Origin of the sequence: Bacillus cereus group sp. BfR-BA-01408 (assembly GCF_022663305.1) — a bacterium.
Taxonomy (GTDB): Bacteria; Bacillota; Bacilli; order Bacillales; family Bacillaceae_G; genus Bacillus_A; species Bacillus_A pacificus.
Genome location: NZ_JAKUFF010000014.1, coordinates 1 through 57,671, shown reverse-complemented (window position 1 = coordinate 57,671; position 57,671 = coordinate 1). Strand labels below are relative to the sequence as shown.

Sequence of the window (57,671 nt, the reverse complement as noted above, 5' to 3'; positions counted from 1 at the left end):
ACTGGAAAAGACGCCGATCTTGTGCTCTGGACCCATCATCCTTTCCATTATTTAGCCAAGCCTGTACTAACTATGATTGATGGAAAAATAATTTACAAAAAAAATAAAAAAAACTAGTTTATTTTTTTGACTAGATAAAGTATTATACGATTATAAACTGAATGAAACCATAATCAATTTGTGTCGTGATTATCATTTTCAAATTGATGAATGGGGAAGGCAAATGGTGCGCCACCAGCGTTAGAAACTGGTTCTAGTGGGTTCGATTCCCACCCCGAAATTTTTTAAAGATTGATATAAAAATTTCGAGGGTGGGGTGTTTTTTCGTCATGCTACCCTCGTGTGAGGAGGAGTTAGTATGTTGAAAAAACGCGACTTACACGACAGCCACGTTCTATACGAGTTAATGGTGGATCCAGCTGTCTTCCCTTTTGTGCGTCAAAAGGCTTATTCTTATGAAGAATATTTATTTTTAACGAAACAAACGATTGAAGCTGAAGAGCGTGGGGAGTTAATTTCACGCACAATTTTAGACGAATGGGGTAACCCTATCGGAACAATTACTTTATTTGATGTGCAAGAAAAAGCCGGCTTCCTTGGAACATGGCTTGGCAAACCTTATCACGGAAAAGGCTACAATAAATTGGCAAAAGATTCATTTTTTAGCGAACTTTTCTACGAGTTAGATATTGAAACGATCTTTATGCGTATTCGCAAAATAAATATTCGTTCTATTAAAGCTGCAGAAAAATTACAATATGTAAATCTAGCAAACGAAACAAGAAAATCCGTTTATGATGAAATTAACGCGAATGAAGAAGTATATAACTTATATGAAATTCCAAAAGATCAATATACACTTGCTACAATGCGAGATACAACGTTCCAAGATTCTCATCACTTAAAAGAAGCGTAATCTAAATTTTCAGAAATAATAATTAACCATTAACATTTTGATATATACGTATATCACCCCATGTCTCTGGAAACGATATATAGTAACTTTAGGACACGAGGTGATTTGTAATGGATAAAAGGAAACGTGACAAAGCAAAAAACGCATTATCTAGTACACAAGAAGTTCTCTACCAACGAGAATTTCGTAAAGCAGATCGCGCAGCGGGTTATCGCTCAAAAAGTATTTAAAGTGAGAATGAATAATTAGAAGTTCTCCCCCTAATTATTCATTCTCATTACATATTTTTTCTACGTGATAGAGTAGAAAAAAGGTTCCTTATAAATAAGGAACCTTTTTTCTGTGGATAACGTTATCCACAGAATTGATAGAATTGTGAATAAATTACAAAAACCCTTCACAAGTTTGTATGTTGTAACGCACATCAAATGTTAGAATTGTGGATATTTTTCTAAAAATTGTGGATAATGTGGATATAGTTGTTAATATTCCGACTTTACTGTTTAATGAAAGCGCACTCTTCATGTGGATAAGTCTTTATCTTGGAAAACAATAAAAAACCCTCTTTAAACATACAAAAGAGGGTTTCATATTAAGTAAATGATTGTGCAAGAGCAGGTGATTTAATAGGTATATGATTCGGTTCTACATGATTTTCTGCCAAAATTGTATCCACAATATGATCAGCTGGCTCTGGGCGATAAATGCTTTTCATCGCTTCTTTCATTTGAAGAAGCTTCATATCATCTTGTAATAACGCCTCTGTTTTTGCAAAAACCTCACTATCATCACGAATGACAACTGCAGCCCCTTTTCTTTCAAAGTACATCGCATTTTCATTTTCTTGTCCTGGAACAGGCTTATATAAAATGACAGGTACTTGCAATGCTGCCGCTTCACTTAACGTAATACCGCCTGGCTTTGTAATCATACAAGAAGTAACACGGAATAGTTCATCAATATTTTCTACATAACCAAATACTTTTAATGCATCAGGATTTTTTTCCTGTAACCCTAATAAATCCTGTTTTAACGCTTCATTTTTCCCACAAACGACAACTACTTGTAAATCAGGTACTGACATAAATGATTGGCATAGTTCTTTTACACTTCCTAATACCCCATGAGCACCTGCTACAATTAGTAAAATCTTTTTATTCTTACATAACTGATATTTATTATATATAATGTCTGGATTAATCTTTAACTCAAAACTACTACGAATCGGAATTCCAGTTTCAACAATTTGCTCCGCAGGTACACCAATATCAACCATAACTTTTTTTACGTGATCAGTTGCTACAAAATAACGATCTACTTCCCGATGAATCCATATTTTGTGCACACAAAAATCCGTTAATACGTTATACACAGGAATTGAAATACCTGTTTGCTTTTTTAATTCTGGTACAGCTATAATCGGAAAGGTATTAATAACAATATCCGGTTTCTCCGCTTGTAAAAGTAATTTCAAACGTTTTCTTCCAAAATTCGCATACCAAGATGCTATTTTTTTATCATAAATTTTTTCCACGCCATAATAAAACAAGCGGTACAATTCTTTTCCTATTGTATAACTTTTTAAATATAAATATTTTGTAATATCGGTTATAACCGGATGTGATTCTCCGAACAAATCGCATACAATTACATCTTTAATTCCTTTTTGGCGAAATGTTTGTTCTAATGTTTTCGCTACTTGCACATGACCGTTTCCGTAATGTGCAGTTAATATTAAAACCTTGGGGTTTTTTATCAAACAAATCCACTCCTAGCTTATTGTTTCTCCATATTGCATATACGACAATAGGAAAAACATTTTCCTTAAAAATTACATAAACAGACTCTAATATTTCTCTTTCAGCTATGTACCTGTCGTGGATATGCAAAGCATATAAGATTGACCCCTTAATCCTATCTGTGCTCATATCTTTACATTATACTTTCCTATAAGAGCTTTCGCAATAACTTACAAATGTTCTCTATTCCATGATACTCACTCTTTTACTTCTTAATTCTTTTTACTATTTTGATTTCCCTTTACAATTATGTAAATTTCTCCACTTATTCCTTACAAAAATATGGATATTCTATTTTCAGTATACTCTTTTCTCCATATATACTCTAGGTTTTATTGTAAAGAAAGCAAAAAGCCTAACCCAATATTTGGATTAGACTGCTTGTAAAATATGTCTTGCTTCTTCTACATTTTTTTCAGTAGGCGGTTCTACATTTGCGAGTGGATACTTATGCCCAAGTGCCTCCCATTTATATACACCAAGCTTATGGTATGGTAGTACTTCAACTTTCTGAACATTAGACAGACTTTGAATAAAACTAGATAGTTTTTGTAGATCCTCCTCATTATCAGTAATACCAGGAACTAATACGTGTCGTACCCAAATCGGTTTATTTTTATCCGATAAATAACGAGCAAATTGTAAAATATGTTCATTTGGTTTTCCTGTTAATTTACGATGTTTCTTTGAATCAATATGTTTCAAATCCAATAAAACTAAATCTGTGTACTCCATTAAAATATCTAGCTTATTTTGGAATTCTGGTTCTTCAGAATAACAACCACCCGAAGAGTCAATTGTTGTATGAATTCCAATTTCCTTACATTTCTTAAATAATTCAATTAAGAAATCTAGTTGTAATAATGGTTCCCCACCACTAACTGTTATACCGCCTCCGGAAGCTTCAATAAAAGGAAGGTAACATGTCACATCCTGCATTACTTCTTCGACTGTTATTTCTTTTCCTTTACCGATCTCCCACGTATCAGCATTATGACAATATTGACAACGTAATAAACACCCTTGTGTAAATATGACATAACGAATTCCTGGGCCATCAACAGTACCACAAGACTCTACAGAATGAATTCTTCCTTTTACCATGTTACTTCCTCCTTTATTGAAACAGCCTCCCTCTGCTATTTATAAAATGCAGAGGGACACTTTTTTCATTTACATGCTTTCATGCATTGTACGGTTAATTACATCGATTTGTTGTTCACGAGTTAATTTAATAAAGTTTACAGCGTAACCAGATACGCGAATTGTTAATTGTGGATATTTCTCAGGATGTTCCATTGCATCCATTAATGTTTCACGGTTAAATACGTTAATATTTAAGTGATGGCCTTCTTTTACTGCATAACCATCAAGCATTGATACTAAGTTACGTACTTGTACTTCATCCTCTTTACCAAGTGCTTTTGGAATAATAGAGAATGTATTAGAAATGCCATCTTGTGCATCTTCATATGGTAATTTAGCTACAGATAATAATGAAGCTAACGCACCTTTTGTATCACGTCCATGCATTGGGTTCGCACCTGGTGCAAATGGTTCTCCAGTACGGCGACCATCTGGAGTGTTACCAGTTTTCTTACCGTATACAACGTTAGATGTGATTGTTAAGATTGACATTGTATGAACAGAATTTCTATATGTTTTGTGTTTACGAAGTTTATTCATAAATGTTTTCACAAGATTTACAGCAATTTCATCTACACGGTCATCATTGTTACCGTATTTAGGGAAATCTCCTTCGATTTCAAAGTCAACTGCAATTCCGTTTTCATCGCGAATTGGTTTTACTTGTGCGTATTTAATTGCACTTAAAGAGTCTGCTACTACAGATAGACCCGCGATACCTGTTGCCATTGTACGAAGAACATTTGTATCGTGAAGTGCCATTTCAATACGTTCATAGCTATATTTATCGTGCATGTAGTGAATAACATTTAATGTGTTTAAATATAGACCCGCTAACCATTCCATTGTCATATCAAACTTATGCATAACTTCTTCATAATCTAATACTTCAGAAGTAATCGGTGCGTACTCAGGACCAACTTGTGCTTTAGATTTTTCATCTTTACCACCGTTAATCGCATATAGTAATGCTTTTGCTAAGTTTGCACGTGCGCCGAAGAACTGCATTTGTTTACCAATTCTCATTGCAGATACACAACAAGCAATTCCGTAATCATCGCCGTAGTCAGCACGCATAATGTCATCATTTTCATATTGAATTGCTGATGTTTTAATAGACATTTTCGCACAGTAGTTTTTAAAGTTCTGTGGTAATTGTTTAGACCAAAGAACTGTTAAGTTTGGTTCTGGAGCTGGTCCTAAATTATCTAGTGTATGCAAGAAACGGAATGAGTTCTTTGTTACTAATGGACGGCCATCTAATGCCATACCGCCGATAGACTCAGTTACCCAAGTTGGGTCACCAGAGAATAATTCATTATAATCAGGTGTTCTTGCAAATTTCACAAGACGTAATTTCATAATGAAGTGATCCACAATTTCTTGTACGTCTTCTTCTGTTAAAGTACCATTTGCTAAATCTCTTTCAATATAAATATCTAAGAATGTGGAAGTACGTCCAAGACTCATTGCAGCTCCGTTTTGCTCTTTAATTGCTGCAAGATATGCGAAGTATAGCCATTGGAATGCTTCTTGAGCAGTTGTTGCTGGCTTAGAAATATCAAAGCCATGAGAAGCAGCCATTTGTTTTAACTCTTGAAGTGCACGTATTTGCTCAGATAACTCTTCGCGTAAACGCATTATATCTTCACTCATTACACCGCCAGTTAAATTTAAATCTACTTTCTTCGCTTCAATTAAATGATCTACTCCATATAATGCTACGCGGCGGTAGTCACCGATAATACGTCCACGTCCGTATGCATCCGGAAGACCAGTAATAACACCTGATTTACGAGCAGCTCTCATTTCTGGTGTATAAGCATCAAATACGCCTTGGTTATGAGTTTTTCTCCAATCTCTGAAAATACGACTAAGCTCTTTATCCATTTCGTATCCATAAGATTCACAAGCTTGTTCCGCCATACGAATACCACCATATGGTTGTAAAGAACGTTTAAATGGTTTATCAGTTTGGAAACCGACTACTTTTTCAGTCTCTTTATTTAAATATCCTGGTTCATGTGATGTAATAGAAGAAACAATTTTTGTATCCATATCAAGAACGCCACCGTTTTCACGTTCTTTCGTTGTTAAATCCATTACTTGATCCCAAAGTTGTTTCGTTGCTTCAGTTGCTCCCGCTAAGAAAGATTCATCTCCCTCGTAAACGTTTACATTATTTAAAATGAAATCGCGAACATCAATCTCTGCTTTCCATTTTTCACCTTTAAAGTTTTCCCATGCGTTTTTAACATTTTCTAATACTTGAGTCATCCTAATCTCCTCCATTTTTGATTAGTACAGGACTAAGATTTTTTATATAACAGCTTACACACTTAGAATACTACTTTTTTACGAAAGTGAACGAAATAGTTGTGACATGTTTGTGAAATATTGAGCAAACTACTATATACATAGTGTTAACTTCATTTGAAAGTCTTTAAAATTAACCCTTTCCTTAATTGTATTTTTTTGGTATTCTTATATACGAGTCCTATTTTGTAATATAAGAACAATACCCATTGTAGAGCTGTAATACTCTTATCTCCTAATCTGTTATAGTTTTTATAGCAGAACAAAAAAGTGTACATATGTTGTACACTTTTTTGTTACCTATAAAATGAAACTTTAATCAGTGGGGGTCTTACTGCCCATTAAAGTCGGATAAAATATCTCTTTTTCTATTTCCATCATGGAATCCACCACGACTGCCTGTTAATACAATTAATTGCTCTAACCCTTCTATATGATCACCTATAATTCGAAGTACAGCTGGTGGATGACCTATTTTAGCAAAATGTTCACTGGGTCGAATACGGTTCATCTTATCGACTTCAACACGACTTACACATGCAACTTCAAATCCTGAAAGAATAGCTTTCACTTGAGCTACACACGGTGCCAGTAAAGATCTATATCCAATTTCTTCCAAACACTTACGACTAAACGCATTCGGTATAGCGATAAGAGAGCCTACGCCTAGATCTTTTCTATCACAAGCTAAATTTAATGCATATTTAAATGCAGTTACAAGATGAAGCGGTACTCTTAAATCTAAATAATGATTTAGATCATTTAATGCAACGTCTGTTCCATCTGCAATAGCTTTCGCAAAAGGATATAACTCACTCGCTGGAATAACAAAATCGCCGTCTATAAATAACACAATTTCTCCTTTTGCGAAATACGTTCCAAGTGAGCGCCCCACATCATTTCCGAGTGCTTCTTTATATACAATTGTCGTTGCTCCCTTTTCTTTTGCAATCGTTGCTGTTTGATCAGACGAACCATTTACAACAACGATAATTTCAAAAGGTTCAATTTTGCGAAGCTCTTCTATAACGTTTCCAATTGTTTTCTCTTCATCTTGTACAGGAATAATGACCGATAATTGCTTTCCCTTATACAAATTCGATGTAACGCCCCATCCTTGATAAAAATCTTTAAAATCTAAAGTATGATAGACACTATCTCTTTTCCTATTTCCATCATAATACCCTCCGCGTTCATCGCTACCTACTATTCGCTCCGCTACAGCTTCTATATGGTCACCTATCATCCTTTTTTCAGAATGAGAAAGACCCGTGCCATACGCAGCATGCTCGGTCGGCCGAAATTTATTTGGTGTAATAACGTCAATTGCACAATGTCGACTAATTCTCCATTTGCTTTGAATAAGGCGTAAATGAGCGACAATAGGATTAACAAAACATTCATACCCAATGCTTTGAACAACTTCTTTCGTCAACGCGTGAGGTACAGATAATAAAGAATCAATCTTTAACTCTTCACGCTCTAGCATTGCATTTAATATTTGGCGCCATACTGTCACTGAGTGCGGTTTTTGTTTCTTTAAAAATAACGCATCCAAATTATTTAAAACGATGTCGGCCTGATCATGTAAAATTGGATTTAGGAATAATTGTAACTTTGAAGTTTGAATAGCAAAATCTCCATCTATAAATAGTAATACGTCACCTATCGCGTGTTTTGCGCCAACTGCACGGCCAACATCATTCCCCAGTAGCTCTGTATACTTGATTACTTTACACCCTAAACGATCAGCAACCTCTTCTGTTCCATCATTACAACCGTTTGCTACTACAATAATCTCTACTGGATTTAATCCTTTTGCCGATTGAATAACGTCTGAAATCGTATCCGCTTCATTACATACAGGTATAATAATCGATAGTGACTTAGCCATTGTTTTCTTCACGAAACCATTTAATAGTTTCTTTCAACCCTTGTTCCCACGTTACTTTCGCTTGAAATTGAACAAGTTCTCTTAATTTCGTTACATCTGGTCTTCTATTTGGAATTTCTTCAAAGCCATGTGGATATACCTCTTCGAAAGGAACTTGAACAATCTTTGAAGAAGATTTCGTTAGCTTTTTAATTACTTCTGCTACTTCTTTTATACTCTTTTCATTCTCAGAACCTATATTAATAATCTCACCATTTACCTTCTCATCCATTGCTCGAATCGTTGCCTCTACCGCATCACTTACATACGTAAAACAACGTGTCTGTTTTCCATCTCCATATACGAGAATGTCTTCTCCTTGCAGTGCTGCGCGGATAAATCGCGGGATTACCCCTGCATACGGACCATCTTTCGCTCTTGGACCATAAATATTAAAATAACGAACAATCGTTACAGGTAAGCCTTCTAAACCGTATCCTAAACATAATGTTTCTTCTAACGTTTTACAAACTGCATAACTCCAACGTATTTTAGAAGTTGCACCGTATAATCGATCTCCTTCTTCAGAAAAGGGTGGCTTTGCCTTACCATATACTTCTGAAGTAGACGCAAAAACAACTTTCTTCTTTCCTTTTAGCGCTGCTTGTAAAATGTTTCTCGTTCCATCAAAATTCGTTTCAATAAGCTCTATGCTCTTTTCCATTGTCGTTTTCACACCTAAAATTGCTGCTAAATGAAACACTACATCATGTTGGTTCACTAATTCATAAATAGAATTTCGATCTAAAACACTTATTGGAATAACCCGAATTTCTTTCATTAACTCATCATGATATTTATTTTTCCCTTTATAGAAATTATCAATGATAGTGACATCATAACCTCTTTTCACCAGCTCTTCAGCTAAATGTGATCCAATAAATCCTGCTCCACCTGTAATTAAACATTTCTTACTCATACACTCACCTTCTTTATAATTCCACGTGTATCTACGACTTGCTTTATCCCTTTAAAAATCTTCCAATCGATATTAGAATGATCTGTTAAAATTAAAATACAATCCGCTTGTTTAACGACTTGTTCATCCAAAGAAACAGATTGATACACCTTATCTCCAAATTTTGCAGAAGAAATATATGGATCGTGATACTCTATCTCATATCCTTCTTTTATTAACAATTCAATAATTGGTAACGCTGGTGATTCTCTTAAGTCATTTACATCTTTTTTATATGCAATCCCTACAATTAAAACCGTTGCAGGTGATTGCACCACACCTTTTACTTTCCGGACCATTTTTTCTGGCATTTCCTCATTAATTACATGTGCCGCCTCAATTAATTGACTCATTGCTCCATTCTTTTTTATTCTCCACTGGAAATATAAAGGATCTACCGGAATACAGTGTCCCCCTATCCCTGGTCCTGGCCAATACGGCGTAAATCCAAACGGTTTTGTAGATGCCGCTTCAAGTGCCTCATAAAAATCAATTCCTAAACTTTCACATAGTATATTTAACTCATTTACTAATGAAATATTGACTAAGCGCTGAATATTTTCAAATAGCTTACACATTTCTGCTACTTTTGGGGAGCTAACTGGAACAACTACATCAAATATAGTGCTATACAAAGCCTGTACTTTTTGTTTACACATTTCTGTTTGTCCACTAATGACTTTTGGAATCGTTTGAACGGAATATTGACTATTAGCTGGATCAATTCTCTCAGGAGAATATCCAATATAGAAATCTTCTCCTACCTTTTTTCCTGTTTGAGAAATAATCGGAATAATAACTTCCTCGAGCGTACCTGGATATGTGGAACTTTCGAAAATGAAGGTTTGTCCTTTTTGAAGGTTTTGTTGTATATAATGCGAAGCTGAAATGAGGGCACTTAAGTCTGGTTCTCTTTGTTCATTAATTGGGGTTGGGACAGTGACAATAACGTAATCACTATTTTGAAAATCAGCAATACCTTGATCCGGTGTATTTACTATTAATTTTTTTCTAGTCAATAAACTTTGTAACAATTTAGAAGAAACATCTGGAATATAACTTTCTCCCTGTATAATTGATTCTATTTTTCTAGTATCTTTATCTAATCCAAGTACTGTATGTCCTCTCTCTGCAAAATGAACTGCCAAAGGAAGACCAACATATCCTAATCCGATAATGGCAACTGTACTACTAACATTCATCTGTATTCTCTTCTTCCTTTCTCAATTGTTGAATGATATTTCTATCCCGCTCTCCATCTGTAAAACTCCCGCGCTCGTCTGTGGATTGCAATAAATATGCAATCGCCTCGAGTTGATCACCGAAAATACGATCAAATGCTGGAATACGCCCATTTACAAATCCATGTTGCTCTGGGCGTACTCGATTTGTTTTTATAACATCTACAAATTCTACCGCTGTAATAGAGAATCCCTCCAAAATAGCTTTCATTTGAGCGAGTGGCGGAATGATAAGAGAATCATATCCGATTTTCTCTATTACTTTTTTATGCATAGCATGTGGTACTGCCGTTAATGAGTTATTCCATAAATCTGGTCGTTTCGCTACTAAATTCACAAAATATTTTCCCATGCTAATTGGGTCTGCCGGATAAAACATATCTAATAAACACTGTAAATCATTTAATGCCACATCATTTCCATCTTCAATAGCATGTAAAAATGGAATTAGTTTTTTTCCTGGAATAACAAAATCACCATCGACAAATAAACAAATATCGGCCGTAGCATGCATAGCTCCTATCGCTCGGGCTACATTATGTCCAAGCGCTTCCTCAAATTCAATAACAATGACATTCTCTAGCTTCGCTTGTTTAATTGTCTCAACGTCCGCTCCATTCGCAACAACTATAATTTCATCTACACCTGATTTTTTCACTTCTTGTATAACAGATCTTATAGTCGTCTTTTCTTCTGATACTGGGATAATCGCACTATATTTCGCTTTTTTCTTTTGTAATAAAACTGGTTTATACTTTCCTATAAATGCTCTATCCCTATTTCCTTCCGAAAAGCCACCACGCTTACCATATATTTCGATTACGTATTGCAAAGCACGTAAATGATCCCCCATAATACGACTAGTCGCTTTCGGATAAGGAGAGCCAGGTGATGTACCAGTATGAACGGGACGCACTTTATTTGTATGAATGACATCGACAGAAGCCATATCAACAATATCTACTCCTCTAGACATCGCTATCGCTTGAAATAATGCTGGATCCGCTAAATTCCACCAACCAAACTTTTGAATAACTTCCCTACTCATTGCATGCGGAATTGCGATTAAAGATCCAACAACAAGCTCTTTTTTATTCAAATAACGATTCAACATAAATTTGCCAACTGTCGTATAATGCGGTCTCATCTTTAAATAAACAGACCATGTTAAATTATTCACAACAATTTGGTGACCTTGCTGAATGCCTTTTATAAAACGTTGTAGCTCTTTATTATCAATGACGATATCACCGTCTAAAAACAAAACAATGTCGCCTTTCGCTTCTCTTGCACCAATTGCCCGTCCAACATCATTACCAAGAGAATATTTATAATAAATGACATGGCAATGATGTTGTAAGGCTATTTCTTTTGTTCCGTCTGTCGATCCATTATCTACTACGATAATTTCATATGGTTTCAATTTCTCCACTTCTACTAAAACTTGTGATAAAGTACTCGCTTCATTATGCGCTGGAATAATAACTGATACCCTCATACTTGTACCACGCTTACCCTTCCAAGCGAACATAAGAAATGATAGGAATACGTACAACTACATCTTCCGGTGGTCCATAAGAAGGAGAAGTACGAACACTTACTGCCCCGTCTGTCACAGATAACAGAATACCTGCAACAATTTCGGCCGCTGTCACAACTTGCACTAGCTCACCAACATGATTACGTAATTCTTCAGTAAATAACATATATAAGTCTCCTTTCTTACGCTTCTTTAATTGATATAATACTTGTAAATGGCAATAAAACTTCTGTTCCTATTCCTTCTTGCAGTGTTAAGAAATCATCACCAACTGCTACAATCACACCTGTTAACTGTCCAACTGTCACCGTAATTTCTACGTTTTTACCCAAATACTGCTCTGCAATTTCTTTAAAAGGTGATGTATTACATTCTTTTAAAATGTTACAAATAATAGATTGAAATCTACTTGATTCAATAAATTCTTCCGTAGCTTGCTTAGAGTTTCTTTGAATAAATCTCGCGAAGTTTTGTGAAAATAAAAGTCGTTCCACAGCAGGTAATAACTTATTATCTAAAAAATAATCTAATTGTCTATTAAACAATCTCGATAACTTTTTCCAATACTTACCGAATAAACACATACACTTCTCCTCCTATTATTTTTAAATTATAAAAATATATCCATACATCTTAATGTATACAAAGCAGACTCTTTTTGTGATAGGTAAGACATACATTTTTCAACGAAACAATATGTTCTAATTACAAAAAAGATAGATGGTATCCCATCTATCTTTTTTTATATCTTAATTTTTAATTGTAACTATCGCAGAGACACTATAATAAACCGCTCTCGGTAATGCTGCCTGTTCACTTATATAAGCTGTAACAAGAGAACCACCGCTTGCCGAAAAATACTTAACAGCTTCTAATGGAATACCATCTTCTTTCACATCAATATGCGTTCCATCTCGCCAGTCTATTTTCTGCATTGTTGCTGAAAGATCCCCAGTCACTTTACCACATTCTTTACCATCCACCCCTAAAAAAATCCATTCCCACTTTGTTAAACTTAGTACTTGTTTCAACTCTCCAATTTTCTTTCCATCTACATTAGAAAAAATATAAAAGTTGCGTACTCCCATCTTCTTTTGAACACGCAATAATCTTTCTCCCGAGTGATTATATAAATAAAATTGTTGCTTATGTAGTCCCTTAAAAAGAAAAGAGAGTACAGCTTGCCATATACTTTGAATCACAAAATCATACTCTTCTTTTAAAAATCCTACTGCACTGCCATCTAATCCAAAGTATGTAATCACTTGAAATACTCCTACCTCTTTGCGAACAACAAATTTTTGTTGCTCCAATAATTCAGAAGTCTCTATATTATAATTTTCCTGTTTGAGCATTTTTGATCTTCGTTTTTCTATAAAGCTATATATTAATAATCCAAATGCCGGTATTACAACACTTATTAATTTCAAATTTTCTTTCTCCGAAGTGAATAGCGTCCCTTTTTTATATTCCATCACTAATCCAATTGCGACGATAATCCATACAATGACAGATACAAAAAAAATGCGTTTCGCATTACGTGCGTGATGCCTATGTATGCTCATATCCCTCCCCCTTTTCCATTTATCCCGCTATTCGCCGGGCAGTAAGACCCCCACTTCAAAATTCAGCAAAAGCAAGGAAGTTAGGTGGGGATCGACTGCCCGTAAAATCCCGATTGGTTCAACTAATAATCAGTAGGGGATGAAGAAACCCCCGACTGATCAAAGTTTCACTTTATTTCATTATCCCATTGCACATACACTTCCTCAATAAAAAAAGACTATCCAATAGGATAATCTCTTACACTTCAATATTTCGTAACATCGTATAAATGTCATTATTCACTTTACCAAAGGATTTAATATTGTTTTGAATGTTAGATAATAAAACGACATATACACTTCCATTTTTACTAAATCCATTTAAACAGTTCCAGCCTGGCATTACACCGTGGTTCGAGTAACTTCCCGGGTCTACATACCATCCAAACCCGTAATCTTTTTTTCCACCTGTAAACATTTGATCGTAGCTTTCTTTTGAAATCAACTTTCCAGAGAAGAGCGCTTCATTAAATAAATATAAATCATGGGCACTTGTATATATATCACCACAACCATAAAGTTGTGACATACTTGGAATATTAGGTGTTGTCATATTGTTATTTACTATTTTATAACCTGTCGATGGAAATCTTGTTTGTTCTAGCTCTCTACCAAAACCAGAATGTTTCATACCAGCAGTAGCAAAAATATGTTGTTTAATATACTCTTCTAACGGTTGTCCGCTTACCTTCTCAGCAATATAGGCGAGTATTGAATAGTTAGAATCGGAATACTTCCATTTCTCTCCTGGACTTCCAATACGCTTTTGCTTTCCTATTCGTTTTATCAATTCTTCATGAGAGATATCCTCTGTTCCCTGCTCGTACTCTGGAATTCCTGATGTATGTGTTAGTAAATGTTTTAACTGAATACCATTACCTTGAGGGAAATCTGGAATATACTTCGCAATCGTATCCTCTACATGTAACTTATTTTGATCTTTTAATTGCATAATAGTAGTCGCTACAAAAGCCTTTGAAATAGAACCAATATAAAAAGTTGTCTCTGAATTATTCGGTACTTGTTTTTCTTTGTTCGCCATACCGTATCCTTTATTCAAAAGAACCTTTCCGTTCTTCACAATAACCGCTGTCCCGCTAAATCCTGTTTTTTGCAAATATTGATCTAATTGAGCGTTTTCATTAATTTCTTGAGGTGGTCCCTCAGCAGGCTTTTCCACAGCTTTTGCTTGCTTCACTTGTTCTTCCTGCTCTTTTTGTTTTTTTGCTTCTTGCTTCTTTTTTTCTTCTTTCTTTTTTAGCTCTTCTTGTTTCTTCATTTCTGCTGCTGCTTTTAAAGTTTCTTCTTTCTTATTATGCGCAACAATTTTTGTATACATGAAATATACAAGTGAAAATAGTAAGACGAGAATGATTGTTCTTTTTATGTATACAATTGGCCGACGTGATTTCCCATTCGCATTATTTTTTTCGTGATCCATGATTGCTTTTTTCCCCTTATTTACCGATAATTTAATTCCACTACACAAGATTCATTCCGGATCTTTTTCATAGATTTTCGACATTCCATTCGATGTCATCCCTACTTTATCACGCACTGCACATATTACCAACCTATATGCACAAAAAAGAAAAAGAAAATTTACAAAAGTAAGATTCCCGTTAAATTTTTAATATAAAAAAAGAGGATACCCTCTAAAAAACTGATGTTATCAATTTTTTTGGATATCCTCTTATCTAATTATTTATACGTGTTTTTTCATATCATCGGCAACAGATTCAACATTTGTACCTACGATAACTTGGACACTCGTGTTACTTAATTTCATAACACCTTTTGCACCAGCACGTTTTAATGCTGCTTCGTTTACTTGACCAGCATCTTTCACTTGTAAGCGTAGACGTGTTGCACAGTTATCAATAACTGTTAAGTTTTCTTTTCCACCTAAAGCTGCTACGTAAGTTTCACCAATTGAACCTGCAACTGGAGCTTCTTCACCTTCAGCTACTTCCTCTTCATCTTCACGACCAGGAGTTTTTAGGTCGAACTTCTTAATTAAGAAGTAGAATACTACAAAGTAAATTGCTGCGTAAATTAAACCAATTCCTGCTAATAATACTGGTTTTGTTGCAATACCGAAGTTTAAGAAGTAATCGATTGCCCCAGCACTAAATGAGAAACCATCGTGTATGCCAAGTGTTGTTGTAATGAATAGAGACAGACCTGTTAATACAGCATGAATACCATATAATACTGGTGATAAGAACATGAATGAGAATTCAATTGGCTCTGTAATACCAGTTAAGAATGAAGTTAATGCTAGACCACCTAACATACCTGTAACCATTTTACGTTTTTCTGGTTTAGCAGCTGCAATCATTGCGAAACATGCTGCTGGTAAACCGAACATCATGATCGGGAAGAAACCAGTCATAAACATACCTGCTGATGGATCTTTTGCAAAGAAGCGTGCAATATCACCATGAACGATATCGCCAGCCGCATTTGTAAAGTCACCAAGTACGAACCAGAAGTATGTGTTCATTACGTGGTGTAAACCGATTGGAATTAATAAACGGTTTAATAATCCGAATAAACCAGCACCAATTGAACCTAAGTTTACGATACCATGTGCTACTGCATCAATACCACTTTGAATTGTTGGCCAAATTTGACCGAATACTAATCCTAAAAGTAACATTACGATTGAAGTAATGATTGGTACGAAGCGTTTTCCTGCAAAGAACCCTAACCATTCTGGCAGTTTAATCTTATGGAATTTGTTATATAGTAATCCCGCAACAACCCCTGCAATAATACCACCGAGTATGGCCATATTGATTTTCGGCGTTAACGCCGCTGCTTTTGAAACCTTTGTCATTGTATCTGCTAATTTAGTTGGATCTACTGAACCGACTAAATCTTGAACACTTTTTAATTTATCATTTAACTCTGCTGCTGAATACGTCTTACTTAGAGCATTCGTTGTATTTTGTAAAACAAGATATCCGATTGCTCCGGCAAGTCCAGCTGCTCCACTACCGTCAACAGACAAACCGATTGCAACACCAATTGCAAAAATAAGTGCTAAATTATCAAAAATTGCTGCACCGGCCTGTGCCATAACAGGAATGTTAAATACGTCTTCTTGTCCTAAACGAAGCAATAATCCTGCTGCTGGTAGTACGGCAATTGGAAGCATTAACGCTTTACCAATACGTTGTAGAAACTGCAACATTTTAATTCCCCCTATCAAATTTATGAAATCGTTATCATTATAAGTACGCCTTAGAAAACGCTTTCTATTTACATAACCATAATAACATATAGTTGTATAGATGTGTAGTTTTTATTTTTGAATTTTTTATGGATAAATCTCCTATTTCCAAACTGTTATATAAAAGGAAATTTCTCCTTTTTTACTACAGAATATTCAAAACGAAAGACCCTCTATAGAACATGCAACTTTCGTTTTATCATTCCACTTTTTCATGTTATTATTTATTTCCGAGCATATCGGGAAAAGTAAACTTAGTTAATTCGAAATAGGAGCGTTGGTACTATGCAGTGCATTGAAACAAACAACTTACAACAGTTGTTAGAACAAGTAAAACCATATACGAAAAAAGGAAAGCTTGCTACTTATATCCCCGAACTAGGAAATGCCAATCCAGATGATTTAGGGATTGCCATTTTCCATAAAGAAACAGAATACATCCATGCTGGCAACTCACAAACACTATTCACTCTTCAAAGTATTTCAAAAGTAATTACACTTGCACTTGCCCTTTTAGATCGTGGTGAAGAATATGTATTTTCTAAAGTTGGAATGGAACCAACTGGTGATCCATTTAATTCTATTATTAAGTTAGAAACGACAAGTCCTTCTAAACCACTTAATCCAATGATTAATGCGGGGGCACTAGCCATTACAAGCATGTTAGCAGGTAAAGATAATGAAGAAAAAATGGAGCGCATTCTTCATTTCGTACGTGAAATAACAGATAATCCTACTATTAATTATTCTTCTAAAGTTGCTAATTCAGAATTAGAGACAGCTTACTTAAATCGCTCACTTTGTTACTATATGAAACAAAACGGAATTATCGATTGTGACATTGAAGAGCTGATGGATTTATACACTCGTCAATGTGCAGTTGAGGTAAACTGTATCGATTTAGCACGTATCGGCTTAATTTTTGCGATGGATGGATATGATCCATATAAGAAAAAACAAATTATCCCTAAGCATATTACAAAGATTTGTAAAACATTTATGGTTACATGCGGTATGTATAACGAGTCTGGTGAATTTGCGATTCGTGTTGGTATCCCCGCAAAAAGTGGTGTAGCTGGTGGCATTTTCGGATGCGTAAAAGGAGAAATGGGAATTGGTATTTTCGGACCAGCTTTAGATGCAAACGGAAATAGCATCGCTGGTTTTAAAATCCTTGAACTTCTTTCTGCTCAAGAAGGTTGGAGCATTTTTTAATTCAGAACCATCCTGCTATACTAGCAGGATTTTTTTTGCATAAAACCCTCAATTTTATTAGCTACCGATCCCCTTACAAAAACCGTGCTGAAAGTTTCTCTATATTATGCATATTTGCTCCCCCAACCTGAATAGTATAGTACAACCTAGCGCTATATGTGGAGGTGTGAAAGATGAAACTAATATTTCAAATGGGAAAACAGCCTGTTCTTGAAAAAACAATTCTTCTTTTTATATTGAGTATTGTAGAAAGCTTAAAGCTAAAAGTTGTTTCACTCGATGAAGCTCACCGATACATATTCAATTTAGAAGTACTTGAACTATTAATGGATCGGAACATCGATGATCAAGTACTTGAACTTATTCATTTCGGAATGGGACTTGAAGACGTTCATCATGTGCTTCCTGAAGAATTTGAGCATACGATTGAAGAATTAAAGTGGCTTTGTATCCAAGTATTAAGTGAGTACAGTATGCATGAAGAATCGGAACAATTAATTGAAGATATACGTTAAAAAAGCACCTATGTAGGTGCTTTTAATGTTTTTTCAAACTATTTTTATACGTTTCAATATTTACTGGTAGCTCTTCCTCTTCTAAAGTATGTTCATTTACATCTTTATGAATGAATGCTCCTTTAGGTGGTTGATGGTCATGCCCTTTTTTCTTATGATCAAATGCTTTTCCGCGTCCCATACGGATCCCCCTTTCTTTAAAAGAAATCCGTATTAGTATGGAGAAAAGTACGTCGATATATGCAATCCTTTGCCATATTTCCAAGGAAATACTCGAACGTTGTTTTTTGTTCTCCTTACAACAACTGATCGATCCCAATAAGAATTAATAACACTCCCGCAATAACCGTAGCCCATTTCCCTAAGTATTCTGCTAAGTATCGTTTTCCTACATACGCAAAACCACTTATACAAATAAAACTAAACACACCAGAAATAATCGCTGTAAGCCAAAGGTTTAAATTTGTTACCCCAGCATCAAATCCACCTGCAATATTATTAATTGATAATGCAACGCCCAAAACAATTGCTTCTGAAAAACTAATTGTTTTAGAACCATCAAAATCTGCTTTTTCCGGATCACGTAAAATCCCCATAAGTACACTATCATCTTTAGAGTCTACGGTCTCTTTTTTACTCAAGAAAGGCTGACATAAAATAAACACTCCAATTATTCCTAAAACAATTGCCCCTATCAAATTTGCCGTAAACTCTGAAATAAATAATGCGATCCAACTCCCAAAAAAGCCAGCTAATAAAGTAAATAAAAACCCAAAAAATGCGATGATAAAATTGTTGAACCACGAAATTCTAATTTTACGAATGCCATATGCAATTCCAACACCTGCATTATCTAAATTAGAAGCAATCCCAATTAAAAAAATTGAAAATAGACCTGCCGTACTCATAAACAGCCACCCCTTTTTTCTCACTTTTCCATGCATCTTATGAAAATGTTGAGCAACTGTGCCTGTCTGTTTCATATACATGTAATAAATGCTCAACATTTTTTCAACAACAAAAAGGAGTGCCTTCGCTATGCCTAAAGAAAATCCAAATGAGCGGCTTAGTACATTAATAAAAAAACTTTTAAAAGAACGTGCCTTATCTATGCGCCAACTCGGAATGCTTACAAATATTGATCCCGCAACAATCTCAAGAATTATGAATGGTAAACAACCGCCAAAACAAAAACATCTACAAAAATTTGCAGAATGTTTGCAAGTTCCACCCCAATTGTTATTTGATGAAATGTATCCTGATTCTCCTCACATTAATAAAGAAAAGACGGATATGTACACATCTCTTGATACCATTCAGCAAACGCTGCAATCCTCTAACTTATTCGATTTCGACTACACAACAACCCGTGTGAAACAAGAACTTGAAAATTATGAACGATATGCTCAAACAACAGAAGGAGAAAAACGTATTCATGACAGTTTTGCAAGTAAGCTAGAACAAATTGATAGTGCTGGTCCTTTCATTGAACAATTAACGGATATGTATCAACAATTTTGCAATGAAACGATTCCAAAAGAAGAGCGTGCAGTTCTTGGAGGGGCATTACTGTATTTCATTTTATCGACAGATATTATTCCTGACTATCTCTTTCCAATTGGCTATTTAGATGATGCAATTGCTGTTGAATTAGCAAAAGAGAAATTAATCGAACTAAAACGAAAGACATAGAAAATAAAGAACTATTTCAGTTGTTTCTATTCAACTCTGAAATAGTTCACTAAAAAATCGTACAAGTATACATACCTGTACGATTTCAACATACTAATCTATTTTTTCGTATGACACCATTCATATATAAATGCTGTTATTACTTTTGTAAATTCGATTAATTGTTCCACTTCAACTTTCTCATTTATTGAATGAGCCTCTTCTAATGTACCTGGTCCGTAAATAACAGCTGGAATATGAAATTCACTAAACCAACCACCATCCGTTACCGTTGCAGACATATCTAAAATTGCATTTTTAGATAAAATTGATTCATGTACTGAGCTAAGCGTTTTTACAGCTGCATGTTCACTATCTATTTCTAAAGAAGGGAAAATTTCACCACGATCCACAATCATTGATTCTCCGCCCCACTTAAATTGTGGTGGATTTTCACTTAACCATGGATCGGCAGCTGCTACTTTCCCAATATACTCTTCAATTTCTTTTATTATTTGTTCATGTGTTTCATTCGGATAAAAGTGTACTGTTATCCATAACCGGCACTCATCCGCAATAAACGCTGCATGCCTTCCGCCCTCAATGACAGCTGGATTAATTGTTGTTGTTCCAGATGGATAGCCTTCATATGTTTTCATGACTGCCCAATGACGCTCTAATTCTTGTAAACTTTGTACAATTTTCATCATTTTTTCAATCGCACTCGCTCCGAATAAACGTCCTCCAGCATGAATCATTTGTCTGCGTGTTGCATCATGAAACGTTTGGGGGCTTTTCACAGTAATCCATCCAGTAATTACGCCCCCCTGTCCTTGCATATGTAAATCACTCGTATCCACTACGACTGCAAAATCAGCATCATAACCCCTTTTGCAACATTGAAGCGTACCTGCCTCTCCAACTTCTTCTCCGATTACGGATTGAAAGATTAAATCTCCGGGCAATTCAATGCCTGCTTCTTGTAAAAGCTGAATAGCAAATAATGCTCCAGCTAATCCCCCTTTCATATCTGCCGCACCACGTCCAACTAACCAACCATCTTTTATAAATGGCTCAAACGGACTCGTTTCCCACGCCTCATCTGCTGATATTTCCGCTACATCCATATGCCCATTAATAATAAGACTTTTATGTGTGTCACTTTCTATCCCTTTTTTCACCCCAACAACGTTCGGGTCATTCGGATATACATCCCATTTATCAACACTAAAATTTCGTTTTCTTAGAAACTGTGCAACAAATTGTTGCGCCTCATTTGTATTTCTCGCCGGCGGTGCTGGTGTTTCAAAACGAATTAATGTTTTTGTAAGCTCTAGTAACTCATTTTTTCGTAGATCAATCTGTTCTAATAGCTGTGCAACTTCTTCATTCATCGCTACTTCCCCTTTGCATACGTAGTATGTTCCCAGCTTTATTTTCACAAAAAAAGAGACTGTTTACAATTTTACAGTCTCCAAATTAATCACTATTATAAACTCTCTATTTCTGTTGTCTTTGTCTTTTCAATATGCTCTAAGTTACTCCCCTTATTTCTTGTCGCACGGTAAAACAGTAAACAAACAATCATAAAGGGAATACCACAATACAATGCCATTCTTTGTTCTGGAATAAAGGCCATAGCAACAATTACTGTTATATTTAATACTAACGCAAGCAGTGGAACGAATGGATACAGTGGTGTTTTAAATTTCAAGTCCTTCACATCCCCGCCCTGCTTAACATATGACCTTCTAGCTAATAAGTTAGATAGAGCAATAGATGCCCAAACTAATATCGCTCCGAACCCGGCAATAGAAAGTAGCCATAAATAAACTGTATCTTCCGCATAAATACCTGATAGTAATGAAAGACAACCTACAATCGTACTTACAATCAACGCATAAATAGGAACACCATTTTTAGATAACTTACCAAAAATTGGACTAATCATTCCTTGATTAGACATAGACCATAGCATACGAGAAGTTGCATATAGCCCTGAATTCGCAACGGATAGAACCGCTGTAATAATAACGAAATTGATAATATCAGCTGCATAAGGAATACCAATTTTATCAAATACAACTACGAATGGACTTTCTATCACTCCTGCTTGTTGCCATGGGAATAATCCTGCAAGAATGAAAATAGATAATACAAAGAACACAAGTATACGCCAAACTGTATTATTAATTGCCTTCGGGATTGTTTTTTCTGGATTTTCACTCTCTCCAGCTGCAATACCAACTAGCTCTGTTCCTTGGAAGGAAAAATTAACAGCAATCATCGTAATTAAAATAGCGGATAATCCATTTGGAAACAACCCACCATAATCAGTAAAGCTAGAAAACATTGGTGCTGGCTCATTTCCTTTCATATCTAGAAAACCAAACATTGCTGCCCCGCCCAAAATAATAAATGCAATGATTGTAATGACTTTAATACTTGCAAACCAAAATTCAACTTCTGCAAAACTTCTTGAAGATAACGCGTTAATAGCAAAAAGTAGTACCGCAAACACTACGCACCAAATCCAAGACGGTACATCAGGAAACCATCGTTTCATTAAAATACTAACTGCAATGAGTTCAATACCTATTGTAGCCGACCAGTTTAGCCACGACATCCATCCGACTACATAACCCGCTGCAGGGGAAATATGCTTCGTAGCATACGTTTGATAAGATCCTGCGTCAGGCATCGCAACAGCTAATTCTCCGAGACAGAGCATCGTTAAATACATAACAAATCCTCCAACAAGATAAGCTACAATCGCTCCTCCAGGCCCAGCTTCATGAATTGTATACCCCGATCCTAAAAAAAGTCCGGTACCAATAACTCCTCCAAGTGCAATCATAAATATGTGTCTGCTTTTCAATTCCCTTTTTAATCCTTGGTTTTGATCCATCATACAAATCCCCCCCCTTTTCCCTTTGGAAACCCATTTCATGTAAGCGTTTTTAAAATTGTTTATACGAAAAATAATTATTGAAAAGAGCAAAATACATAGTATTAATCACTACCTGTTATTAAAAGATCATCCCTCACTGTTATTAATAACTTTTTATTAGCGATAGCTTGTCCTTCTACTACTTCTAATGACTCGATATACCCACTGATTCCTACCTTAATTTCTACTTTCTGTTTATCTATTGTTTCAATTAACGCTAATTTCTCCCATTCGTATACGTAAGAATTTTCCGTAACAAATAACTTCTCAACTTTCCCGTAACAAGGACTATACACGCCTTCTATAACCGTCTTCACTTTATACACTCCTCCTTCTTATTAATTGGTACTGAAACGTTGCATATCCCTCCTTTAGAGATTTCAACTATTCTTTATGCAAAATGCGTACCAATCTTAAATTCCTATTTAAAATGAGGGTTCCTCACAAAAAAATCTTCATAACCGCAAATTTTTTCTACCGTGTAAGAAGTTTTAAAAGGAAAATCGCAAAAAAATTTTGCGATTTTATAAGAATTTTAATAAAATTATAAAAAGTCAGTCTTCATAGGGTGAAATGAGGAGAAGATAATCTATGCGTACAGAAGAAATTAATTTGAAACAGATCATTGAAATGAATATGCTATATGAAACTTTGCTCAATGAACTCGATATCGGGATTCATATTATTAATGAGGAAGGTAAAACGATTATCTATAACCGTAAAATGATGGAAATTGAATCAATGGAGCGCTCAGATGTGCTATATAAAAGTCCTTTAGAAGTATTCGCATTTGAAGAAAATAAAAATAGTACTCTTATAGAAGCATTAAAATTAGGAAAAACAAACAAAAATATAAAACAAACTTATTTTAACAATAAAGGGCAAGAAATTACGACGATTAACGATACTTTCCCAATAATAGAAAACGGGAAAATTAAAGGCGCTATTGAAATTTCAAAAGAGATGAATCACTTAAAGCAAACAATAAAAATGGACTCTTCCCGAAAACAAAACACTAAATTTACCTTTGATCACATAATTGGTGATTCTGAAGCCATTCAATCCACCATTGCGGAAGGAAAAAGGGTAATTCGCACATCATCCTCCATACTTCTCGTAGGAGAAACAGGAACTGGAAAAGAACTATTTGCACAAAGTATCCATAATGAAAGTCAACGTTCGGGCAAACCATTTATTTCGCAAAACTGTGCCGCTATACCTGATACACTCATGGAAAGCTTATTATTTGGTACGAACCGCGGTGCATTTACAGGAGCTATCGATAAAGCCGGTTTATTTGAAGAAGCAAACGGAGGAACTTTGTTATTAGATGAGATCAATTCGTTAAGTCCAGCACTTCAAGCGAAGTTGCTGCGAGCTATACAAGAAAAAACAATACGAAGAATCGGAGGCACACAAGAAAAAGAAATTGATGTTCGTATTATAGCAACTATTAATGAAGACCCTCTTGAAGCTATTACACACAATCGATTGCGGGAAGACTTATATTACAGATTAAGCGTCGTTACTTTATGTCTCCCGCCTTTACGTGAACGAAAAGAAGATATTCCAGCTCTTGTTCAGCACTTTATCGAAAAGTACAACATTCAATTTGGACTCGGCGTAACAGATGTAGATATACATGTAAGAGAATTCTTATATGCATATGATTGGCCTGGAAACGTACGAGAATTGGAACATGTCATTGAAGGTTCAATGAATTTAGTTGAAGATGAAAATATCATTACAGCGTTTCACCTTCCCACTCGCTTTCGCGAACGAATAAAAAAAGAATTCAATATGCAACCTCTCCTAACTAATAACGATACTGATGCGCCAAAAACGTTAAAGCACACAATAGAAGCAATGGAAAAGAACTACATCACTCAAATTTTGAAAGAGTATCACGGTAATATTTCACAAGCTGCAAAGTTTTTAGGATTAAGTAGGCAAAACTTACAATATCGAATTAAAAAATTGCATTTACACATATAAAATAAGACGTTAATCAGTGGAGATTTTGTCCATCTTCCACTGATTACTAGCCTAACTTTTATTTCCTACTAAGACCGCATTAAATTTTTTCCAAGTACAAATAAACATTTGGTAAAATATGCTACAATAAACATATAACATACTAGAAAGGAACGATATATATGAGTAATGATAACAAATTAAAGTTATTACAATACTTAGCCTTCTTCCCTACCATTGTATGTATGATGTTACTAGTTGATATAAACGCCTATCCTTATGCAAAACTATTAGCAACAATTAGCGGCTCTTTTGCAGCTATTATGCTTGCTGCTTTTTGGAATTTGAAGATACGTATGAAGAAAGAAAAATCTTCTTAACGCCAAAACATAAAAAATCGAGCCTACACAGCTCGATTTTTTTATTACTATTAAAACTCAACATTCTCCAAATACAAACCACTCGCCTCAGCAAGGCAATTAATCTGATTACGTTGTTTCGCCTCTAAAATCTGTGGAATCGCCTCTGCATCTAATTGTCCTAACCCAACTTCAATTAATGCTCCAACAATTTTTCGGACCATGTTATGAAGGAATCCGTTACCACTTACTCTAATTTGTACAAATCCTGCTTCTTCCATCACTTCAAGTGTATATACTTCTCGCACCATAGACTTTTTCTTTGATTTTGCATTTGAAAAAGCAGTAAAGTCATGTGAACCAACTAAATGTTTCGCGGCTTCTTTCATGCTTTTCACATTTAATTTTTTATTCACATGCATGCTGTATTTACGCATAAATGGGTTCGTGTGCTCTTCATTCCAAATTTTATAAAGGTATGTTTTTGCTTTAGAATTGTAACGGGCATGGAATCGATCATGTACTTCTTCTACATTCGTAATACTAATATCATTAGGTAAATATTGATTTAAATATTTTTTTACTTTATGTTCCACTAACTTCTCATCACTTTGAAAGTTAGCAACTTGATTCAAAGCATGCACACCAGCGTCTGTTCTACTACAACCGATAATTTCAGTTTCTTTTCCGACCATTTCAGAAATGACACTTTCGATTTTTCCTTGAATCGTATTATCGTTATTACCGAGACGCTGCCATCCTTTAAAACGTGCACCGTCGTACTGAATCGTTAATTTATAATTGTGCATAATATTCTCCTTCATAGAAAATATTCCCTCATACCATGAGGGAATATTAATAAACTTTACTTTCTAACAAGCTTCACTACATTTTCTACATGAGCTGTATGCGGGAACATATCAACTGGTTGTACATATTCCACTTCATAGCTCTTCATTAACGCTTGTACATCACGTGCTAATGAAGAAGGGTTACAAGATACGTAAACAACTTGTTTCGGCTTCACTTTTAAAATTGTTTCCAGTAATTTATCATCGCAACCTGTACGAGGTGGATCGACAACAATTACATCTGGACGCCATCCTTCTTTTACCCATTTCGGTAACCATTGTTCAGCTTTACCTGCTTCATATTTCGTATTTGTAAATCCGTGACGCTTCGCATTTTTTCTTGCATCTGCAATTGCTTCTGGAATTACATCCATACCACGTACTTCCGCCGCATCATTTGCAAGCCAAAGTCCAATTGTACCAACGCCACAATACGCATCTACAATTTTCTCATTTCCAGTTAAGGCAGCGGCTTTTTTCGCTTCATTATATAAAACAACCGTTTGTTCTGGATTCAACTGGAAGAATGCACGTGCTGATAATTCAAATGATAAATCACCAAGTGTTTCTTGAATTACTTCTTTTCCAGCTAATTTAAATGTTTTATCACCAAAAATAACAGATGTTTTACGCCAGTTTACATTTTGCATAATTGATTTAACAGCTGGCATCTGTTTTTGTACTTCTGCAATAAATTGTTCTTTATTTGGCAACTCTTCTTTTGTTGTAATAAGTGTAACTTGTACTTCCCCTGTTTGAACTGCAGTACGTGTCACAATTGTACGTACTAAACCTTTTTGTTTTTTCTCATTGTAAATAGAAACATTTAATTTTTCTAAAATACGTCTTACAACTTTTGTCGCTTCATTCGTTGCTTTCTGTTGAATCATACAATGAGCAATATCAATTAACTGATGTGAATTTTGTTTATACAGTCCTGTAATAACCTTTTCGTCTTTACGCCCCACTTGTAGTTGACTCTTATTACGATAATGCCATGGATTTTCCATGCCTAGCGTCGGACGAATTTTCTCTTCCAAACCGTTGTTCATATACTTCTGGAATGCTTGTACAACGATATCACGCTTTTGATTTAATTGTTCTTTATAGTCTAAATGTTGCAATTGGCAACCGCCGCACTCTTCATATACCGGACATGGCGCTTTCACGCGATGTGGTGAAGCTTTACGAACCTTTTTCACTTTCGCTTCAGCGAAGCCACGCTGAATTTTCGTCGTTTCAGCAACAACTTCTTCTCCTGGTAATGCCCCTGGAATGAAGACAACTTGTCTCTTAAAATAACCAACGCCTTCTCCGTTAATCCCAAGACGTTTAATTGTCACAGGAAACGTTTGACCAACTTCCAACTTACTCTCATGTTGCTTTTGTATCATTATTACACCTCTACTCTATACTTTTCCATAAATATAACGCTGCATAACTGCAGTATGGTTCACACTCTTGTTTTACGTTTTCTAAAAATGCATCATCAGGTTTATCATCTAATTGAAATACACCTTGTACTGCACGCTGAATCCCAATGTCTGCTTTCGGAAACATATTTTTCCGTCCAAGCCCAAACATTAAAAAGTTTTGCACTGTCCATGCACCAATCCCCCTAATTGGTAACAATTGTGCTGCAACTCCTTCTTCTGTTTCGTTTTCTATTCTAGTTAAATCTAACTTACCACCTATAATACACTTTGCTAATCCTACCATATATTCAGCTTTTCGCTGACTAAACTTCTGCTCTCTCAATTCCTCTATTGAAATATTTGCTACTATTTCTGGAGTGGGGAAAAAGAATACACCGTTCTTCTCTGTTCCATATCGTTTCACAAACTGTTCTGTTAACACAGTAGCAAATTTCAAATTTATTTGTTGATGAATGATACAGCGAAGAAGACAAGCAAAATAATCAAATTCTAAAATAATTGGAGTATAAGCATATGTTTCAAATAGTGGACGTAATGATGTGTTTAAAAAATGATTTTGTATATCTTGAAACGGTTCATTCCAATGAAAAATGGCCCTCATTCGTTTCATGACTTTCTCTGAATCTCCTGTCTGACTAGAAATCCAAAACTGTGGATTTTGAACAGTACCAATCCCTTGCAGACGAACAACAATCTGTTCCTCGTCTATACAAAGCGGGACATAAATAACTTTCTCATCTAATTGAATGACGTTAAGAGGATCAAAAGATAAACGTTTTAATACTTCTTCAAAATGATACGGATACTCTAACGTAACATGTTCGCTCCACATACGTTTCCCCATCCTTTTTACACATCATTATAGCATGAGAAAACCGCAAGCATACATGCTTACGGTTGATTGCTTTTTACTAAGTCATCTAGACTTTTAAAATGATACCCTTTCTCGCGCAAATCATCAATGATTTTTGCAAGTGCTTCTGCATTATCTTTTGATATGGCATGAAGTAATAAAATAGATCCTGGATGAATCATCGTCATAACATTATTATGCGCATATTGCCATCCTCTTTGTTGATCTACTTTCCAATCCAAAAATGCAAGTGACCAAAATACATTATAGTAGCCCATTTCTTTCGTAAGGGCTAACGTTCTTTCACTAAATACGCCGCGCGGGGGACGTACATATTTCACTTCTTTTTGCCCAGTTACTTTTTTAATTTCTTCCGTTACACTCGTTAATTCTTCACGAAGTTTCTCATCGTTTACCGCTGTGAAATCAGGATGGCTCCAAGAATGGTTTCCAATAATGTGTCCTTCATTCTTCATTCTTAACAATAAATCTTTTTGTGTTTTAATGTAATGCCCCGTTACAAAGAAAGTTGCTGGTACTTTTTTCTCTTTTAATACGTCTAAGATTTTCCCTGTGTATCCATTCTCATAACCATTATCAAATGTTAAATAAATATCTTTTTTCTTCGTATCCCCTAAATAAAAACCGCCATTTTTTTGTAGTAAATCTGTATATAACTTTCCTGCATCTGGTACTGTTTCATTTTTAGGGCGCGGGATTCCCCAGTTATGTGGAGTATTTGTATAAGCTAATGCCGAAACTGGAACAAGTGCCATCATAATTGAAAAAATGAGACCGATATATAACCATTTATGTTTCATAAATAGTCTCCTTTCCATATATAATCGTACTTGTAGTTTCTGTTGCTACGCATTCTTTCATGCTGAACATGTTTTTCTATATATACCAAAAAAATGCATCTCGAATGATTCGAGATGCATTTTTGTTTACTTAAATACTGGCTCTTTAAAGCTAGCTAATTTTTCAAGTGATGTTTTATCAACATCTGCATGTAAGCTATTACCGTGGGAATCCATTGTTACAACTGCTTTAAATCCATCGATACGTAAATGCCACATTGCCTCTGGAATACCAAATTGTAAGAAATCAACATCTTTCACTTCTTTAATACATTCAGCATAATATTGCGCTGCACCACCAATTGCGTTTAAATATACACCGCCGTGTTCTTCTAAAGCTGCTAATGTTTTCGCACCCATACCGCCTTTTCCAATGACAGCTCTAATACCGAATTTCTTCATAATGTCACCTTGGTACGGTTCTTCACGAATACTTGTCGTTGGACCTGCCGCTTTAATTTGCCAATTGTCATTTTCATCTTTCACAACAACTGGACCACAGTGGTAAATAATTTGCCCATTTAAATCTACTGGACAATCGTTATCCATTAAATGCTTATGAATTGCGTCACGACCTGTATACATCATGCCATTAATTGTTACAACATCACCAACGCGAAGTTCACGAATTTGCTCTTCTGTAATTGGTGCTTGTAATACAATTTCACGTTGCTCTGTTTTTTCTTGTACTTCTTGCTCCAGTGTATCTTCACCTTCTTGATATAACCAATCCATAATTTCACCTGTTTCAGGATGGATTGTTACGCCAAGGCGGCGATATGCCCAGCAATTATACGCCACAGATACGTAGAAACTAGCTGGCAGACGGTTATATACGCCAATTTTACAACCAAGTAAAGTTGTTTCTCCACCAAATCCCATCGTACCAATGCCAAGCTTATTCGCATTTTCTAATACGTACTCTTCAAGTTGTTGTAATTCTGGGATTGGATTAACATCATCTAATGTACGGAATAATTGATTTTTTGCTAATTCGTAACCTGATGTGCGGTCTCCCCCGATACCAACACCAATTACACCTGCACTACATCCTTGACCTTGCGCTTGATATACTGCATGAAGAAGGCATTTACGAATCCCTTCTAAATCACGGCCAGCTCGTCCAAGTCCTTCTAGTTCGCATGGTAAGCTATACTGAATATTTTTATTCTCACAGCCACCACCCTTTAGGATTAAACGTGCATCAATATAATCTTTTTCCCATTGTTCAAACTTAATTACCGGTGTACCTGGTCCTAAATTATTTCCACTATTGTCTCCAAAAAGAGAATCAACAGAATTTGGACGAAGTTTACCATCTTTTGTCGCCCGCTCAAGCGCATTATAGATGGCTTCCTTCAACTTTAATTGGTTCACACCAACTGGTGTATAAATTTTAAACGTTGGCATCCCTGTATCTTGGCAAATTGGCGAGATGTTATCATCAGCCATTTTAATATTATTTGTAATTGTGCCAAGTGCCATCGCAGAACGAGTCCCTGCATTTTCTCGCTCTTTCGCTTGTTGAATCGCACGACGAACATCTTTCGGTAAGTTCGTTGACGTTTCAACAATTAGTTGATACATGCTTTCTTGAAGCTTTTCCATTGTTACTTCCCCCTCAATTGTGAACGCTACCAAAACGTTATGAGCTGAAAATTTCATTGTTATGCTCTTTCACTTTTTATTTGTTTCACGCTATTCAAGCATAAATGAAATTTTTCACAACTTGATTATACCTCTTTTTCTATCGTCCTTCTATTATCCACACAGAAAAAGGCTACCAAATTGGAATTGGCAGCCTTTTTAATATATTATTCGTCTTTTTTAAATTGCTCACATTTTAATTCTAATTCATCTAACATTGCAAGAAGACGATCTACATCTTCTAATTCTACTTCTTCAGGTTCAATTGTATCAATTACTTCAATGAACATATTTAAACGTTCCTTTAAATATACTAATTGTGTATCTTTATCTTGAATTGCTTTTCCCATGAAGGCACTCTCCTTTTAATTCGAGTTGCTTTTATTATACCGCAAAAATGATTACAATGGGTATGTAATTTCATCAATTTTGTCACGGTTATTCACTATAATGTAAGCCCTCTCTCTTTTTCCTCTAAAAAGTTTCACTTTATAAAAAGTACATATTCTTCTATTATAGAGAATGGACAAATTGTTATTTCAATAGTCAAAGGAGTATTTCATATGACGATATCACAAAAAATGAAGCCGATTACTCCTTCTTACGATCCATGGGAAGCGTATATGGACCTTGAAGAGTACGGCAAACTACTATTAACAAATGTTGAGTTTACAACGACGACGTTATGCAATATGCGCTGTGAGCATTGCGCTGTTGGTTACACGTTACAGCCGAAAGACCCGAATCCGCTTCCGATGGATCTTTTATTAAAACGATTAGATGAGATTCCTCATTTACGTTCTTTAAGTATTACTGGCGGAGAACCTATGCTTTCAAAAAAATCCGTCGACAACTATGTAACACCACTCTTAAAATATGCCCATGAACGAGGCGTTCGCACTCAAATCAACTCAAACTTAACTATAGATTTAGCACGTTACGAGCAAATTATTCCTTATTTAGACGTACTGCACATTTCTCATAACTGGGGAACAATTGATGATTTCGTTGAAGGTGGATTTGCAATGATGGAGCGTAAACCTACGTATGAACAACGTGCAAAGTTATTTGAACGAATGATTACAAATAGTAAAGCTCTATCAGATGCAGGTGTACTTGTATCTGCTGAAACGATGCTGAATAAACGAACTCTACCACACATTGAACATATTCATCGTCAAATCGTTGACGAAATGGGATGTAAACGTCATGAGGTTCACCCAATGTATCCAAGTGACTTTGCGAGTAATCTAGAGATTTTAACAAAAGCTGAAATTCGTGATGCAATTGAGCATTTACTAGAAATTCGCGATGAAAATGTATGGATGTTATTTGGAACTTTACCTTTCTATGCTTGTAGCGATGACGAGCGCGACATTGCCACATTTAAAAAATTACAAAAGAGCAAAAATGTCACAGTTCGTAATGATCCGGATGGCCGTTCTCGTTTAAATGTAAATATTTTCGATGGAAATATTATTGTAACGGACTTTGGTGATGTTCCACTTCTAGGAAACATACAAACAAATACGTTACAAGAAGCGTATGAAAAATGGAGCGCTTCAAAAACAGCAAAATCATTAAGCTGTCACTGTCCTGCAGTAAAGTGTCTTGGACCGAATGTTCTTGTAAAAAACAGCTACTATCCGACAGAAGATTTCTTATCAAAAACAGCAAATATTACATTATAAAAAAACGTCAGCTTATAAGCTGACGTTTTTTTATGTTATTGCGAGTGAGAAGAAGAAATGAATTTAAAATACAAATGATCATGAATTGGAATAGCCGCTCCAATTCCTTGAGAAGTAATATTTTTTACAACGAGCCTTTTTTGATTTCCCTTTAATACAAGGTATACTTCTCCAAATGTTACTTTCCCTTTTTCATTTACTGCTGGTGTATAAGCATATAAATATCCAAGTTGACTCGGACTAATGTTATACACACGTTCATGTCCTGTGCCATAACCAATAGTCGTTTTAAATGAAAGCGGCAATTGTACCTTTTCAAGTGCTTTGAGAAGCATCATTTTCTTCACATCTGCAGCATCTTTCATATCTGCTGTTAAATCGCCTTCAACCGTCTTTTGCGTTTCTTGCTTATAGCGTAGCGGATATAGGCGATCTCCTCCTCGATTATCATACACATTGCGATTTACTTGTTTATATTCCCAATTGATTGATGTATCAACCGATTCATAATGCAAAGCCCATTGACCTAAATAAATCTTCGCTCGGTACCCTACCGCAAGCGGCGCATTCGAAATTGTCGTTTCATTAAACATTCGAATTAAGTCTGGGTTTTCGATTTTAATATTCGCTGTTTTCAATAGTTCTTGAGCAAACTTACTCGGCTGCAAACGCGGTAAATCTTGCGCATCATTCGGAAACGTATTGTCTTTAGAAATATTTAAAACAGATGAAGGCATTTTTGTTTCTACCGTTGTCTTTGCAAAACTCATGTTAGGAAATAATAGAATAAACGAGACCATAGTTGAAAGACATATGCTGTATACTCGTTTCACCTGTCTGGCTCCTTCCTATGTAAAGGTATATATACTACTTTGTTTATTGTTTTCTCTGGGCACAATTGTTATGCCTATTTTTCATAATAAATAAAAACCAATTCCCATAATGACATACGCTGCTAATAAAGTACCACCTTCAAACCAATTTGTATCTCCATCATTTGAAATCGCAATCGTTAAGAAAACAGCTGTAATCATAGAAACAAGTTCTGGTATCGTAAATACTAAAGGCATCCTTTGCGTGAAGAACATAGAAAGCAGTACTAATACAGGAGCAACAAACATGGCAATTTGTAATGTAGAACCTATTGCAATCTCAACTGCAATGTTTACCTTATTTTTATACGCCATAATAATTGCAGATGCATGTTCCGCTGCATTCCCGACAATTGCGACGATAATAACCCCTATAAATAGTTCTGACCAACCAAATGATTTTGCAACTGTCTCAAATGTATGCACGAGCGCCTCTGACACATACGCTACCGCAATTGTTGCTATCGCTAAAATGAGTAATGCTTTCCCTTTCGACCACTCTGGTTCTTCCTCATGAGCGACTTCATCACTTTTATGCTGATATACACCACGGTGCGTAACTAACTTAAATAGCAATGCAGCAAGGTACATAATAATCATAATAATCGAGACACCTATACTTAACTGATACGTCTTTCCAGCGTCCATCTTCATTGAAAAAATCTCTGGAATAACAAATGCTACTACTACAGCAAAGATTAATAAAGCCGAATTATGCCTTGCATCATACACATTAAAACTTTGTCTTTTATATTTAAGCCCTCCCACAAAGAAGGATAGCCCTCCTACTAATAATAAATTTCCAAGTACAGAACCCGTTAAAGAAGCTAACACTACCTCAATTAATCCTGCCTGAAGTGCAAAAATTGAAATGATTAGTTCAACAGCGTTACCGAAAGTAGCATTTAATAATCCACCTATTCTAGGACCAGATACAATTGCCAAACTTTCTGTCGCTCTCCCCATAAAACCCGCTAATGCGATAATCGTAATACAATACACAGCGAACATAATTGTTTGAGGCCAATGAAGTGTTTTCCCAAGTACAGACAGTGGTACACCTATAAGCGCTACTATAAGAAATATTTTATTAAACATGCTTTTCATCCTTCCATCGTATGTATTTCTCCTCGATATTATTATTATTCTTCTCCTAACTTGTCCGATTTCATCACAATTGCGTTTAAAAAATCGGATTGAAGAAAACAGTATGAAAGATATTTAAATTATCTTGTTGAAACAGACAGAATTATAAATTATGAAAAGGGGTTAAAATTATGCACTTAAAAGAAAAAATCGCAACTATTATTCAAGGTCAACGTACCGGTGTATTATCTACAGTACGAAATGAGAAACCTCATAGCGCCTTTATGATGTTTTTCCACGAAGATTTTGTACTATATGTTGCAACAGATCGACAATCAAAAAAGATAACAGATATTGAAAACAATCCAAATGTACATGTACTACTTGGTCGTGAAGGAAAAAAATTAGATGAAGATTATATCGAAGTGGAAGGCTTAGCCTCCATCGAGGAAGACTCCACATTAAAAAACAAGTTTTGGAATAATAGCTTAAAGCGTTGGTTACTCGGTCCTGAAGACCCTAATTATGTACTAATTAAAATCAACCCCGATACAATTTATTACATCGATGGTGCCGGTACGACGGAGCCCGAGTTTTTACGACTATAAAGTGAAACAAGCCCCCCTTTAGGTGGGCTTGTTTTGTCGAAAAGTTCTTCTGAAAAAAACAATAAAATAGGTGGAACTTTCTAAAGATTCTGTTATATAATAGCATTAACTTAAATAAACTGTATTAAAACAGATTGAGAGGAGAAATAAAATTGATGAAAAGAGAAGAACGTAAAAACATGATTGAGTTTATCGAAAAGAAAAAAGGGATTGAGCGTGACGAATTATTGTTTATGACAGATGATGAAGTAGAACATATTTATAATGTAACGTACTTTTTATATGAAGAAATTGCAGAGTAGTATAATAATCCCCACCTTATGAAAAATATAAGGTGGGGATTATTTCTTTATCTATCCAGCTCTTTGCGAGGCGGTAAAACCCCATTCACTTTATACGTGAGAATGATTTTCATGTATAATAATGTAAGATTGGAGGAATTTTACTATGAGTTCATGGCTCTTATTCGCACTATTATCAGCAATTGCTGCTGCCCTTGTATCTATTTTCGGTAAGATTGGTTTAGATGGAATCGATGCCAATGTTGCTACGACAGTTCGTTCTATTATCATGGCATTATTTATGGTAGGCGTTATTATTATACAAGGTAAATTTCAAAATATTGGCGACGTACTTCTAAATAAAAAAGCACTGCTTTTTATCACATTAAGTGGAGTTGCAGGTGCTTCGTCATGGCTATTTTATTTTCTTGCACTTAAAACAGGAAAAGTTTCACAAGTAGCTCCTGTCGATAAATTAAGCGTCGTATTTTCTATCATTCTCGCTATGATTATACTCGGCGAAAAATTAAACTTTATGACTGGTATTGGTGTTGTCTTTATTACAGCTGGTGTACTATTTATTGCTTTCAGCTAAAAAAACCGCTACTCGCGGTTTTTCTTTTTCTTTATGTAAAACCATACGACACATGTAACAACTACTGAAATGGATAAAATCCATATTCCATAATGATGCAAACTATACTCAACAAAACGCCACTTCTCTCCTAACTTCCAGCCAAGTCCAATAAAAACACTTATCCAAATAAACGCACCACCGTAAGCGTACAAACAAAAACGCCAAAGTGTTAAATTCGACATCCCAGCAAAATACGCTGTTAAATGACGTACTCCTGGGATAAAATAACCAACTATTAAAAGAAATGGGCCATATTTTTCAAATAAAATATGTGTTTTTTCAATGTGATGTTCTTTAATTCTAATTTTCGGTCCATATTTTTTTAAAACAGGGAGTCCAAGTTTTAAACCTAATATGTAGCTTAATGTAATGCCTAACATCGCACCAGCCATCCCACTTAAAAACGCAGCAGCTCCTGACATAACGCCTTTTGAAACGTTATAACCAACGAAAGTCAATAAAAACTCGTCTGGTATCGGTAATCCAACAATCCCACCGGCCAAAGCTATAATAATTCCAAAATACCCATAATGTGCGATTAACTCGCCAATATGTTGTTCCATTCGGAAGACACATCCTATACACGATCGTTATTCCATATTGTGCCCTTTCTATCTTTCAGACAAACATGGTATACATATTCACTATACATTGTTTTTATAATGAACTCTACTTCTATCCATTCCTTTAGTAGGAAGAAATTGAACTATTAATCAGTGACCTCGCTCATTCTTAGTGCACATCAATCATGTGCTAGACTCCCGCCTTCTTCCCTTATATCTATCTCTTCTTGAAGGGCTAATCTTACTATCCACAAATACCGGGATTAAAAAATAAAAATTCATATGCTTGTTTTTTTGTTACAATAAAGGAAAGTTACTTTTCGCAACGGTTTAACTCTCAGGAAAAATGATATACCTAGCAAAAACATAGTTTGGTCGATATAATGCAACTTCTACCTATTAAAAGAACATGCACCCTTTACATACAACATCATTTTTCTAAATTATACAGGGGGAACGAACATGACCATTGAAAATCAATTTATCCAAAAGGTTTACTATAAAACATTTTTAACAGAAGAAACTTCTACTCCAGTATCAGAAGTACTCGGTGAAGCATATATAAATGAATCTACAAATGAATTCTCCAACATTTCTAATATTCGCTTTGCTCAAGGTGAATTGTATTACCAAAATAAAGACTTTGAAGCAGCGATATTTAAATGGGAGAAAGTAAATAATGAGCTTGCACTTTGGGCAACCAAAAATATTGCAGATGCTTATTTTGAACTAGGATTCTTACCAAAAGCAGAAGAAATGTATCAATCTATCCAAACGGAAGATACAACTCTTACAATGGAAGTTTCCTTACAACTTCTTTCTCTTTATATCGAACAAGATCGTTTAGGTCTAGCATTTAAGACGATTAGTGAAGCTGTTGCATTTCAACCTGACTATCCAAATATTACTTCAATTGCTCGCTCGTTCTATGAAAAACAAGAAGATTGGAATAACGCCATCGAACTTGCCGTTCAAGAAGGAATTCGAACAAAATCATTACATTGGTTCGATACTTTAATTAATTATGTGAATCAAGGATTTACGAAACAAATCAAACCAGAATATTTCTATGAATCTTTAAAAGCTTTATATGCAATTGATCAAGTCCAATTTAAGGAACTTGTTATCGCTCTTTGGAACAGCTATCAAAATGAAAAATCACATCTACCTTGGATTCAAACAATCAATCATTTATTCTTACATATTGAGACAGACAACAATGACGATTGGCATGAAATTGTTGAACGCTATCAAGATACGTACTTTGAATTAATTACTGGTGAACATTTCATGCATGAAATGCAAGGACTTGTACCTGACTTATTAACAAATTGGTTTAGTTTAACGAGAGCAAAAGACGCCCTATTCGTCTCTGCTGCAGTGTTAGCGTGGAATGAAGTTTCACCTACAACTTTAGAGTCATTACTCGTAAAAAGTGCGGGAGCCCTACTCTCTAATTCAACAGCTGAAACAAATATAAATATGGAAACTGTTTCTCATTTATTCGAAACAATTGCTGTATGGGCTGAAAAAAATGATGTAGATTTAAGTCATCAATTTACGTTACTCGTTCATGAACTATGTGATTTAAATGTTACAAAATTACTAATTGCGGGAACTAGTGACCATGATAAATTATCATTCGTCAATTCAATATTAGGAGAAAACATCTTAACTGAAACTATAACAACTCCTATTCTATTTAAAGATGATAGCCAAACTGAAATAACAGAATTCACTGCGTTAGATGTGCACAATATACCGAACTTTGATGAATTCCATCAAATAATGGCTACACCTGAACAATCAGAACTTGAGAACAAATGTATAGAAATTAAATTACCAAGTAGATTTTTGAGAAAGAATAAATTTGCATTTCTTGTTACACCATCTGTTCAAGGACAAGTGGATAAAAACAGCTCATATTTTGAATACTTACAAGCCGCAGATAGCCTTATTTACGTATTAAATTCTGCTTCATCGTTACATGGTGAAGAACTTGATATATTACTTTATTTACGTGAACAAGTACCAAACTTACAAATTCATTTCGTATTACACACAAATAGTGCGGATACGAATGAAAAACTAATGAGTAAGATGAAAGTCCATTTCCCAAATGCGCAGTTCTTCCCATACTCTCCTTCACAAGAGGGGAGCCAGCAACTTGGGGACGTGACAGAGTCTATTCTTTCTAATCTAGCAGAACGAGATATAGAACAAGAACGTATCGAAAAACTAATATGGTTTACTCAAAAGACAATCGCATACCTTGTAAATGAACGTGTGGAATTAGAAAATACATTAGTCAAATCAGTACGTTGGAATAAACATATCTCAGTAAAACTAAACGGATTTATTAACAATCTTACTGCTCTTGAAAAAGATAAAATTCGTTCTATTACAGAATCTTATCTTTTAACAAAAGAAGAAATCACACGAGATATCCATTCTCAAATTCCTGAATTATTACAGAGCTGCTCTGACCTTGTTCAAGAAGATAGTGATTTCAAATTAGTTCATGAAGAATTAAATACTGCGATGAACGAACGAATTCAAAAACATGTACAACAGGTACTTCTTCCTAAATTTACTGGGTTTATTCAAGAGTGGATTGAAACAGCACATAATGAATTTATTCAGGCTCAATCTTATTTAGATGAAATGAGTGAAACGTTTAATAAATTATATAAAGAAGAACGTATGAAACTTCCTTGCGATTTCAAATTACTAGATGATTGGCATCGAGATGTTGTACGTATGACAAATAGAATTACAGTATCGAACATCAATATTTTATTACGCTTTACACCAACACAATTTTTCTTAAAGAGTGCAGGAAAACTGTTTGGTAACATGCAAAAAAATCAATCTATGCTTGCAAACAAATATAAACAATACATTGAAACGGAAGATTATACGGAAATTGCTCAAACAATCTCAAAACAATTCTTCCTTCAATTTGAAGTATTTGAAGGCGCATTAGAACGAGATATCATGATGTTCTTTAAAGATCCACTTAGCATATTGAAACAAAATGTAGAAGCCGCTCAACTTGAAATACAGGAAGACGAGCAAACATTAGCAACGTTAAGAAGCAATCCAGAAACTTATCACGATCCGTTAGCATTCTTTAAACTGCAACTATTGCAGCACAAATTCGTTTTAAGTACGAACAAAAACAATGAAGACGTCTATGAATTTAATGAGTCTCCTACGATTTAACATAAAGTGAAACTTTAATCAGTGGGGGAGCTTCATCCCCCACTGATTATTAGTTGAACCAATCGGACTTTTATGGGCAGTTGATCCCCCACCTAACTTCCTTGCTTTCGCTGAATTTTGAGGGGGGTCTTACTGCCCATTAAAGCGGGATAAAAACCAAGCAAACTGAAATTTGCTTGGTTTTTTACTTTAATTCATTATTTTCATATGTTCGAATGGATAATAAATTGCCGCTAATTCTCCTAATACATCCGCTTTATCAATGAGTCCTAAACCATTTCTACTATCTCTGCTTATTAAGCGATTATCTCCCATAACAAAAATCTTATTTTTAGGAACTGTAATCGGTCCAAAGTCCTCCGTTAAATTCATAAGTTTTTTTTCAGCTTGTTTTTTATTACTATACAAATACGCTTCCTCTATCACTTCATGATTCACATATAATTGATCATTTCTCACCTCAATAACATCGCCAGGCAAACCAATAACCCTTTTCACATAAAAATTATCTGTCTTTACAACAATAATATCTTCTCTCCCATAACTTTCAAATTGCTTTGCCAACTTATTCACAATCACCTTATCCCCATCTTGTAACGTTGGCTTCATAGACGCCCCTTTTACAGTCGTAGGAAAAAACACGAAAATTTTCACCAAAAACACGAGCAAACAAGCAATTGCAATTGTTCCAAAGAATTCACGCAAACGTTTTTTCTTTTGCATCATTCCACCATCTCATCGTCTTTTTACTTTTATTATAAAGACTTCAACCGTCTATTTTCCACAAAATTCTGAATTATACAATTCTAATATTACAAAAATATAAATAATAATATTCAATAATGTATTATTTTGATATACTATATCTTGCATTTATCATTATATTTTTAGTTACTTAGGAGGACTTTTTCTATGAAAGTTATGCTTAAAAATGAAAATACCGGTCAAATTAAACAAGCAAAAATTGGTTTTAGTTGGACTGTATTTTTCTTTGGTTTCTTCCCTGCTATATTCCGTGGAGACTGGAAATGGTTTTTAATTATTTTAGTCGCTAGTATGTTTACATTCGGATTCTCTAACTTAGTCTTCTGCTTTATTTACAACAAGCTTTACATCAATGATTTATTATCCCAAGGTTATAAAGCAGCAGATGAATACAGCCTTTCTGCTCTACAACAAAAAAACATTGTAGCATAGTAACAAAAAAGATACTCTTCAAATAGTCTATCCACTATTCGAAGAGTATCTTTTTATATTCCCACATATACAATACACATTTGAGCCGCTACATATGTAAACCAAATCCAAAGTGGTTCATACTTTAATTTGCGTCCTCCAATATCTGTCACGCCAATAATAAAATCAGAAATGACAAATAGTAAGCCACCAAAAGCTGGTATCCACCATATTCCTGTATTCTCATAGTATAAGGCGAACGCAAAGCAAGCCATGCCTCCAACCCACAATCCGTAAATTAGCGCTCCTATCGTAAACAATTTATCCTGTTTCTCATTTCGAATAAAGAAGAACCATCCTATAATGAGAAAGAGTCCGTATACAAGTAAACCAATCCAAAAACCATTCCATGAAATGCCTGTTTGCAAAAATGCTTTTACATAAAAACAATGCGCAAGCGCGAAAGTAATCATCCCTCCAATTAGCCTGTGACCAATTGGAATTAAACCTGCCATAAATAAATCCCCTACAGTTGATAACGTCATACCTAGTGCAACCCACGTACTATAATCTACTGATGGATCTTGTAACCATATCCAAATTGCACTTGCTGTTAACGAAAAACTAAGAATAAGACGCACCGCTAAAGGTAACGGCATGTTATTTCTTGTTTTTTTCGTCTGCCCTATTGCGTACATTGCACCAATTAAAAAAAGAATGATTTGTCCAATTAATACCATATAAAGTAGATTCATAACATGTTCTCCCCAATAAATGCTTTTTGTATCTTTTTTCGTTACACCTAGTCTATTATCCTTTTTCTATTTAAAAAAAGAAGAACTGTACTGTTCTTCTTTTGTAATCGTCTTCTCTTTCTATGCTACTTGTTTTTCTTGCTCTATTTTTTGCTTAGCTGGCGTCCGATTCACGACGATAATTCCCGCGGCTACACATGCTAAACCGAATAGTACAAATGAATGAATTGCTTCTCCTAAAATCATGCTCGATAATAACACACCAAATACAGGTATAAAGAACATATACATTGATACTTTTCCAACCTTGTTGTACTTCATAATTGTATTCCAAATGCAAAATCCTGCTGCGGATAAGAAAGATAAGTAAATCAGCATAAGTATTGCATGTACACTGAATGTAAATGGCATAACTCCAACTTGCAAAGCCCCTATACATAATAGCCCGATAGAACCAAAAATCATTTGGTATGCTGTCATATAGCCAACATCTAATGTTTTACTACCTTCTTTCGCCAATATATTCCCATACGAGTACAACATTGCTGCACTCAGAAGTAATAAACTACCGATTCCGAAATGGAATGACAAACTACCATCACTCGGTACATTTACTAAAACGACACCACAAAATCCGATAGAGACTCCAATTATTTTTCTCATATTGAGCGCATCGTCTTTATATAAGAAGTGCGCGAGTAAAATTTGAAAGAATGATGATGTTCCTGAAATGATAGCTCCTTCAATACCAGAGCTATAACTCATCCCAATATAAAAACATATATATTGAAGAAATGTTTGAAATAAGCCAATTTGTACTAACTGCTTCCCCGTTCCTTTTTTGAAGCTCATATCTTTTCCTAACGCTTTAAAGAAGAATAAAAGCATAACCCCAGATAAAAAGAAACGATAGCCAGCAAATAATATTTGCTCTCCAACTTCTTGTGGCTGAATTCCAAGTTCAGCATAACTTAATTTAATAAAAGGAAATGCGCTTCCCCATAAAAAAGTTGCTACTATTGCAGCAATAAATACGCCAATCGGATGGGTAAAAAATTTCTCTGTCTTCACTTGTTGTCTTCCTTTCCGATCTTTTTATGAACAGTATTCATATATACCAAAGGAATTGAGAAAACACAAGTTTTCAGTTTCTAAACAAACAAAAATATATCATCTAACGAAAACATATGCTATACTATAGAATAATTACAACATAATAACTATTAAAATCAGTTTCAACAGAAATGCTGCTATCCATTATGGATGGCAGCTTTCGTCGTTTTATAGGGGTTTCGATTTTGATTCTTTTTCTCAATAAGAATTTGGAAGGAGCGAGTAGTAATGAACTCAGAAGTAAAAACATTACAAGTACAAAAGTCTATTTCTCATCCCTCTTTATGGGATACATTAAAGAAACATTATGAACTTATATTTGCAATCGCATCTGGTATTTTCATTTTAGCTGGTTGGTTATTCACAAAGAACGATGTAATGAATGTAGGCATTACTTGCTATATCCTTGCTTATATAGTTGGTGGATATGCAAAAGCAAAAGAAGGTATTGAAGATACAATTGAGGAGAAAGAGCTAAATGTCGAAATGCTTATGCTCTTTGCTGCTATCGGCGCTGCAATCATTGGCTACTGGGCAGAAGGCGCGATTTTAATCTTTATCTTCGCACTAAGCGGTGCGATGGAATCTTATACATTAAGTAAAAGTCAAAAAGAAATTTCAGCGCTTCTTGATCTACAACCTGAAGAAGCATTACGTATTTCAAACGGAACTGAGGAACGTGTTCCTGTTGGACGATTACAAATTAACGACATTATTCTAATTAAACCAGGTGAGCGCGTTCCTGCTGACGGTACAATTCATAGCGGTGAAACAAATATCGATGAGGCAGCGATTACTGGTGAACCCATTCCAAATGAAAAAAAATATGGTGATGAAGTATTTGCTGGTACTGTAAATTTACGCGGTGCTATCGAAGTTACAATTACGAAGCCGAGCGATCAAACATTATTCCAAAAGATTATCCGTCTCGTTCAAAGTGCACAGAGTGAAAAATCACCATCACAACTATTCATCGAAAAGTTTGAAGGAACATATGTAAAAGGTGTACTACTCGTTGTTGCGCTTATGATGTTCGTCCCTCATTTCTTGCTGGATTGGAGCTGGAATGAAACGTTTTATCGCGCTATGATTTTACTTGTAGTCGCATCTCCTTGTGCACTCGTTGCTGCCATTACACCAGCAACGTTATCTGCTATTTCTAACGGCGCAAGAAACGGAATTCTCTTTAAAGGTGGCATACATTTAGAACGTCTCGCTTCAGTAAAAGCTATTGCCTTTGATAAAACAGGAACATTAACAGAAGGAAAACCTACTGTAACAGATGTATATGTTCGAGAAAATATGACAGAAAAAGAAGTACTTTCTATTACAGCAGCAATTGAAAGTCACTCTACACATCCTTTAGCTGAATCTATTGTGAAATATGCCAAACATGCGTATGACATTACATTAAAAAAACCAGAAAACGTTGAAGATGTAACTGGTTTTGGGCTAAAAGGAATATTCGAAAACAAAGCTTATAAAATAGGTAAAGCTGATTTTATCGGTGAAGAAACAAAGACATTTCATAATGGTATTTCTGCCTCACTTGAAAAAGAAGGTAAAACTGTGGTTTATATTAGTGATGAGGATGGCATCCTTGGACTTATCGCTTTAAAAGATACTCTTCGCCAAGAGACAATAGCTGCTATTCGCGAATTACAAAGCATCGGTGTCGAGGCCATTATGATTACTGGAGATAATGAAGAAACAGCAAAAGCTATTGCCTCTGAAAGTAATATAAAGGAATATTACGCATCATGCTTACCAGAAACAAAAGTTGAAACGATTAAAAAGCTAAAAGAAAAATACGGGACAGTAGCAATGGTCGGAGATGGTATAAATGATGCCCCTGCACTCGCTACTGCTAGCATTGGTGTAGCGATGGGAGAAGGAACAGACGTAGCTTTAGAAACGGCAGACGTTGTACTTATGAAGAACGAGTTATCTCGACTTTCACAAGCAATCCGTTTATCAAAGCGAATGAACCGTATTGTAAAGCAAAACGTAATCTTTTCACTAGCTGTAATTGCAATGCTCATTTGTTCAAACTTCTTACAATTTTTAGCTCTTCCATTCGGTGTTATCGGGCATGAAGGAAGTACGATTCTTGTTATTTTGAATGGCTTACGATTATTAAAAGGAAACAAATAAAACGGGTCCCTCATAGAGGACCCGTTTTTTCTAATGGTAGCTATTATGACCGTTCGCACTACCACTCGTTTTATGCTTTGGATGCGAACTGCTCTTTTGCTTATTGTTATTTTTATTGTTGTGATTCTTTTTATTATTACTCATGAAATATCCCCCCTGTTCCTTTTTATTATGGAACAAGAGCTCACTTTTCATTACGGGAATTATTGTCACCCGTCCTATAATGATGGAGTAAACCATTAATTTCGCCGCCAAGTAAAATTACCCATCCAGTTAAGTAAAACCATAACATTAAAATAATAATACCACCGAGACCACCATATGTATTGGCGTAATTCGCAAACTTATCTACATAATAAGCAAATGAGTACGATACCACAATCCATCCTACAGTAGCAAATGTTGCTCCTGAAATGACTTCTCTTCTTTTTAATTTTCGATCTGGTGCAAATGTATATAAAAAACTAAACAATGCAAATAACACGAAGAAACTCGCTACTAAACGCGTAATACTCCACACGTAAGAAAAGCTATCCGATAAACCAATTGCTTTAAATACAGCTGCCCCAATGACTTGTCCAAACACTGGAACAATTAGCGCAAACACAATCATAAAAATAATCGCTAACGTAAACACAATTGATAAAGCTCTCGTTTTAATAAAAGAACGTGTTTCCGTTACATCATACGCACGGTTAAAAGCATTCATCACCGCATTTACACCATTTGAAGCAAACCATAGCATTGATAATAAACCAAATGATAATAAACCACCATTTTGCTCATTTACAACTTTATCAACGTTTACTTCAATTAAAGACATTGCATCTTCGGGTACGTACGGTTCTAATAAGTTGAGCACACTTTCTGTTTGAAGGTCAATGAATCCAAGAAGCGTAATTAAGAAAACAAGCCCAGGAAAAATCGCAAGCAAGAAGAAATAAGCGAGCTGTGCTGCCAAGCCCGCTACATCATCGCGCATCGTTCGGTCATATAAATCTTTACCAAACGAATAAGTACGATTTCTTCTCACCTTTTCTAAAATTTTTCTCATATATGGTTAAACGCTTTTCTTCTCTTCTTTATCTTGCTTCAACTCAATGTACGCTTCAGTTTTTTTTTCCTCTACATTGGAGTCTTTCATAAATAGTTCACGCGCTTCTTTCATACCGCCATCTTCAGCAACTACCGGCTCTTCTTCTGCCTTCAGCTCATCTACCTTTGGAGAAACAGCTTGAATTTCAATCGTTTCTGGCTTCTCTGCTGGCTCAACCTTTTTCTTACTAAAAATTTCTTTCGTTTCTTTTAACGTCTCTACAACAGACGGCGTCAATTTTTTAATTTCTGCTACTTTTGCTTTCACTACATTTAAATCAGCAAGTTCGCGTCCTTTATCTGTAACAGTTTGCACTTTTTCTTTGATCTTTGCATTTTCACCAATTTCAATCATCTTTGTTTTTGCTTTTTCTGCAGTATTTTTTACTTTTTCACGGTTTTCTTTCTTCAACATAGATACAGCTACACCTGCAGCTACACCAATCGCAATGTTTCGAGCAATATTATTTTTCTTTGCCATATTCCTTCACCCTTTCATTTCTTATGTTAGAAAGTATTTCTTTCTAAGCTTCCTCATATTCCTTGTTCTTTTCGAATGAAAGCTAATAGCTTTGCACACCCTTCTGTTACAAGGTCATATACTTCTTGGAAATTCCCTGTATAGTAAGGGTCGGGAACGTCTGTCCAGCCACCGTCTGGAACAAAATCGGACAGCCTACCAATATAGCCTCCAGTTTTACCTAAACTTTTTAAATCTGCTATATTCTTGTTGTCCATGGCAATAATATAATCAAACTTTGTTAAGTCTTCTTTTTCTACTTGCCTTGCTTTAATTCCTTCAAAAGTGACTGCATTTTCTTTTAAAATTTTTTGTGTTCCTTTATGTGGCGGATGGCCAACATGCCAATCTCCAGTTCCTGCAGAATCAATGACAATTTTCTCTTCGAGTCCCTTTTTTACGACAAGATCTCGAAAAATCGCTTCTGCCATTGGAGAACGGCAAATGTTCCCAAGACAAACAAACAATACTTGAACCATATTTTTGTTTCTTCCTTTCTTGGTGCATTTCTTTATATATACTTATAGTATAAACAACCAATTATTAAATATAAAGGAAATCCCTACTAATTTAATAGGATTGAAAAGATTCATTAACGAAAATGATAAAAAATGTTAAGATAGCCTTATGTTATTTTAAAGGGGGACACTTCGGTGGATTTATCCGTAAAGTCAGAAGAAAACGTTGAATATATGGTCGAAGCTATTAAAGAAAAATTACGTATGGTTAATGCTGGAGCGATGAGAGCTGCTAGCTTTAATGAAGAAATGTACGAAGACTTACGTGACATTTATGAGCATGTTATGAAACGTGAAACATTCAGCATTAGTGAAATGCAAGCTATTACAGAAGAATTAGGTACATTAATTAAAAAGTAAAAAGCCTCGTTTATGAGGCTCTTTTTTATTTCCAACAAATTCATGACAACTCTTCTCTTTCCCTCAAGCAACTGTAAAATATTGTACAATAGAAGTAGAACCTCACCTTAGATTTTTTCTCCATACATACTACTCACAAATAATAGCAACACTACCATTGCTAACTGTTTTTACTGGAGGTGCTTACTTATGAGCAATTGGTACAGTAAGACGAAAGATCAAACATTAATCGACTTAGAAACAAATGAACAACACGGTTTAACAGAAGAAATTGCAAGTGAACGTTTAAAGCAATACGGTTCTAATGAATTAGCTACAAAACAAAAACGCACTTTATGGCAACGTATTTTCGCCCAAATTAATGACGTCCTCGTATATGTCCTTATTATTGCTGCTCTTATTTCAGCCTTTGTAGGTGAATGGGCTGATGCAAGTATTATTGCACTCGTTGTAGTTTTAAATGCTGTTATCGGTGTCGTCCAAGAATCGAAAGCAGAACAAGCTTTAGAGGCATTGAAAAAGATGGCGACACCTAAAGCTATCGTCAAGCGAGATGGTGAACTAAAAGAAATTCCATCTGAGCACGTCGTTCCAGGTGATATCGTTATGCTCGACGCCGGACGATATATCCCATGCGATTTACGCCTTATCGAAACCGCAAATTTAAAAGTTGAAGAATCTGCTCTAACTGGTGAATCTGTCCCTGTTGATAAAGATGCAATCTACCACCCTTCCATGCAAAGTGATGAACAAGTACCACTCGGTGATCAAAAAAACATGGCCTTCATGTCTACCCTTGTAACATACGGAAGAGGCGTCGGTGTTGCTGTTGAAACTGGAATGAACTCACAAATTGGTAAGATTGCTACCCTGTTGCATGAAGCAGACGATGATATGACACCACTTCAAAAAAGCTTAGCACAAGTCGGAAAGTATTTAGGCTTTGTTGCTGTAGCGATTTGTATCGTTATGTTTCTCATCGGCTTTTTACAAAGACGAGATACACTAGAAATGTTTATGACTGCTATTAGTTTAGCCGTTGCAGCTATTCCAGAAGGTTTGCCAGCTATCGTTTCCATCGTTCTTGCAATTGGTGTGCAGCGTATGATTAAACAAAATGTTATCATTCGGAAACTACCAGCTGTCGAAGCTCTCGGTTCTGTCACAATTATTTGTTCAGATAAAACAGGTACGTTAACACAAAATAAAATGACCGTTACTCACTTTTATAGTGATAACACATACGATCAATTAGAAAATTTAAATGTAAATAATGATGTGCAACGTCTATTGTTAGAAAATATGGTGCTATGTAACGATGCGTCTTACAACAATGAATCACAAACGGGAGACCCGACTGAAATTGCTCTTCTCGTTGCCGGAAGCACTTTTAATATGCAAAAAGATTATTTAGAAAAAATACATGAACGTATTAATGAGCTACCTTTCGATTCAGATCGTAAAATGATGTCAACTGTACATACATACGATGAAAGCTACTATAGCATGACGAAAGGTGCTATCGATAAGCTCTTACCTCGGTGTACCCACATATTGAAAAACGGTAAAATCGAAGTTCTAACAGAGGCTGATAAAAATCAAATATTAGAAGCTGCCAGGGCAATGTCCCGAGAAGCTTTAAGAGTACTTTCATTCGCATTTAAACAATACAATTCAAGCAATGTGGATATAGATCATCTCGAAGAAAACCTCATCTTTATTGGTCTTGTCGGTATGATTGATCCACCGCGAACTGAAGTAAAAGATTCCATTACAGAATGTAAAAAAGCCGGTATTCGCACAGTTATGATTACTGGTGACCATAAAGATACCGCCTTCGCCATTGCCAAAGAACTTGGCATTGCTGAAGACATATGTGAAATTATGATTGGAACTGAATTAGATAACATTTCAGATACAGAACTAGCAAGCAAAATTGATCACTTACATGTATTCGCTAGAGTCTCTCCAGAACATAAAGTAAAGATCGTAAAAGCATTACGTGCAAAAGGCAATATCGTTTCTATGACTGGTGATGGCGTCAATGACGCTCCATCTTTAAAACAAGCAGATGTTGGCGTAGCGATGGGCATTACAGGAACAGACGTTGCAAAAGGGGCAGCGGATGTCGTATTAACAGATGATAATTTCTCATCTATCGTGAAAGCTGTTGAGGAAGGTAGAAACATTTATCGTAACATAAAAAAATCAATTCTCTTCCTACTCTCTTGTAACTTCGGAGAAATTATCACTTTATTTTTAGCCATTTTACTCGGCTGGGCAACACCACTACGACCTATTCACATTTTGTGGGTAAATTTAATTACAGATACGCTGCCTGCATTATCACTTGGGGTGGATCCTGAAGATCCTGATGTAATGAAGGAAAAACCACGACATGCGAAAGAAAGCTTATTTAGCGGTAGCGTTCCTTTCCTTATTTTCAATGGGGTTGTCATTGGACTTTTAACGCTAATAGCCTTTATCGCCGGAGCAAAGTTCTATACTGGAGATACAAATTTATTCCCTCTTTTCCCAGAGCGAATTGATGAGGATGCTCTATTACACGCTCAAACGATGGCATTTGTCGTTCTTAGTTTTTCTCAGCTCGTTCATTCATTTAACTTGCGTTCAAGAACGAAATCAATTTTTTCAATTGGGATTTTTACAAATAAATATTTAGTCTTCTCCCTTCTTATCGGTGTTCTTATGCAAGTTTGTATCATCTCCATTCCGCCCCTTGCAAATATATTCGGTGTGCATGCATTAACGCTGCGAGATTGGGGATTTGTTCTCTTATTAAGTATCATTCCGCTCGTTGTGAATGAAATCATTAAATTAGCGAAGAAAAACTAAAAGGCAATGAGGAATAGTCCTCATTGCCTTTTCATTTACCCTTGTAATTCTTTTTTAATGTTCTCAGTTAATGTAGCCATACGTTTGCGACTTTCTTCACGCTCACGTTTGTTTTGCTCTTCAATTTGTTGTGTTTCTTGCATACCTCTTGAAATAATGTTCCAAGTTTCCTCAAGTGTTTCCATCTTAATACTAGAAGAACCGGATAATCTCGCTACTTCCACACTTTGCGTTGCGATATTTTGTGCATTTTTCTTAAGTAATTCATTTGTACGGCGATCCAGTTCAGCCATGGAATCTGCAACAAGCTTTTGACGCTTCGCATTTACCGCTTGAATGATACCATTTTTAAAGATAGGAATCGTCGTAATAAATGCTGTATTGATTTTACCAATTAATTTATTATTACCACGTTGAATCATTCGAATTTGTGGTGCTGTCAGTAACGCAACCATACGCGCTTTTTCTAAATCATCAATACGTTGTTCTAAAATTTCAACAGAGTTTTTAAGCGACTCTAATTCAATACCTGCTAATTGATCATTATTACGTACACGCTCTTCATACATCGGAACTAACTCTGTATTTAAACGCTCTAATAACATTTCTCCTGCTACTACGTATTTTTCTAAGTCTAAATAATATTTTAAGTTTTGCTCATATAAACCATCTAACGTACCAATTGATTTTTTCATTTCATCTTGATACTTCGTAATTTCCACATACACTTTATCAATTTCACGGCCCATCGTTTGATACTTGCTAAAGATTTGTTCAATCATTTTATCCGCTTTTTTGAACATACGTGAGAAGAAACCACTTTTCTCTTCCGCAAAGTCTTTGCTATCGAATCGGTCCATAATTTTACCAAGCTGTTTTAATAATTCACCAGAATCTTCTATCTTTGATAATGACATCGTATGTAAAATTTGATCAGCAAAACGTGAAATTTCCATAGAAGGTTCTTTTCCAAGTTCAATTAATTCTAATTGATCTTTAATATCTACCGCATTATAAATACGTTGTACATCCGCATCTTGTCTAAGTTGCAAGCGAACATCTTGTGCTGTTTGCTCATTTAATTCTGTTTTCGAATCTAGTACGACTGGGTTATTCATATGGTATTCTCCCTTTCCTTATAAAAATGGACGAAATAGTCCTTTTATTGTTTGTGATAAATTTTTATAGGCTGATGAACCATGAAACTCAAGATCGAAATTAACCTCTTCAAGCCAATGTGAATCAAATGCCCCAGCTTCAATATACGGTTCAATATCGTTTCTTCCCGTTGGATTGAAATGGAATACATCTACTCCAATTTGATTTAAAAATAGTAATAAAACAGCATCAGAACGAGTTAACTCTCCACTCTTCTCATTATTAAATATAACAATTTTCGGTACATCTTGTGAATAATCAAATTTCTCAAGCTGTTCTAAAATATTCGGTGGTATTTGAGAAAGTTGCGCGAAAACATATAGCGCTACATCTTGTTTCGTCTCTTTTGCAATTGGTTTACACATTTCACTTTCACACGTATGGATAATCGCTTCTGCAATACCATGTTGTAATCCTTCTGGCAATCGTTTATGCGGCCACCAATGACTGTTCATAATTAAATCTGGATGCAATTTCCCTCCGCGGTCTAATGCATCTCGATAATGGTATTGGAAATTTGCTTTTTGTTCTTTCGTAAACGGAAATGTATTAATTAATAAACTGTTATCAAATGATGTAACAGCCTTTAATCGCTGAAAATACTCTTTATCATTCTTTGAAACACCTGATATTTTCGCAAATAGGGATGGAATATAAATGTGTTTATTTTCAACAAAGAATGTCGGGCGTACAAACGCCTTTTCTTTCGTAATTAAAAATAGTTCATCGTATGTTGTTTTTAATGTACGTGCTACAGGTGTATATGAACGGAATTGCCACGGCTTGTATAATAGTGAATTATCGTGGTGAAGTACTTGTTCAATTTCTTTTGAAGCTTGATATGCCACTGTTGCAACACGCTCGCGGCGGCGATCTGGAAATGGCTCAAGAGAAATGCGACTTGGATGAGACACAATAAAACTTCTTCCTTCCTCATCAACATTCTCAAATCCATCTTTTCCTTCTGGGTGATAATAAAGTACATCGCAGCCGAGCATAATAAGAAAGTATAAGAAATATATACGGCTTTCCTGTGCATCACCGTACCAAACGATACGTGGCATTTGTTTCTTATAGTTAATCGTAGAGAACCACTTCGCTACGTAATTTTCGCTTAATTTAATCATGTCGATTAAGAAACGACGGAAGCCTTCTGTCTTTAGAGATTGATTATGTTGTTTCTCATATAATTTCAATACAGAAATAAATGTTGTATGTATATAATGCTGTAAATCCGGATTGTCTACTTTCGGTAAAAGTTGTTTCCCAGATAAGTGTGCCACTAGCCTATTTACTGTTAGACCATTTGGTGCTTCTTGATGTAATCCGAACACCTCTTGAATGTGACGAAGCTTTTCTGAATCAATCACTTTATTTAAATTTTGTTCGTGTAAAACTTCAATTCCTTTCGCTTCACTATAATCAAATAATTCATTGAAATATTCATCTACATCATTAGGAACGCCAAGGATTCGACATGCTATATAACTAAATTTCATCTCATTCTCTGTCAGCTCATATTGTGGACGTTTTTCTAAAAGCGTTTCAAATTGCTTTACATCTGATTCATCTTTTAATGCATATGGTTGAAGTGTAAAACGTGAAAACACAACAGTTCACCTCCAAAAACATTTACTTTTTCTAAGTCTTTCTTCTATTATAAACTATTTTTGGTTATAAAAAATGGGCGCTCGCAAAACGAGCAAACCCATTTCAATTATTTATTGTCTTCTTTAGTAGCAGCAACTTCTTCTTTAGCTTGTCCAGAATTCTTCACGTAGTGAAGTACAAATGTTGCTCCAAATGCTACAACTAAAATAACGAAGAACAATGTATGGCTTATTTCAATATGAATAACAGACAATAGCATTTTTGTTGCAATAATTAAGATTAAAATATATGCTGTCGTTTCAAGTTCTGGGATACGCTCTAACAACTTTAAGAATACACCAGCGATACCACGCATCATTAAAATACCGAGCATTCCGCCTAACAATAGAATCCAAACTTCATTTGATACACCAAATGCAGCAAGTACACTATCTACAGAGAACGCGATATCCATTAATTCGACCATCGCAACCGTTCCCCAGAAGACACCAAACATTCTGAAGAGAATACTGTTTTGGTTCATACCATGAGCTTCCTCTTCTTCTGCATTACCTTTTCTTTTATCAATAAAGTATTTAATTGAAAGCCAAGCTAAGTAAAGTGCACCTAACACTTTTACCCATGCTAATTTAATTAAGAACATTCCAATTCCAATCGCAATAAAGCGGAATAAATACGCTCCAATAAGTCCATAGAATAAAGCCTTTTTACGCTTCTCTTCTGGAAGGTGTTTTACCATTACCGCTAACACAAGTGCGTTATCAGCAGATAGTAATCCTTCAAGTACAACAAGTGTACCTATTAATCCCCACGATACTGGATCTTGCAACACTTTAATCCACATGTCCAAGTCGAAAAACTGAGCATACGTATCAAGGATTCCTTGCAAAATACTCATCTTACCTATATCCCCTATTCTTTGCTAGATTTATAGAAAGGTCAAAAAAAGGAAACGAATATCGTTTCCTTTCTATGCATCCAAGCCATACGCTCTTACAAGCGCACCTAAACCACCTTGGAATCCACTTCCTACTGCATTAAACTTCCACTGTCCATTATGACGATATAATTCACAAAAGACAACTGCTGTTTCGATAGAGAAATCTTCCCCTAAATCGAAGCGAAGAACTTCTTCATTCGTTTCTTCATTTGCTAAACGAACGAAAGCATTTCCTACTTGTCCAAAGTTTTGACTACGACCTTCCGCATCATAAATCGTAACTGTAATAGCAATTTTGTGCACATCTGCTGGAACTTTCTTCAAATCTACAACAAGTTGCTCATCGTCGCCTTCACCTTCACCCGTTCGGTTATCACCTGTATGTAAAACTGATCCACAAGGAGACTGTAAATTATTATAGAAAATAAAATCAGTTTCCTTCGTACATTTTCCGTTCATATCTAATAAAAAGGCAGATGCATCTAAATCGAAATCAGCTCCACCATCATAAGACTTAATATCCCACCCAAGACCAATTACTGCTTTTGTTAAGCCAGGGCTTGTTTTACCTAAATCGATTTTCTGTCCTTTTTGTAACTGAATAGCCATTTATATTCACCTCTATATTTTTATCTAAAAAAATATATCCATCAGTAAACATGCATTTCATCGATGGATATATTAATCTATTACTCTACATCTAAACCAAAGTTATTACATAGAGACGCTAATCCACCTTGGAATCCACTTCCGATTGCATTGAACTTCCAATCACCTGCATGGCGGTATAATTCGCCTACTACAACAGCTGTTTCAATGGAGAAATCTTCTCCTAAATCGTAACGAATTAACTCTGCATTCTTTTCTTCATCTACAATACGTACGAATGAGTTAGAAACTTGACCAAAGTTTTGGCTACGGCCTTCTCCATCGTAAATTGTGATTGTGAAACAAATACGTTCGATATGTGCAGGTACATTTTTCAAATCTACTTTAATCGCCTCGTCATCGCCTTCGCCTTCACCCGTTCTGTTATCTCCTAAATGCTCTACAGCACCATTCGCGCCTTTTGGGTTATTATAGAAAACGAAATCCTCTGCGCCTGAAACTTTACCGTTCGCACCTACTAAAAAGATACTAACATCTAAATCAAAATCAGCTTGTCCATCATAACGATTCGTATCCCAGCCAAGCCCTACAAGTACTTTTGATAAACCTGGATTTGTTTTTGTTAAATCTACCTTTTGTCCCTTTTTTAAAGAAATAGATGCCATTTTAAATTCCTCCTTAGTTTATCCTATTGATAACGTGATACAATCTCACTTAAGTTTTTATCTTGTGTGCCTTCTCCAACTGCTGAAAACTTCCACTCATTTTCGTATCGATACATTTCTCCTGCAATTAAAGTTGTTTTACTAGCATAGTTTTCTGATAAATTATAACGTGCTAATTCCTCACCTGTATGAGGATTTTGAATACGAATGTAAGCATTACGAATCATACCAAAGTCTTGACGTCTGTTTACACAATCATAAATATTTACAACGAATACTAAACGGTTAATACGACTTGGGACTTTATGCAATTCTACAAAGATTGTTTCATCGTCACCTTCGCCTTCACCTGTTAAATTATCTCCTGAATGAATAATACTACCACAAGTAGAAAGTTTGTTTCCGAAGTATACTAAATCGTTTTTATTAACAAAACGATCTCCTTCTAACATAACAACAGATGCATCACAATCTACATTTGGTTTACTTCCAAATAATGAAGACAGAAACCCACCTGATTGCCCAATTGGATCCCAGCCTAAGCCAACCTGTAGTTTTGCTACTTTTGGTTGTCCTTTCGTTAAATCGATCTTTTGACCTTTTTCTAAAATAATAGGCATGCAGTTTCTTCCTTTCTACAAAGCATTTTCCAAGACGGAAAATATTGTATTCTTCCCTTATATTGTAGCATTATTTACCTAGTGATAAAAAGGATAAATTCTCAGTTATATGAAAACATTCATATAATTTACTTATGATGATGTAAGAAGTGGTAAATAGCACCAACCATTCCTGCACAATTACCGTTTTGCGCAAGTTCAATCTCACAATTACTATAAATCTCTTTATTTAAGTATTTACTGACCTCTTCTTTTACTTCTTTTAAAAACTCATTTCCCCTATCAGTAATTCCTCCACCTATAACAATCACTTCTGGATTAAAAATATAAGCAAGGTTACTAATTCCAATCGCTAAATGTTTAAAGAAAACCTCAACTGCTTGGGTAACTTCCCTATCACCTTTATCATACAGTTCGAAAATCTTTTTTCCATTCCAATCACTTTCATCTTTATATTTTCGCACAAGACGAATTAACCCTGAAATGGAAGCGATCTCTTCAAACGGCTTTCCTTCTATTAACATATTTCCCCATTCGCCAGCACTAAACAAATGCCCTCTATATAACTCTCCATCTATAAAAATTGCTCCTCCAATACCAGTTCCAAGGGTGAGCATAATAAAGTTTTCTTTCTCTCTTGCACTACCATTCCACTTTTCTCCGAACGCTGCACAATTCACATCATTATCAATGGATACAGGAACTTTTAATACCTCTTGCAATCTATTAATAATAGGAATCGTACTATAACCTGGAATATGATCCGCACCTCCCGTCACAATCCCTTTATTAACGTCAACAATTCCCGCAGTACTAATGCCAATTCCCGAAATCGTATGTTTACCCATTAAATTTTTTGATAAAAGAATGAGTTTTTGAATGATTTGTTCCCCGCCCAAATGAATTTCTGTTGGAACTGTTTTATGCTTTAGTACTGTTCCTGTTTCTGAAACAATTCCATATTTAATTTGTGTACCACCAATATCAAATGCAATATACTCTTTCATCTGCTGTCACTTCCTCTACTGTAATGGGTGTGAAATTCCCACCACTCTACTATTATAAAGAATTTACACTCACTCTTTTCTCTCTTTAGAAATATACCACCTTTTTCTATATATAGTTTTTTTTGCATAAAACTCTTTTTCCTATGAAATATTACAAAGAGATGTATTTTAGATGGAATATTAATGTTTCAGGAGGAAATCAATGACGAAAATTTTCATTTTAGCATCAACTCTTTCTTTATCTTTTTTTAGTGGTTTAAATATCGGTAATGCAGCAACAGAAAACTTCTCTCCAGTAACAAATGCGCTTGTACAAAATAACGATCATTTCGCAGAAGGTAACTCAAAAGATAATAATAAGCCACCAGGAAACGATGGTTCTCAGGACGATAGTGATTCTGGTGGCAACGGTTCCGATGGTAGCGGTTCTGGTGACAATGGCTCTGGTGGCAACGGCTCTGGCGGCAATGGCTCTCGCGGCAACGACTCTAGCGGCAACGGCTCTGGCGGCAACGGCTCTGGCGGCAAC

The 57,671-nt window shown here is 35.4% G+C and carries 56 protein-coding genes and 1 pseudogene (1 of these 57 running past the window's edge); 18 read left to right on the top strand and 39 right to left on the bottom strand.

What is annotated here, in order from left to right; all coding sequences use genetic code 11:
* The 3 genes from MR083_RS09465 to MR083_RS09455 all read left to right on the top strand — a co-directional run.
* A protein-coding gene (locus tag MR083_RS09465; protein WP_000698310.1) for an amidohydrolase crosses the window boundary here: on the top strand, nt 1–117 show its final stretch. Its footprint begins 1,014 nt before the window's first position; 117 of the gene's 1,131 nt are visible here — the last part of the coding sequence; the start codon falls outside the window, past its left edge; the stop codon is at nt 115–117.
* A gap of 241 nt (nt 118–358) precedes the next feature.
* Nucleotides 359–916 (top strand): GNAT family N-acetyltransferase, encoded by a 558-nt coding sequence (locus tag MR083_RS09460; RefSeq protein ID WP_000914741.1) that lies wholly within the window; start codon nt 359–361, stop codon nt 914–916.
* Between the two features lie 110 nt (nt 917–1,026).
* Nucleotides 1,027–1,146 (top strand): YfhE family protein, encoded by a 120-nt coding sequence (locus MR083_RS09455; protein WP_033694437.1) that lies wholly within the window; start codon nt 1,027–1,029, stop codon nt 1,144–1,146.
* A gap of 362 nt (nt 1,147–1,508) precedes the next feature.
* Here the strand turns inward: MR083_RS09455 and MR083_RS09450 are convergent, their stop codons facing one another.
* The 12 genes from MR083_RS09450 to nagE form a co-directional block, all read right to left on the bottom strand.
* Nucleotides 1,509–2,675 (bottom strand): diglucosyl diacylglycerol synthase, encoded by a 1,167-nt coding sequence (locus tag MR083_RS09450; RefSeq protein ID WP_000594706.1) that lies wholly within the window; start codon nt 2,673–2,675, stop codon nt 1,509–1,511.
* Nucleotides 2,676–3,087: 412 nt separating this feature from the next.
* The gene (gene pflA, locus MR083_RS09445; RefSeq protein ID WP_000238472.1) at nt 3,088–3,819 is read right to left on the bottom strand and encodes a pyruvate formate-lyase-activating protein; all 732 of its coding nucleotides are present in this window, start codon (nt 3,817–3,819) and stop codon (nt 3,088–3,090) included.
* A 69-nt stretch (nt 3,820–3,888) separates the two neighbouring features.
* Entirely contained in the window at nt 3,889–6,138 is a 2,250-nt protein-coding gene (gene pflB / locus MR083_RS09440; RefSeq protein WP_242269064.1) for a formate C-acetyltransferase, read from the bottom strand.
* 370 nt (nt 6,139–6,508) lie between these two features.
* Entirely contained in the window at nt 6,509–8,071 is a 1,563-nt protein-coding gene (locus MR083_RS09435) for a glycosyltransferase family 2 protein (protein WP_242269062.1), read from the bottom strand.
* Entirely contained in the window at nt 8,064–9,029 is a 966-nt protein-coding gene (locus tag MR083_RS09430) for an NAD-dependent epimerase/dehydratase family protein (protein WP_242269060.1), read from the bottom strand. Before MR083_RS09430 ends, MR083_RS09435 begins: the two co-directional genes overlap by 8 nt.
* Nucleotides 9,026–10,270 (bottom strand): nucleotide sugar dehydrogenase, encoded by a 1,245-nt coding sequence (locus MR083_RS09425; protein ID WP_016716383.1) that lies wholly within the window; start codon nt 10,268–10,270, stop codon nt 9,026–9,028. The genes MR083_RS09430 and MR083_RS09425 overlap by 4 nt, the downstream gene beginning before the upstream one ends.
* A complete protein-coding gene (locus tag MR083_RS09420) occupies nt 10,260–11,840 on the bottom strand; it encodes a glycosyltransferase family 2 protein (protein WP_242269066.1) in 1,581 nt (526 codons plus the stop codon). Before MR083_RS09420 ends, MR083_RS09425 begins: the two co-directional genes overlap by 11 nt.
* Complete coding sequence (locus MR083_RS09415) at nt 11,821–12,015, bottom strand: LSm family protein (RefSeq protein ID WP_000899480.1); 195 nt, start codon at nt 12,013–12,015, stop codon at nt 11,821–11,823. Before MR083_RS09415 ends, MR083_RS09420 begins: the two co-directional genes overlap by 20 nt.
* 16 nt (nt 12,016–12,031) lie before the next feature.
* Nucleotides 12,032–12,433 (bottom strand): LSm family protein, encoded by a 402-nt coding sequence (locus MR083_RS09410; RefSeq protein WP_000335520.1) that lies wholly within the window; start codon nt 12,431–12,433, stop codon nt 12,032–12,034.
* Nucleotides 12,434–12,598: 165 nt separating this feature from the next.
* Nucleotides 12,599–13,414, bottom strand: a complete 816-nt coding sequence (locus MR083_RS09405) for a sugar ABC transporter ATP-binding protein (RefSeq protein WP_088106206.1) — start codon at nt 13,412–13,414, stop codon at nt 12,599–12,601.
* A gap of 238 nt (nt 13,415–13,652) precedes the next feature.
* Nucleotides 13,653–14,894 carry a serine hydrolase domain-containing protein gene (locus MR083_RS09400; protein ID WP_242269058.1) on the bottom strand — a complete coding sequence of 414 codons (1,242 nt, stop codon included), beginning with the start codon at nt 14,892–14,894 and terminating at the stop codon, nt 13,653–13,655.
* A 264-nt stretch (nt 14,895–15,158) separates the two neighbouring features.
* Nucleotides 15,159–16,652, bottom strand: a complete 1,494-nt coding sequence (nagE, locus tag MR083_RS09395) for an N-acetylglucosamine-specific PTS transporter subunit IIBC (protein WP_000938882.1) — start codon at nt 16,650–16,652, stop codon at nt 15,159–15,161.
* A 324-nt stretch (nt 16,653–16,976) separates the two neighbouring features.
* Here nagE and glsA point away from each other — a divergent pair, with 324 nt between their 5' ends.
* Nucleotides 16,977–17,906: a glutaminase A gene (gene glsA, locus MR083_RS09390; RefSeq protein WP_001149853.1), complete on the top strand. Its 930-nt coding sequence runs from the start codon at nt 16,977–16,979 to the stop codon at nt 17,904–17,906.
* 173 nt (nt 17,907–18,079) lie between these two features.
* Nucleotides 18,080–18,421: a DUF3969 family protein gene (locus MR083_RS09385; protein ID WP_000766605.1), complete on the top strand. Its 342-nt coding sequence runs from the start codon at nt 18,080–18,082 to the stop codon at nt 18,419–18,421.
* 22 nt (nt 18,422–18,443) lie between these two features.
* Here MR083_RS09385 and MR083_RS09380 read toward each other — a convergent pair whose 3' ends face one another.
* Together MR083_RS09380 and ytaF are read right to left on the bottom strand one after the other, a co-directional pair.
* Complete coding sequence (locus MR083_RS09380) at nt 18,444–18,602, bottom strand: hypothetical protein (RefSeq protein WP_000532411.1); 159 nt, start codon at nt 18,600–18,602, stop codon at nt 18,444–18,446.
* Between the two features lie 115 nt (nt 18,603–18,717).
* On the bottom strand, nt 18,718–19,329 hold the full coding sequence (gene ytaF / locus MR083_RS09375) for a sporulation membrane protein YtaF (RefSeq protein WP_000100734.1): 612 nt from the start codon (nt 19,327–19,329) through the stop codon (nt 18,718–18,720).
* Nucleotides 19,330–19,459: 130 nt separating this feature from the next.
* Here ytaF and MR083_RS09370 point away from each other — a divergent pair, with 130 nt between their 5' ends.
* Entirely contained in the window at nt 19,460–20,113 is a 654-nt protein-coding gene (locus tag MR083_RS09370; protein WP_001123724.1) for a helix-turn-helix domain-containing protein, read from the top strand.
* 98 nt (nt 20,114–20,211) lie between these two features.
* On the opposite strand, the gene MR083_RS09365 is transcribed toward MR083_RS09370, so the two are convergent.
* The 3 genes from MR083_RS09365 to MR083_RS09355 all read right to left on the bottom strand — a co-directional run bounded on the left by MR083_RS09365 (nt 20,212) and on the right by MR083_RS09355 (nt 23,359).
* Nucleotides 20,212–21,486: an acetylornithine deacetylase gene (locus MR083_RS09365; RefSeq protein WP_242269056.1), complete on the bottom strand. Its 1,275-nt coding sequence runs from the start codon at nt 21,484–21,486 to the stop codon at nt 20,212–20,214.
* Between the two features lie 95 nt (nt 21,487–21,581).
* A complete protein-coding gene (locus MR083_RS09360) occupies nt 21,582–23,003 on the bottom strand; it encodes an amino acid permease (RefSeq protein WP_242269054.1) in 1,422 nt (473 codons plus the stop codon).
* Nucleotides 23,004–23,104: 101 nt separating this feature from the next.
* On the bottom strand, nt 23,105–23,359 hold the full coding sequence (locus tag MR083_RS09355; RefSeq protein ID WP_000859488.1) for a biotin/lipoyl attachment domain-containing protein: 255 nt from the start codon (nt 23,357–23,359) through the stop codon (nt 23,105–23,107).
* Between the two features lie 274 nt (nt 23,360–23,633).
* Here MR083_RS09355 and MR083_RS09350 point away from each other — a divergent pair, with 274 nt between their 5' ends.
* Together MR083_RS09350 and MR083_RS09345 are read left to right on the top strand one after the other, a co-directional pair.
* Entirely contained in the window at nt 23,634–25,037 is a 1,404-nt protein-coding gene (locus tag MR083_RS09350) for a sigma-54 interaction domain-containing protein (protein WP_242269051.1), read from the top strand.
* A 161-nt stretch (nt 25,038–25,198) separates the two neighbouring features.
* The gene (locus tag MR083_RS09345) at nt 25,199–25,396 is read left to right on the top strand and encodes a hypothetical protein (protein ID WP_000063916.1); all 198 of its coding nucleotides are present in this window, start codon (nt 25,199–25,201) and stop codon (nt 25,394–25,396) included.
* A 50-nt stretch (nt 25,397–25,446) separates the two neighbouring features.
* On the opposite strand, the gene truA is transcribed toward MR083_RS09345, so the two are convergent.
* From truA to MR083_RS09315, 6 genes are all read right to left on the bottom strand, one after another.
* Nucleotides 25,447–26,184 (bottom strand): tRNA pseudouridine(38-40) synthase TruA, encoded by a 738-nt coding sequence (gene truA, locus MR083_RS09340; protein WP_000553123.1) that lies wholly within the window; start codon nt 26,182–26,184, stop codon nt 25,447–25,449.
* Nucleotides 26,185–26,240: 56 nt separating this feature from the next.
* Nucleotides 26,241–27,620 carry a 23S rRNA (uracil(1939)-C(5))-methyltransferase RlmD gene (rlmD, locus tag MR083_RS09335; RefSeq protein ID WP_242269048.1) on the bottom strand — a complete coding sequence of 460 codons (1,380 nt, stop codon included), beginning with the start codon at nt 27,618–27,620 and terminating at the stop codon, nt 26,241–26,243.
* A gap of 10 nt (nt 27,621–27,630) precedes the next feature.
* On the bottom strand, nt 27,631–28,494 hold the full coding sequence (locus MR083_RS09330; RefSeq protein ID WP_000269445.1) for a DNA-3-methyladenine glycosylase family protein: 864 nt from the start codon (nt 28,492–28,494) through the stop codon (nt 27,631–27,633).
* 59 nt (nt 28,495–28,553) lie between these two features.
* On the bottom strand, nt 28,554–29,336 hold the full coding sequence (gene pdaA / locus MR083_RS09325; protein WP_000681212.1) for a delta-lactam-biosynthetic de-N-acetylase: 783 nt from the start codon (nt 29,334–29,336) through the stop codon (nt 28,554–28,556).
* A gap of 126 nt (nt 29,337–29,462) precedes the next feature.
* A complete protein-coding gene (gene fumA, locus MR083_RS09320) occupies nt 29,463–30,983 on the bottom strand; it encodes a class I fumarate hydratase (protein ID WP_000413517.1) in 1,521 nt (506 codons plus the stop codon).
* A gap of 206 nt (nt 30,984–31,189) precedes the next feature.
* Nucleotides 31,190–31,372 carry an SE1561 family protein gene (locus MR083_RS09315; RefSeq protein WP_000513558.1) on the bottom strand — a complete coding sequence of 61 codons (183 nt, stop codon included), beginning with the start codon at nt 31,370–31,372 and terminating at the stop codon, nt 31,190–31,192.
* A gap of 213 nt (nt 31,373–31,585) precedes the next feature.
* Here MR083_RS09315 and yfkAB point away from each other — a divergent pair, with 213 nt between their 5' ends.
* Entirely contained in the window at nt 31,586–32,713 is a 1,128-nt protein-coding gene (yfkAB, locus tag MR083_RS09310) for a radical SAM/CxCxxxxC motif protein YfkAB (protein WP_000156010.1), read from the top strand.
* Between the two features lie 35 nt (nt 32,714–32,748).
* Here yfkAB and MR083_RS09305 read toward each other — a convergent pair whose 3' ends face one another.
* Both MR083_RS09305 and cax read right to left on the bottom strand, forming a co-directional pair.
* The gene (locus MR083_RS09305) at nt 32,749–33,546 is read right to left on the bottom strand and encodes a YfkD famly protein (protein WP_014893338.1); all 798 of its coding nucleotides are present in this window, start codon (nt 33,544–33,546) and stop codon (nt 32,749–32,751) included.
* Between the two features lie 81 nt (nt 33,547–33,627).
* Complete coding sequence (gene cax / locus MR083_RS09300) at nt 33,628–34,683, bottom strand: calcium/proton exchanger (RefSeq protein ID WP_000482144.1); 1,056 nt, start codon at nt 34,681–34,683, stop codon at nt 33,628–33,630.
* Nucleotides 34,684–34,862: 179 nt separating this feature from the next.
* Between cax and MR083_RS09295 the strand changes: the two genes are divergently transcribed.
* From MR083_RS09295 to MR083_RS09285, 3 genes are all read left to right on the top strand, one after another.
* Nucleotides 34,863–35,279 carry a pyridoxamine 5'-phosphate oxidase family protein gene (locus tag MR083_RS09295; protein ID WP_000550219.1) on the top strand — a complete coding sequence of 139 codons (417 nt, stop codon included), beginning with the start codon at nt 34,863–34,865 and terminating at the stop codon, nt 35,277–35,279.
* Nucleotides 35,280–35,434: 155 nt separating this feature from the next.
* Nucleotides 35,435–35,581, top strand: coding sequence for a BH0509 family protein (locus MR083_RS09290; RefSeq protein WP_000817786.1), 147 nt, complete (start codon nt 35,435–35,437; stop codon nt 35,579–35,581).
* A 145-nt stretch (nt 35,582–35,726) separates the two neighbouring features.
* Nucleotides 35,727–36,155: an EamA family transporter gene (locus tag MR083_RS09285; protein ID WP_000100306.1), complete on the top strand. Its 429-nt coding sequence runs from the start codon at nt 35,727–35,729 to the stop codon at nt 36,153–36,155.
* Nucleotides 36,156–36,163: 8 nt separating this feature from the next.
* On the opposite strand, the gene MR083_RS09280 is transcribed toward MR083_RS09285, so the two are convergent.
* Nucleotides 36,164–36,760: a DedA family protein gene (locus MR083_RS09280; RefSeq protein WP_000434852.1), complete on the bottom strand. Its 597-nt coding sequence runs from the start codon at nt 36,758–36,760 to the stop codon at nt 36,164–36,166.
* Nucleotides 36,761–37,222: 462 nt separating this feature from the next.
* On the opposite strand from MR083_RS09280, the gene MR083_RS09275 reads away from it, so the two are divergent.
* Nucleotides 37,223–39,985, top strand: coding sequence for a tetratricopeptide repeat protein (locus MR083_RS09275; protein WP_000151448.1), 2,763 nt, complete (start codon nt 37,223–37,225; stop codon nt 39,983–39,985).
* Between the two features lie 189 nt (nt 39,986–40,174).
* On the opposite strand, the gene lepB is transcribed toward MR083_RS09275, so the two are convergent.
* Nucleotides 40,175–40,711 (bottom strand): signal peptidase I, encoded by a 537-nt coding sequence (lepB, locus tag MR083_RS09270; RefSeq protein WP_011039965.1) that lies wholly within the window; start codon nt 40,709–40,711, stop codon nt 40,175–40,177.
* A gap of 186 nt (nt 40,712–40,897) precedes the next feature.
* Here lepB and MR083_RS09265 point away from each other — a divergent pair, with 186 nt between their 5' ends.
* Nucleotides 40,898–41,182, top strand: a complete 285-nt coding sequence (locus MR083_RS09265; protein ID WP_000867043.1) for a hypothetical protein — start codon at nt 40,898–40,900, stop codon at nt 41,180–41,182.
* A 53-nt stretch (nt 41,183–41,235) separates the two neighbouring features.
* On the opposite strand, the gene MR083_RS09260 is transcribed toward MR083_RS09265, so the two are convergent.
* Together MR083_RS09260 and MR083_RS09255 are read right to left on the bottom strand one after the other, a co-directional pair.
* Nucleotides 41,236–41,916 (bottom strand): lysoplasmalogenase, encoded by a 681-nt coding sequence (locus tag MR083_RS09260; RefSeq protein WP_001051060.1) that lies wholly within the window; start codon nt 41,914–41,916, stop codon nt 41,236–41,238.
* 120 nt (nt 41,917–42,036) lie between these two features.
* Nucleotides 42,037–42,987 carry a DMT family transporter gene (locus MR083_RS09255; protein ID WP_000845690.1) on the bottom strand — a complete coding sequence of 317 codons (951 nt, stop codon included), beginning with the start codon at nt 42,985–42,987 and terminating at the stop codon, nt 42,037–42,039.
* Nucleotides 42,988–43,257: 270 nt separating this feature from the next.
* On the opposite strand from MR083_RS09255, the gene MR083_RS09250 reads away from it, so the two are divergent.
* Nucleotides 43,258–45,183, top strand: coding sequence for a heavy metal translocating P-type ATPase (locus MR083_RS09250; RefSeq protein WP_001083785.1), 1,926 nt, complete (start codon nt 43,258–43,260; stop codon nt 45,181–45,183).
* Nucleotides 45,184–45,367: 184 nt separating this feature from the next.
* On the opposite strand, the gene MR083_RS09245 is transcribed toward MR083_RS09250, so the two are convergent.
* From MR083_RS09245 to MR083_RS09235, 3 genes are read right to left on the bottom strand one after another with little or no spacing between them, the layout of a single operon-like run.
* On the bottom strand, nt 45,368–46,237 hold the full coding sequence (locus MR083_RS09245) for a YihY/virulence factor BrkB family protein (protein WP_001226530.1): 870 nt from the start codon (nt 46,235–46,237) through the stop codon (nt 45,368–45,370).
* A gap of 6 nt (nt 46,238–46,243) precedes the next feature.
* Nucleotides 46,244–46,759 (bottom strand): DUF4075 domain-containing protein, encoded by a 516-nt coding sequence (locus tag MR083_RS09240; protein WP_001085393.1) that lies wholly within the window; start codon nt 46,757–46,759, stop codon nt 46,244–46,246.
* Nucleotides 46,760–46,812: 53 nt separating this feature from the next.
* Nucleotides 46,813–47,277: a low molecular weight protein-tyrosine-phosphatase gene (locus tag MR083_RS09235; RefSeq protein WP_000250914.1), complete on the bottom strand. Its 465-nt coding sequence runs from the start codon at nt 47,275–47,277 to the stop codon at nt 46,813–46,815.
* A gap of 174 nt (nt 47,278–47,451) precedes the next feature.
* On the opposite strand from MR083_RS09235, the gene MR083_RS09230 reads away from it, so the two are divergent.
* Together MR083_RS09230 and MR083_RS09225 are read left to right on the top strand one after the other, a co-directional pair.
* The gene (locus tag MR083_RS09230) at nt 47,452–47,676 is read left to right on the top strand and encodes a DUF1128 domain-containing protein (RefSeq protein ID WP_000366197.1); all 225 of its coding nucleotides are present in this window, start codon (nt 47,452–47,454) and stop codon (nt 47,674–47,676) included.
* A 189-nt stretch (nt 47,677–47,865) separates the two neighbouring features.
* Entirely contained in the window at nt 47,866–50,532 is a 2,667-nt protein-coding gene (locus MR083_RS09225) for a cation-translocating P-type ATPase (RefSeq protein ID WP_000073702.1), read from the top strand.
* Between the two features lie 35 nt (nt 50,533–50,567).
* Here the strand turns inward: MR083_RS09225 and MR083_RS09220 are convergent, their stop codons facing one another.
* From MR083_RS09220 to MR083_RS09190, 7 genes are all read right to left on the bottom strand, one after another.
* On the bottom strand, nt 50,568–51,650 hold the full coding sequence (locus MR083_RS09220; protein WP_001064413.1) for a toxic anion resistance protein: 1,083 nt from the start codon (nt 51,648–51,650) through the stop codon (nt 50,568–50,570).
* An 18-nt stretch (nt 51,651–51,668) separates the two neighbouring features.
* Nucleotides 51,669–53,300, bottom strand: a complete 1,632-nt coding sequence (locus MR083_RS09215; RefSeq protein WP_000492880.1) for a YceG family protein — start codon at nt 53,298–53,300, stop codon at nt 51,669–51,671.
* 107 nt (nt 53,301–53,407) lie between these two features.
* The gene (locus MR083_RS09210; protein ID WP_000025691.1) at nt 53,408–54,199 is read right to left on the bottom strand and encodes a TerC family protein; all 792 of its coding nucleotides are present in this window, start codon (nt 54,197–54,199) and stop codon (nt 53,408–53,410) included.
* A 72-nt stretch (nt 54,200–54,271) separates the two neighbouring features.
* Nucleotides 54,272–54,850 carry a TerD family protein gene (locus tag MR083_RS09205; protein ID WP_001007530.1) on the bottom strand — a complete coding sequence of 193 codons (579 nt, stop codon included), beginning with the start codon at nt 54,848–54,850 and terminating at the stop codon, nt 54,272–54,274.
* Between the two features lie 80 nt (nt 54,851–54,930).
* Entirely contained in the window at nt 54,931–55,515 is a 585-nt protein-coding gene (locus MR083_RS09200; RefSeq protein WP_000146721.1) for a TerD family protein, read from the bottom strand.
* 23 nt (nt 55,516–55,538) lie between these two features.
* The gene (locus MR083_RS09195) at nt 55,539–56,135 is read right to left on the bottom strand and encodes a TerD family protein (RefSeq protein ID WP_001121593.1); all 597 of its coding nucleotides are present in this window, start codon (nt 56,133–56,135) and stop codon (nt 55,539–55,541) included.
* A gap of 128 nt (nt 56,136–56,263) precedes the next feature.
* The gene (locus MR083_RS09190) at nt 56,264–57,142 is read right to left on the bottom strand and encodes an ROK family protein (RefSeq protein ID WP_000666136.1); all 879 of its coding nucleotides are present in this window, start codon (nt 57,140–57,142) and stop codon (nt 56,264–56,266) included.
* 202 nt (nt 57,143–57,344) lie between these two features.
* On the opposite strand from MR083_RS09190, the pseudogene MR083_RS09185 reads away from it, so the two are divergent.
* A pseudogene (locus MR083_RS09185) lies at nt 57,345–57,671 on the top strand (cell wall anchor protein); the annotation flags it as partial.

What these genes read in the sequence shown, in the direction of transcription:
- MR083_RS09460 (WP_000914741.1), top strand. Translation starts at nt 359, where the DNA reads ATGTTGAAAAAACGCGACTTACACGACAGCCACGTTCTATACGAGTTA.
- MR083_RS09455 (WP_033694437.1), top strand. Translation starts at nt 1,027, where the DNA reads ATGGATAAAAGGAAACGTGACAAAGCAAAAAACGCATTATCTAGTACA.
- pflA (WP_000238472.1), bottom strand. Translation starts at nt 3,819, where the DNA reads ATGGTAAAAGGAAGAATTCATTCTGTAGAGTCTTGTGGTACTGTTGAT.
- pflB (WP_242269064.1), bottom strand. Translation starts at nt 6,138, where the DNA reads ATGACTCAAGTATTAGAAAATGTTAAAAACGCATGGGAAAACTTTAAA.
- MR083_RS09435 (WP_242269062.1), bottom strand. Translation starts at nt 8,071, where the DNA reads ATGGCTAAGTCACTATCGATTATTATACCTGTATGTAATGAAGCGGAT.
- MR083_RS09430 (WP_242269060.1), bottom strand. Translation starts at nt 9,029, where the DNA reads ATGAGTAAGAAATGTTTAATTACAGGTGGAGCAGGATTTATTGGATCA.
- MR083_RS09425 (WP_016716383.1), bottom strand. Translation starts at nt 10,270, where the DNA reads ATGAATGTTAGTAGTACAGTTGCCATTATCGGATTAGGATATGTTGGT.
- MR083_RS09420 (WP_242269066.1), bottom strand. Translation starts at nt 11,840, where the DNA reads ATGTTCGCTTGGAAGGGTAAGCGTGGTACAAGTATGAGGGTATCAGTT.
- MR083_RS09415 (WP_000899480.1), bottom strand. Translation starts at nt 12,015, where the DNA reads ATGTTATTTACTGAAGAATTACGTAATCATGTTGGTGAGCTAGTGCAA.
- MR083_RS09410 (WP_000335520.1), bottom strand. Translation starts at nt 12,433, where the DNA reads ATGTGTTTATTCGGTAAGTATTGGAAAAAGTTATCGAGATTGTTTAAT.
- MR083_RS09405 (WP_088106206.1), bottom strand. Translation starts at nt 13,414, where the DNA reads ATGAGCATACATAGGCATCACGCACGTAATGCGAAACGCATTTTTTTT.
- MR083_RS09400 (WP_242269058.1), bottom strand. Translation starts at nt 14,894, where the DNA reads ATGGATCACGAAAAAAATAATGCGAATGGGAAATCACGTCGGCCAATT.
- nagE (WP_000938882.1), bottom strand. Translation starts at nt 16,652, where the DNA reads ATGTTGCAGTTTCTACAACGTATTGGTAAAGCGTTAATGCTTCCAATT.
- glsA (WP_001149853.1), top strand. Translation starts at nt 16,977, where the DNA reads ATGCAGTGCATTGAAACAAACAACTTACAACAGTTGTTAGAACAAGTA.
- MR083_RS09385 (WP_000766605.1), top strand. Translation starts at nt 18,080, where the DNA reads ATGAAACTAATATTTCAAATGGGAAAACAGCCTGTTCTTGAAAAAACA.
- MR083_RS09380 (WP_000532411.1), bottom strand. Translation starts at nt 18,602, where the DNA reads ATGGGACGCGGAAAAGCATTTGATCATAAGAAAAAAGGGCATGACCAT.
- ytaF (WP_000100734.1), bottom strand. Translation starts at nt 19,329, where the DNA reads ATGAGTACGGCAGGTCTATTTTCAATTTTTTTAATTGGGATTGCTTCT.
- MR083_RS09370 (WP_001123724.1), top strand. Translation starts at nt 19,460, where the DNA reads ATGCCTAAAGAAAATCCAAATGAGCGGCTTAGTACATTAATAAAAAAA.
- MR083_RS09365 (WP_242269056.1), bottom strand. Translation starts at nt 21,486, where the DNA reads ATGAATGAAGAAGTTGCACAGCTATTAGAACAGATTGATCTACGAAAA.
- MR083_RS09360 (WP_242269054.1), bottom strand. Translation starts at nt 23,003, where the DNA reads ATGATGGATCAAAACCAAGGATTAAAAAGGGAATTGAAAAGCAGACAC.
- MR083_RS09350 (WP_242269051.1), top strand. Translation starts at nt 23,634, where the DNA reads ATGCGTACAGAAGAAATTAATTTGAAACAGATCATTGAAATGAATATG.
- MR083_RS09345 (WP_000063916.1), top strand. Translation starts at nt 25,199, where the DNA reads ATGAGTAATGATAACAAATTAAAGTTATTACAATACTTAGCCTTCTTC.
- truA (WP_000553123.1), bottom strand. Translation starts at nt 26,184, where the DNA reads ATGCACAATTATAAATTAACGATTCAGTACGACGGTGCACGTTTTAAA.
- rlmD (WP_242269048.1), bottom strand. Translation starts at nt 27,620, where the DNA reads ATGATACAAAAGCAACATGAGAGTAAGTTGGAAGTTGGTCAAACGTTT.
- MR083_RS09330 (WP_000269445.1), bottom strand. Translation starts at nt 28,494, where the DNA reads ATGTGGAGCGAACATGTTACGTTAGAGTATCCGTATCATTTTGAAGAA.
- pdaA (WP_000681212.1), bottom strand. Translation starts at nt 29,336, where the DNA reads ATGAAACATAAATGGTTATATATCGGTCTCATTTTTTCAATTATGATG.
- fumA (WP_000413517.1), bottom strand. Translation starts at nt 30,983, where the DNA reads ATGGAAAAGCTTCAAGAAAGCATGTATCAACTAATTGTTGAAACGTCA.
- MR083_RS09315 (WP_000513558.1), bottom strand. Translation starts at nt 31,372, where the DNA reads ATGGGAAAAGCAATTCAAGATAAAGATACACAATTAGTATATTTAAAG.
- yfkAB (WP_000156010.1), top strand. Translation starts at nt 31,586, where the DNA reads ATGACGATATCACAAAAAATGAAGCCGATTACTCCTTCTTACGATCCA.
- cax (WP_000482144.1), bottom strand. Translation starts at nt 34,683, where the DNA reads ATGTTTAATAAAATATTTCTTATAGTAGCGCTTATAGGTGTACCACTG.
- MR083_RS09295 (WP_000550219.1), top strand. Translation starts at nt 34,863, where the DNA reads ATGCACTTAAAAGAAAAAATCGCAACTATTATTCAAGGTCAACGTACC.
- MR083_RS09290 (WP_000817786.1), top strand. Translation starts at nt 35,435, where the DNA reads ATGAAAAGAGAAGAACGTAAAAACATGATTGAGTTTATCGAAAAGAAA.
- MR083_RS09285 (WP_000100306.1), top strand. Translation starts at nt 35,727, where the DNA reads ATGAGTTCATGGCTCTTATTCGCACTATTATCAGCAATTGCTGCTGCC.
- MR083_RS09280 (WP_000434852.1), bottom strand. Translation starts at nt 36,760, where the DNA reads ATGGAACAACATATTGGCGAGTTAATCGCACATTATGGGTATTTTGGA.
- MR083_RS09275 (WP_000151448.1), top strand. Translation starts at nt 37,223, where the DNA reads ATGACCATTGAAAATCAATTTATCCAAAAGGTTTACTATAAAACATTT.
- lepB (WP_011039965.1), bottom strand. Translation starts at nt 40,711, where the DNA reads ATGATGCAAAAGAAAAAACGTTTGCGTGAATTCTTTGGAACAATTGCA.
- MR083_RS09265 (WP_000867043.1), top strand. Translation starts at nt 40,898, where the DNA reads ATGAAAGTTATGCTTAAAAATGAAAATACCGGTCAAATTAAACAAGCA.
- MR083_RS09260 (WP_001051060.1), bottom strand. Translation starts at nt 41,916, where the DNA reads ATGAATCTACTTTATATGGTATTAATTGGACAAATCATTCTTTTTTTA.
- MR083_RS09250 (WP_001083785.1), top strand. Translation starts at nt 43,258, where the DNA reads ATGAACTCAGAAGTAAAAACATTACAAGTACAAAAGTCTATTTCTCAT.
- MR083_RS09245 (WP_001226530.1), bottom strand. Translation starts at nt 46,237, where the DNA reads ATGAGAAAAATTTTAGAAAAGGTGAGAAGAAATCGTACTTATTCGTTT.
- MR083_RS09240 (WP_001085393.1), bottom strand. Translation starts at nt 46,759, where the DNA reads ATGGCAAAGAAAAATAATATTGCTCGAAACATTGCGATTGGTGTAGCT.
- MR083_RS09235 (WP_000250914.1), bottom strand. Translation starts at nt 47,277, where the DNA reads ATGGTTCAAGTATTGTTTGTTTGTCTTGGGAACATTTGCCGTTCTCCA.
- MR083_RS09225 (WP_000073702.1), top strand. Translation starts at nt 47,866, where the DNA reads ATGAGCAATTGGTACAGTAAGACGAAAGATCAAACATTAATCGACTTA.
- MR083_RS09220 (WP_001064413.1), bottom strand. Translation starts at nt 51,650, where the DNA reads ATGAATAACCCAGTCGTACTAGATTCGAAAACAGAATTAAATGAGCAA.
- MR083_RS09210 (WP_000025691.1), bottom strand. Translation starts at nt 54,199, where the DNA reads ATGAGTATTTTGCAAGGAATCCTTGATACGTATGCTCAGTTTTTCGAC.
- MR083_RS09205 (WP_001007530.1), bottom strand. Translation starts at nt 54,850, where the DNA reads ATGGCTATTCAGTTACAAAAAGGACAGAAAATCGATTTAGGTAAAACA.
- MR083_RS09200 (WP_000146721.1), bottom strand. Translation starts at nt 55,515, where the DNA reads ATGGCATCTATTTCTTTAAAAAAGGGACAAAAGGTAGATTTAACAAAA.
- MR083_RS09195 (WP_001121593.1), bottom strand. Translation starts at nt 56,135, where the DNA reads ATGCCTATTATTTTAGAAAAAGGTCAAAAGATCGATTTAACGAAAGGA.
- MR083_RS09190 (WP_000666136.1), bottom strand. Translation starts at nt 57,142, where the DNA reads ATGAAAGAGTATATTGCATTTGATATTGGTGGTACACAAATTAAATAT.